The 45,738-nt window shown below is 70.7% G+C and carries 37 protein-coding genes and 2 tRNA genes; 9 read left to right on the top strand and 30 right to left on the bottom strand.

Annotated elements, in window-relative coordinates; translation table 11 throughout:
- Positions 1–2,750: ATP-binding protein (locus tag ACFY6U_RS20810; RefSeq protein ID WP_390040157.1), on the top strand; the 2,750-nt coding region annotated here is incomplete at its 5' end.
- Positions 2,747–3,310: a two-component system response regulator gene (locus tag ACFY6U_RS20805; protein WP_390040155.1), complete on the top strand. Its 564-nt coding sequence runs from the start codon at positions 2,747–2,749 to the stop codon at positions 3,308–3,310. The genes ACFY6U_RS20810 and ACFY6U_RS20805, both read left to right, overlap by 4 nt.
- Before the next feature lie 56 nt (positions 3,311–3,366).
- On the opposite strand, the gene ACFY6U_RS20800 is transcribed toward ACFY6U_RS20805, so the two are convergent.
- Positions 3,367–5,241 (bottom strand): AMP-dependent synthetase/ligase, encoded by a 1,875-nt coding sequence (locus ACFY6U_RS20800; RefSeq protein WP_390040153.1) that lies wholly within the window; start codon positions 5,239–5,241, stop codon positions 3,367–3,369.
- A 273-nt stretch (positions 5,242–5,514) separates the two neighbouring features.
- Positions 5,515–7,389 (bottom strand): translation elongation factor 4, encoded by a 1,875-nt coding sequence (gene lepA, locus ACFY6U_RS20795; RefSeq protein WP_351490615.1) that lies wholly within the window; start codon positions 7,387–7,389, stop codon positions 5,515–5,517.
- A 221-nt stretch (positions 7,390–7,610) separates the two neighbouring features.
- Between lepA and rpsT the strand changes: the two genes are divergently transcribed.
- The gene (gene rpsT, locus ACFY6U_RS20790) at positions 7,611–7,877 is read left to right on the top strand and encodes a 30S ribosomal protein S20 (RefSeq protein WP_089106790.1); all 267 of its coding nucleotides are present in this window, start codon (positions 7,611–7,613) and stop codon (positions 7,875–7,877) included.
- 204 nt (positions 7,878–8,081) lie between these two features.
- Here the strand turns inward: rpsT and holA are convergent, their stop codons facing one another.
- The 9 genes from holA to leuS form a co-directional block, all read right to left on the bottom strand.
- A complete protein-coding gene (gene holA, locus ACFY6U_RS20785) occupies positions 8,082–9,074 on the bottom strand; it encodes a DNA polymerase III subunit delta (protein WP_351490617.1) in 993 nt (330 codons plus the stop codon).
- A 73-nt stretch (positions 9,075–9,147) separates the two neighbouring features.
- Complete coding sequence (locus ACFY6U_RS20780; protein ID WP_351490619.1) at positions 9,148–9,393, bottom strand: hypothetical protein; 246 nt, start codon at positions 9,391–9,393, stop codon at positions 9,148–9,150.
- A gap of 71 nt (positions 9,394–9,464) precedes the next feature.
- Positions 9,465–10,346: a YceI family protein gene (locus tag ACFY6U_RS20775; protein WP_390040151.1), complete on the bottom strand. Its 882-nt coding sequence runs from the start codon at positions 10,344–10,346 to the stop codon at positions 9,465–9,467.
- 174 nt (positions 10,347–10,520) lie between these two features.
- The gene (locus ACFY6U_RS20770; RefSeq protein WP_390040460.1) at positions 10,521–11,366 is read right to left on the bottom strand and encodes an arylamine N-acetyltransferase; all 846 of its coding nucleotides are present in this window, start codon (positions 11,364–11,366) and stop codon (positions 10,521–10,523) included.
- 13 nt (positions 11,367–11,379) lie between these two features.
- On the bottom strand, positions 11,380–13,953 hold the full coding sequence (locus tag ACFY6U_RS20765) for a ComEC/Rec2 family competence protein (protein ID WP_390040149.1): 2,574 nt from the start codon (positions 13,951–13,953) through the stop codon (positions 11,380–11,382).
- Positions 13,950–15,098 carry a helix-hairpin-helix domain-containing protein gene (locus ACFY6U_RS20760; RefSeq protein ID WP_390040147.1) on the bottom strand — a complete coding sequence of 383 codons (1,149 nt, stop codon included), beginning with the start codon at positions 15,096–15,098 and terminating at the stop codon, positions 13,950–13,952. The genes ACFY6U_RS20765 and ACFY6U_RS20760 overlap by 4 nt, the downstream gene beginning before the upstream one ends.
- Positions 15,099–15,229: 131 nt before the next feature.
- Positions 15,230–16,075, bottom strand: a complete 846-nt coding sequence (locus tag ACFY6U_RS20755; RefSeq protein ID WP_390040146.1) for a DegV family protein — start codon at positions 16,073–16,075, stop codon at positions 15,230–15,232.
- Positions 16,076–16,147: 72 nt separating this feature from the next.
- The gene (locus ACFY6U_RS20750; RefSeq protein WP_390040144.1) at positions 16,148–16,876 is read right to left on the bottom strand and encodes a hypothetical protein; all 729 of its coding nucleotides are present in this window, start codon (positions 16,874–16,876) and stop codon (positions 16,148–16,150) included.
- 151 nt (positions 16,877–17,027) lie between these two features.
- Positions 17,028–19,907 carry a leucine--tRNA ligase gene (gene leuS, locus ACFY6U_RS20745; protein ID WP_390040142.1) on the bottom strand — a complete coding sequence of 960 codons (2,880 nt, stop codon included), beginning with the start codon at positions 19,905–19,907 and terminating at the stop codon, positions 17,028–17,030.
- A 427-nt stretch (positions 19,908–20,334) separates the two neighbouring features.
- On the opposite strand from leuS, the gene ACFY6U_RS20740 reads away from it, so the two are divergent.
- Both ACFY6U_RS20740 and ACFY6U_RS20735 read left to right on the top strand, forming a co-directional pair.
- Positions 20,335–21,636, top strand: coding sequence for a cytochrome b/b6 domain-containing protein (locus ACFY6U_RS20740; RefSeq protein ID WP_390040458.1), 1,302 nt, complete (start codon positions 20,335–20,337; stop codon positions 21,634–21,636).
- A complete protein-coding gene (locus ACFY6U_RS20735) occupies positions 21,633–23,246 on the top strand; it encodes an NADH-quinone oxidoreductase subunit NuoF family protein (protein WP_181801638.1) in 1,614 nt (537 codons plus the stop codon). The genes ACFY6U_RS20740 and ACFY6U_RS20735 overlap by 4 nt, the downstream gene beginning before the upstream one ends.
- Before the next feature lie 180 nt (positions 23,247–23,426).
- Here ACFY6U_RS20735 and ACFY6U_RS20730 read toward each other — a convergent pair.
- A tRNA-Ala gene (locus ACFY6U_RS20730) sits at positions 23,427–23,499 on the bottom strand.
- Between the two features lie 113 nt (positions 23,500–23,612).
- On the opposite strand from ACFY6U_RS20730, the gene ACFY6U_RS20725 reads away from it, so the two are divergent.
- Complete coding sequence (locus ACFY6U_RS20725; RefSeq protein ID WP_390040140.1) at positions 23,613–24,824, top strand: glycosyltransferase 87 family protein; 1,212 nt, start codon at positions 23,613–23,615, stop codon at positions 24,822–24,824.
- Here ACFY6U_RS20725 and ACFY6U_RS20720 read toward each other — a convergent pair.
- From ACFY6U_RS20720 to ACFY6U_RS20710, 3 genes are all read right to left on the bottom strand, one after another.
- Positions 24,803–25,036: a hypothetical protein gene (locus ACFY6U_RS20720; protein ID WP_006136074.1), complete on the bottom strand. Its 234-nt coding sequence runs from the start codon at positions 25,034–25,036 to the stop codon at positions 24,803–24,805. The two genes, ACFY6U_RS20725 and ACFY6U_RS20720, sit on opposite strands and share 22 nt — an antisense overlap.
- 3 nt (positions 25,037–25,039) lie before the next feature.
- On the bottom strand, positions 25,040–25,213 hold the full coding sequence (locus ACFY6U_RS20715; RefSeq protein WP_107408581.1) for a hypothetical protein: 174 nt from the start codon (positions 25,211–25,213) through the stop codon (positions 25,040–25,042).
- 68 nt (positions 25,214–25,281) lie between these two features.
- The gene (locus ACFY6U_RS20710) at positions 25,282–26,751 is read right to left on the bottom strand and encodes an MFS transporter (RefSeq protein ID WP_390040138.1); all 1,470 of its coding nucleotides are present in this window, start codon (positions 26,749–26,751) and stop codon (positions 25,282–25,284) included.
- A 123-nt stretch (positions 26,752–26,874) separates the two neighbouring features.
- Here ACFY6U_RS20710 and ACFY6U_RS20705 point away from each other — a divergent pair, with 123 nt between their 5' ends.
- Positions 26,875–27,786: a helix-turn-helix transcriptional regulator gene (locus ACFY6U_RS20705; RefSeq protein WP_390040456.1), complete on the top strand. Its 912-nt coding sequence runs from the start codon at positions 26,875–26,877 to the stop codon at positions 27,784–27,786.
- 61 nt (positions 27,787–27,847) lie between these two features.
- On the opposite strand, the gene ACFY6U_RS20700 is transcribed toward ACFY6U_RS20705, so the two are convergent.
- From ACFY6U_RS20700 to ACFY6U_RS20670, 7 genes are all read right to left on the bottom strand, one after another.
- Positions 27,848–27,920, bottom strand: a tRNA-Ala gene (locus ACFY6U_RS20700).
- Positions 27,921–28,031: 111 nt separating this feature from the next.
- Positions 28,032–28,700 carry a histidine phosphatase family protein gene (locus tag ACFY6U_RS20695; RefSeq protein ID WP_390040136.1) on the bottom strand — a complete coding sequence of 223 codons (669 nt, stop codon included), beginning with the start codon at positions 28,698–28,700 and terminating at the stop codon, positions 28,032–28,034.
- Positions 28,700–29,143, bottom strand: coding sequence for a ribosome silencing factor (gene rsfS / locus ACFY6U_RS20690; RefSeq protein WP_351492982.1), 444 nt, complete (start codon positions 29,141–29,143; stop codon positions 28,700–28,702). The genes ACFY6U_RS20695 and rsfS overlap by 1 nt, the downstream gene beginning before the upstream one ends.
- Positions 29,144–29,244: 101 nt before the next feature.
- Positions 29,245–30,957: an LCP family protein gene (locus ACFY6U_RS20685; protein ID WP_390040134.1), complete on the bottom strand. Its 1,713-nt coding sequence runs from the start codon at positions 30,955–30,957 to the stop codon at positions 29,245–29,247.
- 16 nt (positions 30,958–30,973) lie between these two features.
- A complete protein-coding gene (gene nadD, locus ACFY6U_RS20680) occupies positions 30,974–31,657 on the bottom strand; it encodes a nicotinate-nucleotide adenylyltransferase (protein ID WP_390040132.1) in 684 nt (227 codons plus the stop codon).
- A gap of 69 nt (positions 31,658–31,726) precedes the next feature.
- Positions 31,727–31,894, bottom strand: a complete 168-nt coding sequence (locus ACFY6U_RS20675) for a hypothetical protein (RefSeq protein WP_167450157.1) — start codon at positions 31,892–31,894, stop codon at positions 31,727–31,729.
- 110 nt (positions 31,895–32,004) lie between these two features.
- On the bottom strand, positions 32,005–32,166 hold the full coding sequence (locus ACFY6U_RS20670) for a hypothetical protein (RefSeq protein WP_217549548.1): 162 nt from the start codon (positions 32,164–32,166) through the stop codon (positions 32,005–32,007).
- 98 nt (positions 32,167–32,264) lie between these two features.
- Here ACFY6U_RS20670 and ACFY6U_RS20665 point away from each other — a divergent pair, with 98 nt between their 5' ends.
- Complete coding sequence (locus tag ACFY6U_RS20665) at positions 32,265–33,365, top strand: M48 family metallopeptidase (protein WP_390040454.1); 1,101 nt, start codon at positions 32,265–32,267, stop codon at positions 33,363–33,365.
- Positions 33,366–33,402: 37 nt separating this feature from the next.
- Here the strand turns inward: ACFY6U_RS20665 and ACFY6U_RS20660 are convergent, their stop codons facing one another.
- The 5 genes from ACFY6U_RS20660 to proB all read right to left on the bottom strand — a co-directional run bounded on the left by ACFY6U_RS20660 (position 33,403) and on the right by proB (position 38,407).
- Positions 33,403–34,473 (bottom strand): hypothetical protein, encoded by a 1,071-nt coding sequence (locus ACFY6U_RS20660; protein ID WP_390040130.1) that lies wholly within the window; start codon positions 34,471–34,473, stop codon positions 33,403–33,405.
- A 100-nt stretch (positions 34,474–34,573) separates the two neighbouring features.
- Entirely contained in the window at positions 34,574–35,152 is a 579-nt protein-coding gene (locus ACFY6U_RS20655) for a hypothetical protein (RefSeq protein ID WP_390040128.1), read from the bottom strand.
- A 151-nt stretch (positions 35,153–35,303) separates the two neighbouring features.
- A complete protein-coding gene (locus tag ACFY6U_RS20650) occupies positions 35,304–36,590 on the bottom strand; it encodes a glutamate-5-semialdehyde dehydrogenase (RefSeq protein ID WP_351492991.1) in 1,287 nt (428 codons plus the stop codon).
- Positions 36,591–36,726: 136 nt separating this feature from the next.
- Positions 36,727–37,155, bottom strand: a complete 429-nt coding sequence (locus ACFY6U_RS20645) for a hypothetical protein (RefSeq protein ID WP_293995677.1) — start codon at positions 37,153–37,155, stop codon at positions 36,727–36,729.
- A gap of 124 nt (positions 37,156–37,279) precedes the next feature.
- Positions 37,280–38,407, bottom strand: coding sequence for a glutamate 5-kinase (gene proB, locus ACFY6U_RS20640; RefSeq protein WP_390040126.1), 1,128 nt, complete (start codon positions 38,405–38,407; stop codon positions 37,280–37,282).
- Positions 38,408–38,642: 235 nt separating this feature from the next.
- On the opposite strand from proB, the gene ACFY6U_RS20635 reads away from it, so the two are divergent.
- Positions 38,643–40,043 carry a polysaccharide pyruvyl transferase family protein gene (locus tag ACFY6U_RS20635; protein WP_390040124.1) on the top strand — a complete coding sequence of 467 codons (1,401 nt, stop codon included), beginning with the start codon at positions 38,643–38,645 and terminating at the stop codon, positions 40,041–40,043.
- Positions 40,044–40,059: 16 nt separating this feature from the next.
- Here the strand turns inward: ACFY6U_RS20635 and ACFY6U_RS20630 are convergent, their stop codons facing one another.
- The 3 genes from ACFY6U_RS20630 to ACFY6U_RS20620 form a co-directional block, all read right to left on the bottom strand.
- Entirely contained in the window at positions 40,060–41,220 is a 1,161-nt protein-coding gene (locus ACFY6U_RS20630; RefSeq protein WP_390040452.1) for a glycosyltransferase family 2 protein, read from the bottom strand.
- A gap of 399 nt (positions 41,221–41,619) precedes the next feature.
- Positions 41,620–43,734, bottom strand: a complete 2,115-nt coding sequence (locus ACFY6U_RS20625; RefSeq protein ID WP_390040122.1) for a hypothetical protein — start codon at positions 43,732–43,734, stop codon at positions 41,620–41,622.
- Positions 43,735–43,886: 152 nt separating this feature from the next.
- Positions 43,887–45,386 carry a D-ribitol-5-phosphate cytidylyltransferase gene (locus ACFY6U_RS20620; RefSeq protein ID WP_390040120.1) on the bottom strand — a complete coding sequence of 500 codons (1,500 nt, stop codon included), beginning with the start codon at positions 45,384–45,386 and terminating at the stop codon, positions 43,887–43,889.
- Positions 45,387–45,738: the final 352 nt, after the last annotated feature.

Raw genomic sequence — 45,738 nt, 5'->3', positions numbered from 1 at the left:
GCACCGAAGGAAACCTCGGCGGTCAGGCGCAGGTCAGAGGCGTCTCAGGGGTCTGGAAAGAACTCACCGACAACGTGAACTTCATGGCCCTGAACCTGACCTCACAGGTCCGCAACATCGCCCAGGTGACGACAGCCGTCGCCAACGGCGACCTTTCCAAGAAGATCACCGTCGACGCGCGCGGCGAAATCCTGGAACTGAAGGACACCGTCAACACGATGGTGGAACAACTGCGGGCCTTCGCCGACGAGGTGACCCGCGTCGCCCGCGAGGTCGGCACCGACGGCCGGCTGGGCGGCCGCGCCCAGGTGCTCGGCGTCTCCGGGGTCTGGCGGGACCTGACGGACAACGTCAACTACATGGCCGACAACCTGACCTCCCAGGTCCGCAACATCGCCCAGGTGGCGACGGCCGTCGCCCAGGGCGACCTGTCCCGGAAGATCGACGTGGACGCGCGCGGCGAGATCCTCGAACTGAAGACCACCATCAACACGATGGTCGACACCCTGTCCTCGTTCTCCTCCGAGGTGACACGGGTGGCCCGCGAGGTGGGCTCCGACGGCCGGCTGGGCGGCCAGGCCCGGGTGGAGGGCGTGTACGGCACCTGGAAGCGCCTGACGACCAACGTGAACGAGCTCGCGCTCAACCTCACCACCCAGGTCCGCGCGATCGCCGAGGTCGCCTCGGCCGTGGCACAGGGCGACATGTCCCGCTCGATCACCGTCGAGACCCGCGGCGAGGTCGCCGAACTCAAGGACAACATCAACCTGATGGTCGCCAACCTGCGCGAGACGACCCGCGCGAAGGACTGGCTGGAATCCAACCTGGCCCGCCTCGCCGCCCTCATGCAGGGCCACCGGGACCTGATGGAGGTCGCCGACCTCATCCTGCGCGAGCTGACCCCACTGGTGAACGCCCAGTACGGCGCGTTCTTCCTGGCCGACCCGGACGAGGACGGCGCCGCCGTGCGCACGGCCGTACCGCCCAAAGGCCTCGCGTTCATCGCCGGCTACGGCTCCGCACAGGGCGCGACGGTCGAGACCGGCGGCCTCCCGGTGCACGGCCTGGTCCGCCAGGCGGCCCGCGAGAAGAAGCGGATCCTCGTCGAGGAGACCCCGCCGGACTACATCAAGATCAACAGCGGTCTCGGCGAAGCCGCGCCCACCACGATCGTCATCATCCCGATCCTCTTCGAGGACAAACTCCTCGGCATCATCGAACTGGCCTCCTTCTCCCGCTTCTCCGACGTCCACCTCGCGTTCTTCGACCAGTTCGTCAACACCATCGGCGTGGCGATCAACACGATCATCGCCAACTCCCGCACCGAGTCCCTGCTCGGCGAGTCACAACGGCTGGCGATGCAACTCCAGGAACGTTCGGACGAACTTCAGAAACAACAGGCGGAACTACAGCGCTCCAACGCGGAACTGGAGGAGAAGGCCGCCCTTCTGGCGACCTCTTCCCAGTACAAGTCGGAGTTCCTGGCGAACATGTCCCACGAACTGCGCACCCCGCTGAACTCCCTGCTGATCCTGGCCCGGCTGCTGTCCGACAACCCGGACGGCCGGCTCTCCGACCAGGAGGTCCAGTTCGCGACGACGATCCACCGCTCCGGCTCGGACCTGCTCCAGCTGATCAACGACATCCTGGACCTCTCGAAGATCGAGGCGGGCCGGATGGACGTACGCCCCAAACGCCTCCCCCTGATCAAACTCCTCGACTACGTCCACGCGACCTTCCGCCCGCTGACCCTGGACCGAGGCCTGGCCTTCGAGGTGACCGTCGGCGACGACGTACCGCGCGAGATGTACTCCGACGAACAACGCCTCCAGCAGATCCTGCGCAACCTGCTCTCCAACGCGATCAAGTTCACCGCCAAGGGCCGCGTGGAACTGCGGGTACACCGGGTGAAGGACCCCGAGCGCCACTACGTCCACGACAGCGACGAGGTGATCGCCTTCCAGGTGTCGGACACCGGCATCGGCATCGCCGCCGAGAAACTCCCGGTCATCTTCGAGGCGTTCCAGCAGGCCGACGGCACCACGAACCGCAAGTACGGCGGCACCGGCCTCGGCCTCTCCATCAGCCGGGAGATCGCCGGCCTGCTGGGCGGCCGGATCGTCGCCGCGAGCGAACCGGGCAAGGGCTCGACGTTCACGTTGTACGTCCCGGTCGTCAGCCCCGGCCACACGGCACCCGGGCCGACCCCGCACCACCACACCGCGCCGGCGCTCGGCCCGACACCGGCCGCCGCCCCCGACCCCGACGACTCCTGGCCGGCCCCGACCCGGCTGGAGGCGTGGCAGACGGGCCACGCGGGCCGCGTGCTCCCCGGCCGCCGCGTCCTGATCATCGACGACGACATCCGCAACGTCTTCGCCCTCACCCACGTCCTCGGCCGCGTCGGCATGCCGGTGCTGTACGCGGAGAACGGCCGGGAGGGCATCGAGACCCTCGAACGCAACCCTGACGTCGAACTCGTCCTGATGGACATCATGATGCCGGAGATGGACGGCCACGAGACCATCGCCGCCATCCGCCGCGCCCCCCGCTGGACCGGCCTGCCGATCGTCGCCCTGACCGCGAAGGCGATGCCGGGCGACCGGGAGAAGTCCATCGCACGCGGCGCCAACGACTACGTACCCAAACCGGTGGACGTCGACCGGCTGCTCACCGTCGTCTGCGCACTCCTGGACCCCGACAGCACGCAGGACGGCGAGACCGCCGACGACGAACGGACGGAGCAATGACCGCTGACGACCGTGCCGGAATCCTCCTGGTCGACGACATGGAGGACAACCTGATCGCGCTGGAAGCCGTTCTGGGGTCGCTGAACGAGCCGATCGTACGGGCCCGCTCCGGCGAGGAGGCGATGAAGGCCCTACTCCGCCGCCGCTTCGCCGTCGTCCTCCTCGACATCCGCATGCCGGGCATGGACGGTTTCGAAACGGCCGCGAACATCAAACGCCTCGACCAGACGAAGGACGTCCCGATCATCTTCCTGACCGGAGCGGACGAGGACGCGGGGTACACCTTCCGCGGCTACGCCACGGGCGCGGCGGACTACCTGACGAAACCGTTCGATCCGTGGGTGCTGCGGGCGAAGGTCAACGTGTTCCTGGAACTGCACCGGAAGAACCAGCAGCTTCAGGTGCTGCTGGCACGGGAACAGGCTGACTTCGGCGAGATGGGCAAGCGGTTGGCTGTGCTGGAAGACCGGCTGTCCGAGGACCCGCTCGACGTAGCGACGCTACGAAAAGAAGCCAGGGAGCTGCGGCAACTGCTGAGCAGAGCTGAGCGGTCCCGCTGAAGGGGCGCGGGGACTGCGCGACCAGCCCCCACGCTCCCGCACCCGACGACGAACCCCTAGGCCTCCCGTGTCCCGGCGTACATCTCGTCGATGAGGTGCTTGTACTCCCGCTCCACGACCGGCCTCTTCAGCTTCAGGCTCGGCGTGATCTCCCCGTGCTCCACATCGAGGTCCCGGGGCAGCAGCCGGAACTTCTTGATGGTCTGCCACCGCTGCAGCCCCTCATTGAGCTGCTTGACGTACCCGTCGACCATCTCGACGGTCACCGGCGCGGCTACGACCTCGGCGTAGGACTTGCCGTCCAGGCCGTTCTCCTTGGCCCATTCGAGGATCGCGGCCTCGTCGAGGGCGATCAGGGCGGTGCAGAAGTTCCGGTCGGCACCGTGCACGAGGATGTTGGAGACGTAGGGGCAGACCGCCTTGAACTGTCCCTCGACCTCGGCGGGCGCGATGTACTTGCCGCCGGACGTTTTGATGAGGTCCTTCTTGCGGTCGGTGATCCGCAGATAGCCGTCGGGAGACAGCTCGCCGATGTCACCGGTGTGGAACCAGCCGTCGGCCTCCAGCACCTCAGCCGTCTTCTCGGGCAGCCCGTGGTAGCCCTGCATGATGCCGGGGCCGCGGAGCAGGATCTCGCCGTCGTCGGCGATCCGCACCTCACAGCCGGGCAGCGGCTTGCCGACCGTACCGGTGCGGTAGGCCTCGCCGGGGTTCACGAAGGACGCGGCGGAGGACTCGGTGAGGCCGTAGCCCTCCAGGATGTGCACGCCGGCGCCGGCGAAGAAGTAGCCGATCTCGGGAGCCAGCGCCGCCGACCCGGAGACGCAGGCGCGCAGCCGCCCGCCGAAGGCCTCCCGCAGCTTGGAGTAGACGAGGCCGTCGGCGACCTTGTGCTTCGCGGCGAGCCCGAAGGGCGCGGTCGCGGCTCCGGTGCGCCGGAAGTTGTCCTGCGTGACCTTGGCGTACTCGCGGGCGACGTCGGCCGCCCACTGGAAGATCTTGTACTTGGCGGCGCCGCCGGCGCGGGCCTTCGCGGCGACGCCGTTGTAGACCTTCTCGAAGATGCGCGGCACGGCGGCCATGTACGTCGGCTGGACGACCGGCAGATTCTCGATGATCTTGTCGACGCGGCCGTCGACGGCGGTGACGTGCCCCACCTCGATCTGCCCGGAGGTGAGCACCTTGCCGAAGACGTGCGCGAGGGGCAGCCACAGGTACTGCACGTCCTCGGCACTGATCAGCCCGGTCGCGGCGATCGCCTTCGCCATGTACGACCAGTTGTCCTGGGGCAGCCGTACGCCCTTGGGGCGGCCGGTGGTGCCGGAGGTGTAGATGAGGGTGGCGAGCTGGTCCTTGGTGATCGCGCCGACCCGCTCCTTGATGAGCTCGGGGTGCTTCTCCAGGTACCTGGCGCCGCGCTGTTCCAGTTCGGCGAGGGTGATGACCCAGTCGCCGGTCTCGACGCCGGCCGGGTCGATGACGACGACCTGGGTGAGCTCGGGCAGTTCGGCACGCTTCTCGACGGCCTTGGCGACCTGGGCCGCGTCCTCCGCGATCAGCACCCGGCTCTCGGAGTCGGAGAGGATGAACGCCGACTCCTCGGCGTTGGTCTGCGGGTAGACGGTCGTGGTGGCCGCGCCGGCGCACAGGATGCCGAGGTCGGTGAGGATCCACTCGACACGCGTGGAGGCGGCGAGGGCGACCCGCTGCTCGGGCTCGATGCCGAGTTCGATGAGACCGGCCGCGATCGCGTGGACCCGCTCGGCCGCCTGCGCCCAGCTGAGCGACTTCCAGTCGTCCGGGCCCTGACCGGAGGCTGCGGGCACCGGGTAGCGGTAGGCCTCGGCGTCCGGTGTGGCCGCCACGCGATCCAGGAAGAGGGCCGCCACGGACGGCGGTCGGTTCTCGATCAGTGTCTGTGTGTCGGTCACGACATCCTCCGGGGCCCGCGACGGTGCGGCTGGCTCAGTGCGGCTGGGGTTTACTCACGGTGGGGTTCGCGCTGGTTGTTTAACTCGCGAGTAACTATCGAGCAGGGATCAGACTAAGCCGCGACCGGCCTGTGCGTAAGGGGCTTCGGCCTGTCTGTTTCGCCGCATGTTCCACGCAGAGCGACGCTACGCACGCGTAGGGGTCCGCCGCACTTTCGTACGGCGAACCCCCGTTGTACCCGATTTGCGACCGCGACCGACTATTACCCGCGGTTACTTCTTGCTCTTGGCCGATCCCGCGCTGTCATCGCTGGAGAGCACCGCGATGAAGGCCTCCTGCGGAACCTCCACGGAACCCACCATCTTCATCCGCTTCTTGCCTTCCTTCTGCTTCTCCAGCAGCTTGCGCTTCCGGGAGATGTCACCGCCGTAGCACTTGGCGAGGACGTCCTTGCGGATGGCGCGGATGGTCTCGCGGGCGATGACCCGGGAGCCGATGGCCGCCTGGATGGGCACCTCGAAGGCCTGCCGCGGAATGAGCTCGCGCAGCTTGGCCACCAGCCGCACGCCGTACGCGTACGCCGCGTCCTTGTGGGTGATCGCCGAGAACGCGTCGACCTTGTCGCCGTGCAGCAGGATGTCGACCTTGACCAGGCTGGAGGTCTGCTCGCCGGTGGGCTCGTAGTCCAGCGAGGCGTAACCGCGGGTCTTCGACTTCAGCTGGTCGAAGAAGTCGAAGACGATCTCCGCGAGGGGCAGCGTGTACCGGATCTCGACCCGGTCCTCGGACAGGTAGTCCATCCCGAGCAGGGTGCCGCGCCGGGTCTGGCACAGCTCCATGATCGAGCCGATGAACTCGGTCGGCGCGAGGATCGTGGCCCGTACGACGGGCTCGTACACCTCGTTGATCTTCCCCTCGGGGAATTCGCTCGGGTTGGTGACCGTGAACTCCGTCCGGTCCTCCATGACCACCCGGTAGACCACGTTCGGCGCGGTGGCGATCAGGTCGAGCCCGAACTCGCGCTCCAGCCGCTCCCGGATCACGTCCAGGTGCAGCAGGCCGAGGAAGCCGACACGGAAACCGAAGCCGAGGGCGGCGGAGGTCTCCGGCTCGTAGACGAGCGCGGCGTCGTTGAGCTGGAGCTTGTCGAGGGCCTCGCGCAGCTCGGGGTAGTCGGATCCGTCCAGCGGATACAGACCGGAGAAGACCATCGGCTTCGGGTCCTTGTAGCCGCCGAGGGCCTCGGTGGCGCCCTTGGTCTGGCTGGTGACGGTGTCACCGACCTTGGACTGCCGGACGTCCTTCACACCCGTGATCAGATAACCCACCTCGCCGACGCCGAGTCCGTCGGCGGACAGCATCTCCGGCGAGTTGGTGCCGATCTCCAGCAGTTCGTGGGTGGCGCCCGTCGACATCATCTTGATCCGCTCACGCTTGTTGAGCTGGCCGTCGATGACACGGACGTACGTCACGACACCGCGGTAGGAGTCGTAGACCGAGTCGAAGATCATGGCGCGGGCGGGCGCGTCGGCGACGCCGACGGGTGCCGGGATCTCCTTGACGACCTTGTTCAGCAGCGCGTCGACGCCGACACCGGTCTTGGCGGAGACCCGCAGCACGTCGTCCGGCTCGCAGCCGACCAGGTTCGCCAGTTCCTCGGCGAACTTCTCCGGCTGCGCGGCCGGCAGGTCGATCTTGTTGAGCACGGGGATGATCGTGAGGTCGTTCTCCATCGCCAGGTAGAGGTTGGCGAGGGTCTGTGCCTCGATGCCCTGGGCGGCGTCGACGAGGAGGATGGTCCCCTCGCAGGCCGCCAGCGACCGCGAGACCTCGTAGGTGAAGTCGACGTGCCCCGGAGTGTCGATCATGTTGAGGATGTGCGTACTGCCCTGGTCCGGGCCCTCGGTCGGGGCCCAGGGCAGACGCACCGCCTGGGACTTGATCGTGATGCCGCGCTCGCGCTCGATGTCCATCCGGTCGAGGTACTGAGCACGCATCTGCCGCTGCTCGACCACACCGGTCAGCTGGAGCATCCGGTCGGCGAGAGTGGACTTGCCGTGGTCGATGTGCGCGATGATGCAGAAATTGCGGATCAGAGCCGGGGCGGTACGGCTCGGCTCGGGCACATTGTTAGGGGTCGCGGGCACGCAGGGTCCTGTCTCTTGAGGCGCCTTATGCCTCGGGTCGGATCGATACGTAGTCTCCATGGTCCCATGACGGGGGACCGGGGACCGGTTTGGGCCATTGTCCGCCTCGCTGGTAACGTGGGCAGCTGTGTCTCATGCCCTCTCAGCGCGAGGCACATCTTCAAGAAATCATCGGTACGGGACCTTCGCGGCCCCGTACCAGAACCTGAAAAGGCTCATTCGTGGCGAACATCAAGTCCCAGATCAAGCGGATCAAGACCAACGAGAAGGCTCGGCTGCGCAACAAGGCCGTCAAGTCCTCCCTGAAGACCGCGGTCCGCAAGGCCCGTGAGGCCGCTGCCGCGGGTGACGTCGAGAAGGCCACCGAGCTGCAGCGCGCTGCCGCGCGTGCGCTCGACAAGGCCGTCTCGAAGGGCGTCATCCACAAGAACCAGGCCGCCAACAAGAAGTCGGCGCTTGCTTCCAAGGTTGCTTCCCTCAAGGGCTGACCCTTGATTTGACGCCGGAAGGACCCGGGCGGGCCCTCTCTCATCCGCCCCCGACCGGCACCCGAGGATCGACGCGCGGCCTGCGTTCGCCACGCGGGCGTCGATCGACAGCTCGAACCGAAGGCCCCGGCGCCTCGCCCTTCCCCAGGGCGGACGCCGGGGCCTTCGGCATGCCCGGGCGCCTTCCGCGCCCCCTGCGGCTTGCTACCCCCGGCCGCGTGACCGCGCCGCCCGCGCGATCGTCACCACGGCCTTCTCCAGGGCGTACTCGGGATCGTCCCCGCCGCCCTTCACGCCCGCGTCCGCCTCGGCGACGGCCCGCAGGGCCACCGCGACCCCGTCCGGCGTCCATCCCCGCATCTGCTGCCGCACCCGGTCGATCTTCCACGGCGGCATTCCGAGCTCCCGCGCGAGATCGGCGGGCCGCTGCCCGCCCCGCGCCCCCGCGAGTTTCCCGATCGCCCGGACGCCCTGCGCGAGCGCGCTCGTGATCATCACCGGGGCGACCCCGGTCGCCAGCGACCAGCGCAGCGCCTCCAGCGCCTCCGCGGTGCGCCCCTCCACGGCCCGGTCGGCCACCGTGAAGCTCGACGCCTCGGCCCGCCCGGTGTAGTACCGCCCGACGACGGCCTCGTCGACGGTGCCCTCGACGTCCGCGGCGAGCTGGGTGACGGCCGACGCCAGCTCCCGCAGATCACTGCCGATGGCGTCGACGAGCGCCTGGCAGGCCTCGGGCGTGGCGGACCGCCCGAGCGCCCGGAACTCGCTCCGTACGAACGCGAGCCGGTCCGCCGGCTTGGTCATCTTCGGGCAGGCGACCTCCCGGGCGCCCGCCTTGCGCGCCGCGTCGAGCAGTGCCTTGCCCTTGACCCCGCCCGCGTGCAGCAGCACGAGCGTGATCTCCTCGGCGGGCGACCCGAGGTACGCCTTCACGTCCTTGACCGTGTCGGCGGACAGGTCCTGCGCGTTGCGTACGACCACGACCTTGCGCTCCGCGAAGAGCGACGGGCTGGTCAGCTCGGCGAGCGTGCCGGGCTGCAACTGGTCGGGGTTCAGGTCCCGTACGTCCGTGTCGGCGTCGGCGGCCCGGGCAGCGGCCACCACCTGCTGCACGGCACGGTCGAGCAGCAGGTCCTCCTGCCCCACGGCCAGGGTCACCGGGGCGAGCGGATCGTCATCAGCAGTCTTCTTGGCCATCGCGCCAAGCATCCCACGGCCCACTGACAACGGGGCCGGCCACGCCCGCCCCGCCCCGGGCCGCCCCGCGCTCCTACGGCTCCTCCCGCCAGCCGTCCCACTCGCCCGCGAACTCGTCCAGCTCCGCCGGGTCCAGCCGCCCCTGCTCGTCCCGCAGCAGGACCAGCCACTGCGCGTCCTCGGCGTCGTCCTCCCCGGCCAGCGCGTCCCGCACCAGCCGCGGCTCCTCGTCGACCCCGAACCGCCGCCCGAGGGCCTCGGAGGCTTCCTCCGCCGCGTCCCGGTCGGGCAGCACCAGCACATGTCTCACATCGCTCACGGCCCCATTCTCGGGCACCGAAGGCCACCGCAACGAGCCGCGGGGAACGGGAGCGGACCGCGGCGGCGGGCTCAGCCCTTCGGGACGATCTGCACGTCCAGGTCGATGCGGATGCTCGGCCCGACCACCGCGATCCCGCGGGCCAGCATCGTCTGCCAGCTCACGGTGAAGTCGTCGCGGTGGAGTTCGGTGCTGGCCCGGCAGGCGGCCCGTACCTCGCCCTCCATGCCGTTGCCGAGCCCTAGGTACTCGGTGTCGAGGGTGACCGTGCGGGTCACGCCGTGCAGGGACAGCGCCCCGGTGACGCCCCACCTGGTGCCGCCCCTGTGCACGAAACGGTCGCTGTAGAACTCCAGTGTCGGAAAACGCTGCACGTCCAGGAAGTCCGCGGAGCGCAGATGGTCGTCGCGCATCCGGACGCCCGTGTCGATGGTCGCGGCGTCGATCACGACGTGCATGGCGGAGCGCTCCATCTGCTCGGCGATCCGCACCGCGCCCGCGAACGAGTTGAACCGCCCGTGGATCCGGGCCAGTCCGATGTGCCGGGCGGTGAAGCCGATCGAGGAATGCGTCGGCTCGATCTCCCAGTCCCCCGGCGTCGGCAGTTTCGGCGGCTGGGCGACCTGGAGGGTCACGTCGCCGAGCGAGGCGAGGCAGTTCTCGCCGACCTGCGCGGTGGCCCGGTACGGCGTGAACCCCTCCGCGGACACCGCCAGCCGGTACTCCCCGGCCGGCACGGCCGTCACGAACGAACCGTAGGGATCCGCGCCCCCGCTGACCACCGTGCGTCCCATGGTGTCACTGACCGCGAACTCGGCGTTCGTCACCGGTTCGTTGACCGGGTCGAGCACCCGGCAGCTCAGCACCCCGGCGTCGGGCGGGGTCTGCACCGCCGCGAGGGGGCTCGTCCGCTGCACCCGGTTCGTTCGGTTTCCCATCAAGCGGCCGAACATCCTCGCCACCCCTGTACGCCTCGCCGTCATCCCCTGCCGAAGAAACATTCGATCACTGATGCGGCTTTCGGGGCAACACGGGCCCACATCACGGGAATCCAGCACATGCGCCGGAACTACGCACGAGTAGCACGCTACGCGGCAGTAGAAACACGTTCTCCCGCGAGACCCGAATTAGCCATTCCGGTTGACTTTCCCCGGATTTCGCACAGTCGGCACACAGTCCAGCCCGATCCCGAACCGCTCCCGGTAGACCCCGAGCACCTCCTCGTCGTGCTCCAACTCCCGTACCTCACGCGTCCCGTCGGCAGCCGTCTCCGTCAGCGTGCGCCCGCTGAGCGTGATCCGCCCGCCGTCGTCGGTGGCCCGGGAACAGACCAGCGACTGCGTGAAGTGCGACGACGGCGACGTGCTGTGCCACCACGCCCCGGCCGTGAAGTCCCCGAGCACCCGCGGCCGCACCTCCAGCCGGTACTGCGGCTGCCCGTCACGCAGCACGTCAAGGTCCCCGCCCACAACGCCGCCCTCGCCCCCCGCCCCCGCCGCGTCCGGCCCGGCCTCCGCGATCCGGAACGTCCCGCCGGGATCGGCCTGGTCGCCCCGCTCCGCAAACGCCAGCGGGTAGTGGCTGTGCGTCCCGAAACCCACGTCCGCGAGCCACTCGCAACCGTCCGCCGTCCGCACCCGCAGCGCGAGATGGTCGTACGGGATCCCGAGCCGCCCCTCCGCCCCGTACACCCGCCCCGCCAGCGGGGTCACCCCGAACCCGAGCGCGGTCAGCAACACCGAGAAGGCGCCGTTGAGTTCGTAGCAGAACCCGCCCCGGCCCGCGCCCACCACCTTCTCCAGCAGCCGCTCCCCGGTCAGTGCGATCTCCTCGCCGAGGTGGATCGACAGGTTCTCGAAGGGCACGGTCCGCAGGTGCCTCAGATGCAGTTCGCGCAGGGCGTCCGCGGTGGGCCGGGCCGGGCGGGCGGCGCCGAGCCGGCTGAGGTAGGCGTCTATCTGCGCGGGGTTCACGGGGTTCATGCCCTCAGTCTCGCGCCACGCGCAGCTCCCCCGCCTCCCCGCCCGTGCCGCCGCCGGTCACGGCGAGCGCCCCGTCCCTGTCGGTCCGCAGCACCACCGCCCCCACGGCCCGGAGTTCGGCCACCGTGCCGGGTGCCGGATGACCGTACGGGTTGTCCGCCCCGCAGGAGATGAGCGCGACCCGCGGCGCGACCAGCCGCAACAGCTGCGGATCCTGGTACGCGGACCCGTGGTGGGCCACCTTCAGCACGTCCACCCGGCCCAGTGTGGCCGCGGCCGGTGATCTCAGCAGCTCCTGCTGGGCCGGGGGTTCGAGGTCCCCGAGCAGCAGCATCCGCAGCCCGGCCGAGCGGACCAGCAGGGCGACACTTGCGTCGTTCGGTCCGTCCGGCAGCGGTGCCGGGGCCGGAGGCGGCCACAGCACCCGCCAGTCCAGCGGCCCGGTCGTGCGCCGCTCCCCGGCGACCGCCCGCGTGACCGGGATCCGGTGCTCGGCGGCCTCCCTTCTGACGAACTCGGCCTGGTCCGCGGGTTCCTCGAACCCGGTCGTCTCGATCTGCGCCACCTCACGGCCACGCAGCACCCCAGGCAGCCCCGCGACGTGGTCCGCGTGAAAGTGGGTGAGGACGACGAGCGGGATCCGGGTGATGCCGAGTTCCCGCAGGCAGTGGTCGACCAGCGCCGGATCGGGTCCTGCGTCCACGACCACTCCCGTGCCCGCGCCCGCCGCGAGCACGGTCGCGTCCCCCTGCCCCACGTCGCACATCGCCAGCCGCCAGCCGGGCGGCGGCCAGCCCGTGACCACCCGGGTGAGCGGCGCCGGACGTACCACCAGCAGCACGAGCAGCACCCCCAGCACCCCGCACCACCACGGATGCCGCAGCAACCGCCGTCCCAGCAGTACGGCGACCACCGTCACCCCGGCCAGCAGCAGCGCCCCCGTCCAGCTCCCCGGCCAGTCCACGCCCGCACCGGGCAGCCCGGCCCCGGTCCGGGCGATTCGGGCGATCCATCCGGCCGGCCAACTCGCGCACCACGCCAGCACCTTGGCCACCGGCATCGCCACCGGAGCCGCCGCGAGCGCCCCGAACCCCAGGACCGTGGCCGGCGCGACCGCGATCTCCGCCAGCAGGTTGCAGGGCACCGCCACGAGACTCACCCGGGCCGACAGCACCGCGACCACCGGCCCGCACACCGCCTGCGCGGCCGCGGCCGCCGCCAGCCCATCGGCCAGCCGCTCCGGCACCCCGCGCCGCCGCAGCGCCTCGCACCACCCGGGCGCCAGCAACAGCAGCGAACCGGTGGCCAGTACCGACAGCAGGAAGCCGTAACTGCGGGCCAGCCACGGGTCGTACAGCACCAGCAGCAGAACCGCCGTGGCCAGTGCCGGGACCAGGGACCTGCGGCGGCCGGTCGCCAGGGCGAGCAGGGCGACCGCACCGCAGGCCGCAGCCCGCAGCACGCTGGGATCCGGCCGGCACACGACGACGAAGGCGAGGGTGAGCGTCGACGCGAACAGTGCGGTCCCCCTCAGCGACAGCCCCAGGCGCGGAGCGAGACCCCGGCGCTCGGTCTGCTGAGCCAGTCCCGGCGGTCCGATGAGCAGGGCGAGCAGGATGGTGAGGTTGCTGCCCGACACCGCGAGGATGTGCGCGAGGTCGGTCGCCTCGAACGCCTCGTCCAGCTCCGGGCCGATACGTGAGGTGTCCCCGACGACCAGCCCGGGCAGCAGCGCCCGGGCGTCCTCGGGCAGGCCGTCGGTCGCCTCCCGCAAACCGGCCCGCAACCGTCCGGCCAGCCGCTGCGGCCCGCTCGGCTCCCCCACCACCGCCGGTGCGGGACGCTCCCGTACCCGCAGCAGCGCCGCGACCCGGTCCCCGCCGGCCGTGGCCGGCGCCAGCCGCCCGCTCACCCTCAGCCGTGTCGAGGGCAGCAGTCCGAGCCACCGCGCCCGGCCGCCGCCACCGGGTGCCGGCACCCCCGTGTCCACGGCCACCAGTACCGGGGAGCGCGTCGCCACCGCGGTCCCGTCGCTCTTCTCCACCCGGCGCACCTCGCCGCGCACGAGTACGGCGGCCGGGGTGGCGTGGTCCCCCCGCACGCGCGGCCTGGCGACCCAGGGGTCGCCGGTGAGCTCCACCTCGGCGGTCACGGTGGCGTACGCGCGGGCCAGGCCGGGAACCGGTCCGCGGCGTACATCCGCCCCGTGCAGCCCCGCGGAGGCGGCCGCCCCGGCGACGCAGAGGAGCAGCGCGCCGGCCGAGGCCCGCCGCCAGGCCGGCCGGGCGGATCCGGCACCGACGGTCGCCGTCCCCGGCCGGGGACGCGTCCGGCCGAGCCGCAGCAGCATCACCCCGGCGACCAGGCAGACGACGGCGGTCGCGGCCGTCCACCCCACAGGTGCGTCCAGTGCCAGGGCCGCCGTGGCCCACACGGCCAGCGCGGGCGGCACCAGCCTCAGGTCGGCCCGCGTGTCCTGCCGGGCGTGCGCGGTGCCGCCCCGCCGCCCCGGGCCGTCGCGCACCGACCGGCCCACGGCCACGGGCCCAGGTGCCGCTCCGCCGGTCACGGGGCTCATGGCCGTACCAGATCCCGCAGGTCGGAGTAGCGGCGTTCGCCGATGCCCTTGACCTGGCGGAGTTCGTCGACCGAACGGAACCCGGCGTGCTGGGTGCACCAGTCGAGGATGTGCTGGGCCAGTACCGGGCCGACTCCGGGCAGGGCGTCGAGTTGCTCGACGGTCGCGGTGTTCAGCGAGACCGGGGCGGACGGGCCCGCTCCCGTCGCGGGACCGCCCACGGCCTGGCCCGGTGCGGCCGGCGGAGCGGGACCCCCGACGACGATCTGTTCCCCGTCCGTCAGGAAGCGGGCGCGGTTGAGTCCGCCGGTGTCCGTACCGGGCCGCACCCCGCCCGCCGCCCGCAGCGCGTCGGTCACCCGGGAGCCGGCGGGCAGCGTGTGGACCCCCGGATCCCGGACCTTCCCGGTGACATCCACCACAATCTCCCCGCCGGAACTGCCGGTTCCGGCGGCTCCGGCGGTCGCGCCGGAAGCGTCGAGCGCACCGGGCGCCGCGGCGGTACCGGCCCCGGCGGCGGCCGCTCCGGCGGCCGGGGCCCGCTCCTCGCTCTTCCCGTACGGTGCCTCCGCACGCACCACCTCCGGCGCGCTCACGGACTCCGTCCGACCCGTCCAGAAGTGCTGCACGGCCAGCGCCGCGGCCACGACCAGGACCGCCCCCAGGGCAACCGCGCCCCGGCGCTCCAGCCCGCACCGCGTCTGGAGCCACACCGGCATCCGCTCCCGCACCGCGAGCCCGACCCGGGACCGCAGCCCGGGCAGCGCGGGCTCGCGCCGCGCCGCGGCTTCGCCGGCCAGCACGCGGGCCGACGACATCACGGCCGCCGCCGTGGACAGCACCGCCGCGGCGGTGCGCACTCCGGCGGAGGCTGTGCGCACCGCGGTCGCGGCCGCGGTCAGTCCGGTCGCCGCACCGGTGCCGGTCACCGTTTCCGCGCTGGGCGGCCCCTGCCCCGGCCTGGCGACGGCCCGTTCACCGAAGAGCACTTCCGCCCGGCGGCGCAGTTCGTCCGCCGGGGCGGGGCGATGACGGATACGGGCGCGGACCGGGGACCGCCGGTGCCGGGTGCGGCCGTCGGAGCTGGGGCCCCGACCCGGACCGCTGGTCGCATGTGTCTCGTGTGAGCGTGATCGAAGTGCCATGCGACGAGGATCGGGCTTCCCGCCGATCCGCGATGATCTTGCTCAGTTACCGTGGACCACGCCCGAGTTGTGGACAACTCCGCCACTCGCACGAGTGATGGTGCCGAGGCTCGCGCCCTCGGGTCCCCAGCTCACCGCAGCGAGACGACCGCCCCGAGCAGCCCGGGGCCGGTGTGCGCCCCGATGACCGCGCCGACCTCGCTCACATGCAGGTCGGCCAGCCCGGGCACCCGCGCCCGCAGCCGGTCGGCGAGGGCCGAGGCCCGGTCGGGGGCGGCGAGATGGTGGACGGCGATGTCCACATCGGCGCCGCCCGCACGCTCGGCGGTGAGCTCCTCGAGGCGGGCGATGGCCCGGGACGCCGTCCGTACCTTCTCCAGGAGCTCGATCCGGCCGCCGTCCAGCTGGAGCAGGGGCTTCACGGCGAGCGCGGAGCCGAACAGGGCCTGGGCGGTGCCGATGCGGCCGCCCCGGCGCAGATAGTCGAGGGTGTCGACGTAGAAGTACGCGGAGGTACCGGCGGCCCGCTTCTCCGCCGCCGTGACGGCCTCGTCGACGGTGCCGCCGGCCTCGGCGGCCTCGGCCGCCGCAAGCGCGCAGAAACCAAGGGCCATCGCGACCATCCCGGTGTCCACCACCCGCACCGGGACGGGTGCCTCCCGGGCGGCGACGACGGCCGCGTCGTAGGTGCCCGACAGTTCGGCGGACAGGTGGAGCGAGACGATTCCGGTGGCCCCGGCCCCGGCTACCCTGCGGTAGGTTTCGGCGAACACCTCCGGGCTGGGCCGGGACGTGGTGACGGGCCGCCGCTTCTGCAAAGCCTGGGCCAGCGAACGGGTCGAGATCTCGGTGCCCTCTTCGAGCGCCCGGTCGCCGAGGACCACGGTCAGGGGTACCGCGGTGATGCCGTGGCGCTCCACCGTCCGCGGCGGCAGGTAGGCCGTTGAATCGGTGACGATCGCGACATGGCAGGACATGAGCTGGAGGTTACCTGGCGTAGCCCAGGCGCGGCAGCCCGCCCCCGGACGCCCGGACCGGGACCGGCCCTGTCAAGTGGTGCTCTCGGGCCGGGGCTTCTTCTGCCAGGGGTACGCCCGGGGCCGGACGGGCGGGGTGATCGCGGGCTGCACCGGGTCCTCGGCCGCGGCCGACCGGGGTCGTTCGGGCCAGGTCTGACGGTCGTCGGGGCCGTCGGCGGCCTCGGGCCACGGCGGGGTCTGCGCGGCCGGCTCCGGCCGGGTCCAGTGCCGCAGGGCGTCCGCCTCGACGCCGATCTGGGTGCTCAAGGTGTCCAGGTCGTCGTCGGCGAAGCGGCGGGCCCGGTCGCGGGCCGCCCAGCGCAGCGCGTCCGCGGACTCGGTGATGCGCTCGGTGCGGCGGCGCAGCTCGGGCAGGCGGGTGGCGAGCGTGGCCCGGTCCGGTTCCCCCTCCAGGCGCCTGAGTTCACCGTCCAGTTCGTGCCCGTGCGCGCTGAGGCGCTGGAAGAGGCCGAGGGACTCCTTCAGCGACTCGTCCTCCGCGACGCCCGCATGCAACGCGTCCTGGGTGGCCCGCATCGAGGTGCGCAGGGCGAGCCGGAGCTGGGCGATCTCGCCCGCCGGGCCGATCTGGACCATGGACTTGGCGCGCAGCGTGTGCTCCTCGACGGTGCGCCGGGCCTGGGTGATCGTGCGGTCCACACCACGCTTCGCAGCGCCGACCGCCTTGAAGGTGACGTACGCCCCACCGGCGACGAAGAGCAGGAAGAGCACGGCGAATGCGGCGATCACTGTTTCCACGGTGCTCCTCCTCGCTGCCCACCACCCCGGCCGTGTCCGGGCACGGCGTGGGTGGCCGTGCTCCTCAACCGTAAACGCAAAGGGCAGGCCCCGAGTTCCGCAAGAACCCCGAACCTGCCCCTAGGGGACCACCCGGAGGTGGCCGGCGGTGTCACGCCGTGACGATGTTCACCAGCTTCGGCGCGCGGACGATCACCTTGCGGATCCCGGCACCGCCCAGCGCCTTCACGACCAGCTCGTCGGCCAGCGCCACCTTCTCCAGTTCCTCGTCGGAGATGGCCGGCGGCACCTCCAGGCGGGCCTTGACCTTGCCCTTGATCTGCACGACGCAGGTCACGGTCTCGTCGACGACGTAGTTCGGGTCGGCGACGGGGAAGTCCCGGTGGACGACCGAGTCGGTGTGGCCCAGCTTGCGCCACAGCTCCTCGGCGATGTGCGGGGCCAGCGGCGCGATCATCAGCACCAGCGGCTCGGCGACCGGACGCGGCACCGCGCCGCCCGCCTTCGTCAGGTGGTTGTTCAGCTCGGTGACCTTGGCGATGGCCGTGTTGAAGCGCAGCCCCTCCAGGTCCTGACGGACGCCGTCGATCGCCTTGTGCAGGGCGCGCAGCGTCTCCTCGTCCGCCTCGGCCTCGGTCACGGTGACCTCACCGGTGGCCTCGTCGACGATATTGCGCCACAGCCGCTGCAGCAGCCGGAACTGGCCGACCACCGCGCGCGTGTCCCACGGCCGGGACACGTCCAGCGGGCCCATCGCCATCTCGTACAGGCGCAGGGTGTCGGCGCCGTACTCGGCGCAGATCTCGTCCGGAGTCACCGCGTTCTTGAGGGACTTGCCCATCTTGCCCAGCAGGCGGGTGACCTTCTCGCCCTCGTAGTAGTAGTCGCCACCCCGTTCCTCGACCTCGGCGGCGGGCACCGGGAAGCCGCGGCCGTCGCGGTAGACGTAGGCCTGGATCATGCCCTGGTTGAACAGCTTGTGGAACGGCTCGGCGGACGAGACGTGCCCCAGGTCGTACAGGACCTTCGACCAGAATCGGGCGTACAGCAGGTGCAGCACGGCGTGCTCGGCGCCGCCGACGTACAGGTCGACACCGCCGTGCGGCATGCCCTCGCGCGGGCCCATCCAGTACTGCTCGATCTGCGGGTCGACCAGCTGCTCGCTGTTGTGCGGGTCCAGGTAGCGCAGTTCGTACCAGCAGGAACCGGCCCAGTTGGGCATGGTGTTGGTCTCGCGGCGGTACTTCTTCGGTCCGTCGCCCAGGTCCAGGGTGACGTTGACCCAGTCCTCGTTGCGTGACAGCGGCGTCTCGGGCTGGGTGTCGGCGTCCTCGGGGTCGAAGGTGCGCGGCGAGTAGTCGTCGACCTCCGGCAGTTCCAGCGGCAGCATCGACTCGGGCAGCGCGTGGGCGACGCCGTCCTCGTCGTAGACGATCGGGAAGGGCTCGCCCCAGTAGCGCTGACGGCTGAACAGCCAGTCGCGCAGCCGGAAGTTGACGGTGCCCTCGCCGATGCCCTTGCGGGCCAGCCACTCGGTGATGCGGGCCTTGGCCTCGGCGACCGGCAGGCCGTCCAGCTTGATGTCGTCGTTGGAGGAGTTGACGATCTTCGCGTCGTACGAGCCGAAGGCGTTCTCCCACGTCGACGTGTCGGTGCCGCGGCCGTCGGTCGGCTCGACGATGCAGGTGATCGGCAGTTCGAAGGCGCGCGCGAACTCGAAGTCGCGCTGGTCGCCCGCCGGTACGGCCATGATCGCGCCGGTGCCGTAGCCCATCAGGACGTAGTCGGCGATGAACACCGGGATCTGTTCGCCGTTGACCGGGTTGGTCGCGTACGCGCCGGTGAACACACCTGTCTTGTCCTTGGCCTCGGCCTGCCGCTCCACGTCGGACTTGGCGCCGGCCTGCGCGCGGTACGCGGCGACGGCGTCGGCGGGGGTGGCGTGGCCGCCGGTCCACACGTCGTGGGTGGCCTCGGGCCAGGCGTCCGGGACGAACCGGTCGACCAGCGGGTGCTCGGGTGCCAGCACCATGTAGGTCGCGCCGAACAGGGTGTCCGGGCGCGTGGTGAAGACGGTGATCTTCTCGCCGTCGATCGGGAAGTCGACGCGGGCGCCCTCGCTGCGGCCGATCCAGTTGCGCTGCTGCAGCTTGATGGCCTCGGGCCAGTCCAGCTCGTTCAGGTCGTCCAGCAGCCGGTCGGCGTAGGCGGTGATGCGCATGTTCCACTGGCGCAGCTTGGCCTTGAAGACGGGGAAGTTGCCGCGCTCGGAGCGGCCGTCGGCGGTGACTTCCTCGTTGGCCAGCACGGTGCCCAGGCCGGGGCACCAGTTGACCGGCGCGTCGGAGGCGTAGGCCAGGCGGAACTCGCCCAGGACGTCGCCGCGCTCGGTCGCGGTCAGTTCGTTCCACGCGCGCGTGTGGCCCGGCACGCCACGCTCACCGGACTCGAACTGGGCGATCAGCTCGGAGATCGGGCGGGCCTTGTCCGCCTCGTCGTCGTACCAGGAGTTGAAGATCTGCAGGAAGATCCACTGGGTCCACTTGTAGTAGTCCGGGTCGATCGTGGCGAACGAACGGCGCTTGTCGTGGCCCAGGCCCAGCCGGCGCAGCTGGACCTTCATGTTCTCGATGTTGGCCTCGGTGGACACGCGCGGGTGCGTGCCGGTCTGCACGGCGTACTGCTCGGCGGGCAGGCCGAAGGCGTCGAAGCCCAGGGTGTGCAGGACGTTGTGGCCGTTCATCCGCTGGAAGCGGGCGAAGACGTCGGTGGCGATGTAGCCCAGGGGGTGACCGACGTGCAGGCCCGCACCGGACGGATACGGGAACATGTCCATGATGAACTTCTTGGGCCGGGCGACGACCTCGGGGTCGCCGGCCAGGTCACCCGTGGGGTTCGGCGCGGCGTAGGTGCCGTCGGCGTCCCAGAAGTCCTGCCAGCGTGCCTCGATCTCGGCCGCCAGGGCGGCCGTGTAGCGGTGCGGCGCGGCCTCCGCCGACGTGGCGGCGGCAGCGGGGTTCGTCTCGCTCATGATCCTCAAAGCTCCATCGGTCGTCTCTGCCAGCGGCTGCGAACTTTCTAGAAACGAAAAATCCCCTCACACAGGAGGGGACGCCGCGCCGATGCCGACCAGCCGTTTCGTCCGGCGGTCGGGACTGATCAGCGCGGCCCGCTAAGCAGAAGGCGTACGGCACGCATGGCGTCAGGGTACCGCAGCGCTTGAGCAAGCTGCGACGCGCTTGCGTATCAATGGTTGACACGTGCGTCTGAGGCGACCATCGGGACGAGAGTTGAACCAGGTTCAAAATTTACTTCGCGTAACGTCCGCTAAGGGACATCACAAGGACTGCGTCGCTCTTTGGTAACAACGCAATAACTCAAACCTCGTACTGATCGGTATGGCGCCACTTAGGCTGCGGCACCGGGACCGCTTTCCCGAACTGCTCGGAGTTGCCCCCATGAACCCTCGTCGTAGTAACAGCTCGCTTCCCAAGCCAGGCCGTTCGGCCTGGGGGGTGGCGTCCGCTGTCGTCCTGTTGCTCATACCCGTGGTTGTGCTGACCGGAGGCAGCCAGTTCCAATCGTTCCTGAACTTCGGCGCGGGCGTGCTCTCGCTCGTGTCGCTGAGCTGCTCGGTGATCTGGGGTCTGATCGCACAGGACCGCATCTTCCTCAACACCCGCCAGCGGATCGTCGGCCAGGCGGTGCACCGGACGACCGCGGTCGCCTCGATCGCGTTCCTGCTGGTGCACATCGTCACGAAGATCGCGCTGGATCACACCGTGGTGATCGCCGCGATCATTCCGTTCTCGCTCGGCATCACCGGAAGCGCCGGCCTGATCGGACTCGGTTCGCTGGCCGGACTCCTGATGATCTTCGTGGGTGTCACCGGCGCCCTGCGCAGCAATTTCGCCGCCCCGGCCGTCGTTGCGGCCCGCTGGCGGGCCATGCACATGCTGGCCTATCCGGCCTGGTGCGCAGCGCTGATCCACGGCCTGTACGCGGGCCGCGCGGCGAAGCCGTTCTTCATGATCTCGTACGACCTGTGCCTGATCGGCGTGATGGCGGCGCTGGCACTGCGCGCCGCCCCGCGTCCGTTCAAGCGGAGGGTGGCCGACCGTCTCGTCTCCGTCCTCGGCAGTTCGGAGCGGCCGGAGCTGGACGATCTGGACGCCAGCCGCGCCCGGGTGAGCGAGTCCGGGCTGCCGGGCTACGAGTCCATGCGGGAGCGCGAGCCGAGGCCGTCGCGCGCGGACACGGCGACCTCGCAGTCGAACCCGCTGTTCCCGTCCGCGGCGGCCGCCGCGCCCGGCCCCGAGCCGGCGTCCGGCTTCGCCGCCGCCTACCGGGCGACGTCCACGCCCGGCCAGCCCCAGTCGCCGTTCGCGGCCGGCCAGACCGCGCGCATGGAACGCCTGGACATGCAGGCCACGCAGTCCGCCCCGCGCGTGGACGGTCCGTCCAGCACCTCGGGCAGCTGGCCGATCCCGTCGCCGCCGCCGGTCGGCGAGGCACCCCGGTCGGCGTACGACCCGATGCAGGACACCGGATACAACATCCCGGCCTATGGCAATCCGGGCGCCGGCGGCACGGGCGGACGTGATGTGTACGACACGGGTGAGACGAATGCCCGGTACGGGACGTACAACTCGAATGACACGTACAACAGCGGTCCCGCCAGCGAACCAGCGCCCGGCGCGTCCTTCGACGCCCCGGGTTCGGGCGAACCTTGGAACACGCCTTCCGGAGGCTATAGGTGAACGAGGCCCTGCCCGACGTCCCAGAAGTCCGCGTGGTCGGCCTTCCGCAGCTCACGTCGGGCTTCGACCTTGTCGAAAGACTCGATCTGCCCATGCACCTCAAGGTGCACGGGCCGCTCGAACCCCTGGGCGGGGAGCAGCTCGCGCAGCTCTCCGAACGCATCAACCTGAAGGGCCGCGGCGGCGCGGGCTTCCCCTTCCACAAGAAGCTGCGCTCGGTCGCCGAGGCGGCGATCAAGCGCGGCGTACGGCCGGTCGTCGTCGTCAACGGCAGTGAGGACGAACCGGCCTGCCGCAAGGACACGGTGCTGATCAACCGTGCCCCGCATCTGATCCTTGACGGCGCGTTGCTCTGCGCGGAGGCGCTGGGTGCCCGCACGCTCGTGGTGGGGGTCACCCGGGAGTCCACGCAGCGTTCGATGGAGCAGGCGCTGGCCGAGCGCGGTCTGAGCAACGGCCGGCGTTCGGCGCTGAAGGCGTTCGTCCAGCGCAACCCGGTCCGCATGGTCACCGGTGCCGCCGCGTCGCTGATCCGCTCGATCGACGGCGGCCCGGCGATCCCGCCCGGCCGCAAGACCAGTGCCTCGCAGAACGGCGTCGGCGGCGCGCCCACCCTGCTGTCGAACGCGGAGACGTTCGCTCAGCTGGCGATCGCCGCCCGGATCGGCCCGGAGCGCTACGGCAACACCGGCCTGTACGACGAGCCGGGCACCGTCATGCTGACGGTCTCCGGCGCGGTCGCCCGCCCCATGGTGATCGAGGTCCCCACGGGTGTGCCGCTGCGCTACGTCCTGCAGCTGGCCGGCGCCCCGCCGGTGCCGCAGGGTGTGCTGACCGGCGGCTACCACGGCAAGTGGATCGACGCGGCCACCGTCAACGAGGCGATCGTCTCCCGCAACTCGCTCGACGCGGTGGGCGGTGCGCTGGGTGCCGGCGCCATCCTGCCGATCACGCAGGAGACCTGTCCGCTGGGCGAGTCGCTGCGGGTCGCCCAGTGGCTTGCAGAGGAGAGCGCGGGACAGTGCGGTCCCTGCTACCTGGGTCTGCCGGCGGCCGCGCGCGGTATGGAGGACATCCTGAACGGCGGCGGACCGGCCGCCCTGGAGGCGCTCAAGCAGGTCGCGAAGAACGTGAAGCGGCGCGGGGCGTGCTCGCACCCGGACGGCTCCGCGATGTTCCTCGAGTCGACGATCAAGGCGTTCACCGACGACCTCGCCGCGCACGTTCTCGGGAACGGCTGCGGACGGCCCGTTGAGGGCGTTCTGCCGCTCTTCGAGGACGGCAAGATGCCCACGGGCATCCCGGGCGGCGGAGAGCCCGAGGACAACGGCGGCGGCAGCCGGCAGAAGATCTACGTCGACTGGACGCTGTGCCGGGGCCACGGTCTGTGCGCGGACATCCTCCCGGAGGTCTTCGAGCTGGGCGCGGACGGTTTCCCGACGGTCGCGCAGGCGAAGGTGCCCAGGTTCGCGGAGGCCAAGGCGCTGCGTGCGGTGCGCCGCTGCCCGGCGCTCGCCCTGCGCCTGGAGGAGGACACACGCTCGCAGGCGCCGGCCAAGAACCTGCCGGTTCTCTCGCAGGGCCGCGGCCGCCGGGCGCTGGGGCGCTGATCGCACCTTTGCGCACACGTGGGGCGGGCCACCCTGATCGGGTGGCCCGCCCCACGTGTGCGAGAGGAGTCCGCGGGCGGAGTTCCCGCCGACAAGGTTTCCGCGGGTTTTCGGGACACTGTCGACCGGGACAACGTCGAAGGCGGACCATCCGTTCGGATGGTCCGCCTTCGACTTCTGTGGAGCTAAGGAGAATTGAACTCCTGACCTCCTGCATGCCATGCAGGCGCTCTACCAACTGAGCTATAGCCCCGTGTTTTGGTCCGCCCGGTTTCCCTGGCGGCGACGCCAACATTACACGGTCGAAGGGGTGCACCACCAAATCGTTTCCGTTCTGTATGGATACGGACGCTAGTGTCGGGCTTCGTGACCGTGATCGCGTTCTCCGAGACCCGGCGCCGGGTGCCGGTGGCCCTGGGGTCGTGTCTCCTGTCGTTCACGGCGTTCTGGGTGGCCCAGCGGGCCGCGCACGTCTCGATGATCGACCTGATGGTCTACCGGGCGGAGGGGGCGACCGTCCGCGCGGGCGGCGATCTCTACGCGCTGCGTACGACGGCGGCTCACCTGCCGTCCACCTACCCGCCGTTCGCGGCGCTGCTGTTCGTCCCGCTGACGCTGCTGGACGTCACGGGCATGCGCACACTGGCGACGGCCGGAAACCTGGTCCTGCTGCTGGTGTTCGTCGGGCTGTCGATGCGGCTCGTCGGGCACGCGCGCGTGGAGCACGTCCTGTGGGTCGCGGCGGCGGCGGTGTGGTGCGAGCCGGTATGGACGACCGTGCGCTACGGGCAGGTCAATCTGCTGCTGGCCGTACTGGTGCTGTGGGATCTGTCACGTCGTCCTGCCGAACGCCCGGACCGCTGGGCGGGGGTGGGTGTCGGGCTCGCGGCGGCGGTCAAGCTGACGCCCGCGCTGTTCGCGGTGTTCCTGCTCGCCACCGGCCTGGCCGCGCGCCTCGCCGGACGGGACGGCGGCCCGTGGCTGCGGCACGCGCGCGGGGCGGCCGCCGTCTTCGCGGGGGCGACCCTGCTGGCGGCGGCCGTCCTGCCGTACGACTCGTGGCGGTTCTGGACCGGGATGGTGTTCCGGACGGGACGGGTGGGGCAGGCCGAGGAGACCGCGAATCAGGCCCTGCGCGGCGTTCTGGCGCGTCTGCTGCACACTCCCGCCCCGGGAGCCCTGTGGGCCGCCGCGGCGGCCCTGACGGCCGTCCTGGGGCTCGCGATGGCGGTGACGGCGGAGTTGCACGGCCGGCGGCCCTGGGCAGTGGCCGTCTGCGCGGTGACCGCACTGCTGATCAGCCCGGTGTCCTGGTCGCACCACTGGGTGTGGTGCGTGCCGGTGGTGCTGCTGCTGTGGACCCGCGGGCACCGGACGGTGGCCGCGGGCGCGCTGCTGGTCTTCTGCTCGTACGCCCTGTGGTGGGTGCCGCACGGGCACGGGCGGCCCGAACTGCACCAGAACGCCGTCTCCTTGACGCTGTCGGCGCTCTACACGGTCACCGGGGTGCTGTTCCTCGCGCTCGCCCGGACATCGTTGCCGAGGCCGGGCCCCGGTCAGGCCGTGACGAACGAGTAGAAACGCTTGAGCGTGCAGTGCTCTTCGAGGAGCCGGCCGTAGATCGGCTCGCCCTCCAGCTCACGGTAGGTCTCGATCGGGTCGCCTTTTATGATCAGCGCCCGCGCACATTCCTCGCACCAGTACTGGTAGTCGGGGTTGATCGGCTCCATGTCGCGGACGATGGGCGTGCCGCTCCCGCACCAGTCGCACTTCCGCCTGTGTGCACCCATCGATCAGCTCCAGCTGTGGCCGCAGGCCGTGCACACGTAGGAGATCCCGCCGTTGTCGCCGAGCACTTGGGCGACATGCGCGGAACCGCAGGAAGGGCAGAGCAGCCGGGTGATCGTGTCCCGTATCAACGCCGCACCGAGGAGGTGGCCGCCCTCCTCAAGGATGCTCGCAGGCATCGCTACTCCTCCCGTCGGGCCGCGCCCCCTTCCGGCCGTTTGATTCTGCCACGGCCGGACCAATACGGTCAGCGACGCCTCAGTACCAGTCCGGACACGGCCCCCGCGGCCGCCGTCGCGGCGAGCGCCCATGCACAGGCTGTCAGCGCCTCCGCAGAGGTATACGCCTGCGGGCCCCCAACTGACTCAAGCCGGTTCAAGAACAGTGTGCCGAACGCGGCGACGCCGATGAGCTGACCGAGCTGGGTGACGGTCGCGAGGAGTCCGCTGGCGTCCGCGGCGTCCTCGGGGCGCACGGTTGCGAGCGCGCCGGTGAGCGTCGGGCTGAACGCGAGCGCGAGCCCCGCGCCCACGCCGGCGTACGCCACATAGAGCTGCACGCCCCCGTCGCCGCCCCCGTGGAAGGCGAGCCCGACACCGGCCACGCCCAGCGCCGTGAGCACGAACCCGGTCGGGGTCAGCGCCCGCTGCCACGCGGCCGGCCACCTGCGCCAGGTGAGAGCGACCGTGCCGAAGACGACGGCGGTCGGCGCGAAGGTGAGACCGGCGCGCAGCGCGCTGTAGCCGAGGCCGCGCTGGACGTGCAGGGTGAGGGTGAAGAGGAATCCGGCGTTGACGGCCATGACGGCGAGGATCCGCAGGACGGCCAGGCCCATGCCGGGGTGGCGCAGTACCCGGGGTGCGACGATCGGGGCGCCGCCGCGCCGGGCCAGCCTCGCCTCGTACCCGCAGAACAGCGCGAACAGGAGCACGGCGGCTGCCAGGGACAGCCAGGACCACAGCGGCCAGTCCTCCTCCTGGCCGAGGACCAGCGGGACCGTCAGCAGCGACACGGCGGCCCCCAGCAGGACGAGGCCGGGCAGGTCCAGGCCGCGGGCCCGCTCGGGGCCGGATCCGCCGCCGGGCGGCAGGACACGCCGGCCCAGGACGAGGAGTACGGCGCCGACGGGCACGTTGACGAGGAACACCGGCCGCCAGCCGGTGCCGAACAGGTCGGCGCTGACCAGGACGCCGCCGATGATCTGGCCGGCGGCGGCGCCGACCGCGAGGACCGCGGAGTAGGCGCCGAGCGCCCGTATGCGGGCCTCGCCGGTGAAGGCACGCTGGATGATGCTGAGGACCTGCGGGATCATCACCGCCGATCCGGCGCCCTGCACCAGCCGGAACACGATCAGCTCGGTGGCCCCCTGGGCCAGGCCGCAGGCGAGCGACGCCGTGGTGAACAGGGCGAGCCCTGCGAGGTGGACCCGGCCGTGGCCGAGCCGGTCGCCGAGCCGGGCACCGGTGATCAGCAGCACCGAGTACGTGATGGCGTAGCCGGCCACGACCAGCTGCAAGTCGGCGCCCGAGGCGTGGAGTTCGGAACCCATGGTGGGGGCCGCGACGTTCACGATGAAGACGTCCAGCACGGCCATGAACAGGGCCGAGAGGACGACCGCGAGGAGCAGCCGGGGCCGGTTGTCAGTGCCGGGTGCTTCACTTTTCGCAGGGGTCGGAGCGGGTGCGGGACCTGGTCCCGTCCGGGATGTCGTCGTCATGCGTCCGAGCGTGGCGGCGGGCCGGTACGGGTGCCGAGAGCCCGCCGATGCTGGTACTGGCAGCACCTGGCAGGGGACGGGGGCTGCGCCCACGATGGAGACGTGACGACGGGGGACGTGACGATGCCGACGACAGCACACCGCCGCAGGCCGGAGCTGGCCGCGTTCCTGCGCAGCAGGCGGGCCCGGGTGCAGCCCGCGGACGTCGGGATGCCGCCGGGGCTGCGGCGGCGCACGCCGGGCCTGCGCCGGGAGGAGGTCGCCCAGCTCTCGGGGGTGGGCGTGACCTGGTACACGTGGCTGGAGCAGGGCCGGCCGATCAACGCGTCGGCGCAGGTGCTGGACGCGGTGGCGCGGACCCTGATGCTGGACCTGCCGGAGCGGGAGCATCTGTACCGGCTGGCGGAGGTGCCGTTCGCCCCGGCGCCGGAGGGGCTGTCCCGGTCGGTCGGCGCGGAGGTGCAGGGGATCATCGACGCCCTCGACCCGCTGATGGCGGTGGTGTACACCTCGCGCTACGACGTGCTGGCCACCAACGCCGCCTACCGGGACCTGTTCCTGGTGCCGCAGACGGTGCGGATCGGGGTGCCGAACGTGCTGTGGACGCTGTTCACGGTCCCGGAGGAGAGCAGCCCGGTGGTGCACCTGCAGCGTGAACTGCCGGTGATGGTGGCGACCCTGCGTTCCTCCTACGGCAGACATGTCGGCGAGCCGGCCTGGGAGGACTTCATACGGGCGCTGTCCCAGGCCAGTGGGTACTTCGTCCGGTTGTGGGAGAGCGGGGCGGTGGCGCAGCCGGGGCCGCGGGTGAAGACGTTCCGTCATGAGGCGGTGGGCGAGCTGCGGATGACGTCGCAGTCGCTGTCGGTCGACGGGATGCCGGAGGCGCGGATCGTGGTCTACACGCCGGAGGACGAACGGACGCGGGAGCGGGTGGCGTTGCTGCGGGAGCGCAGGCAGCGGCTGTGGCCGGTGACGGAGGAGGAGGCCACCGAGATCATCCGGGAGTGGAACACAAGAAATCCCGCCCTCTGAAGAGGACGGGATTCTCACCACCGATCTTTGACAACTCGACAGTGCGTGGAGTGCCGATCTGTGGAGCTAAGGAGAATTGAACTCCTGACCTCCTGCATGCCATGCAGGCGCTCTACCAACTGAGCTATAGCCCCTTGCGTTCTTCCCGTCTTTCCGCTTGGCGGGGCGAACAAGAAGAACTTTAGCCTGCGACCTGCCGGAAAGTGAAATCCGGGCTCCGGACGGGCCGGGTGGCGACAGGTTCCTCAGTCGTCGTCGCCGAGGACGGCCTCCGGGAGGGTGCCGGCGTTGTGCTCCAGGAGCCGCCAGCCGCGGGCGCCTTCGCCGAGCACGGACCAGCAGCAGTTGGTGAGGCCGCCGAGGCTCTCCCAGTGCCGGGACTCCAGGCCGAGGAGGCGGCCGATGGTGGTGCGGATGGTGCCGCCGTGGCTGACGACCACGAGGGTGCCCTCCTCGGGGAGCTTCTCGGCGTGCCGGAGCACGACGGGGGCGGCCCGGTCGGCGACCTCGGTCTCCAGTTCGCCGCCGCCGCGGCGGACCGGCTCGCCGCGCTTCCAGGCGGCGTACTCGTCGCCGTGGCGGGCGATGATCTCCTCGTGGGTGAGTCCCTGCCACACGCCCGCGTAGGTCTCCCGCAGTGCCTCGTCGCGGATCACGTCGAGGCCGGTGAGGGCGGCGAGCTGGGCGGCCGTGTCGGCGGCCCGCTGCAGGTCGGAGGAGACGATCGCGTCCGGGCCGAGGGAGGCGAGCAGGCGGGCCGCGCGGCGGGCCTGGCCGATGCCGGTCTCGGTGAGCTCGACGTCGGTGGAGCCCTGGAAGCGGCGCTCCACGTTCCAGGCGGTCTGGCCGTGCCGCCACAGGATGATGCGGCGGCCGCGGCCCCTGCTGGCGGTCACCTCGCCCGTGGCGCTCATCACCAGTCCCCGCCCGGCTCGCCGGAGTCCTCGGCGGCCTGCAGCCTGGCGTGCTCCGCCGCCTTGCCGCGGGTGGCCTTGGCGTCGGCGGGCAGCTCGATCTCGGGGCAGTCCTTCCACAGCCGTTCCAGGGCGTAGAAGACGCGCTCCTCGCTGTGCTGGACGTGGACGACGATGTCCACGTAGTCGAGCAGGATCCAGCGGGACTCGCGGTCGCCCTCGCGGCGCACCGGCTTGGCGCCGAGTTCTTTCTGGAGTCGTTCCTCGATCTCGTCGACGATCGACTTGACCTGGCGGTCGTTGGGCGCGGAGGCCAGCAGGAAGGCGTCCGTGATCGACAGGACGTCGCTGACGTCGTAGGCGATGACGTCGTGGGCGAGCTTGTCGGCGGCCGCCTGCGCGGCGGCGGTGATGAGCTCGAGGGAACGGTCGGTGGCGGTCACTGCGTGGCTTTCCGTCGGCGGTCGTTTGACGTCAAGGGTCTCACGGACCGCAGGGCGCACCCCACGTGATTACCGGGTCACGTGGGGTGCGGCGGGCCCTCTCAGGAGGAGGACGGCTTGTAGTCCTGGCCGAGGACGATGGAGACGTCCGCGCCGGAGCCGACGGTGCCCTTCCGGACGGCACCCGTGCCGAGGCCGAGGGTCTTGGCGACCTCGGTGGCGTTCTCCTTGTCGGCGGCGTCGGAGTACAGCACCTTGGAGGTGGCCTGGGTGCCGGAGGCCGTACCGCCTTCCAGGAAGGTGTAGCCGCCGTTGACGAGGACCACGCGGGCCTTCTCGGTGTCGTCCTTGACGCCGGTGGCGTTCTGGACGGAGACGCGCACCGCGGATCCCGCCGACGGGCTCTTGGCGGTGCCGCCGAGGATGTCCTTGACGACGCTGGAGCTGGTCTGGGTGCTGAGGGTGCCGTCGCTCTGGACGGGCAGCAGGGCGGTCTTGTAGTCGCCGTCCTTGGCGAGGTCGGCGAGCTTGGCGAGGAAGGTGCCGAGGTCCTTGTCGGTGAGGGACGGGTCGAGGATCTGCGCGAGGGTCTGCACGGTGGTCGTCGCGGCGGAGGCGTCTGAGGACAGCTTGCGCAGCACCCCCTGCATGACCTGTCCGAAACGCTCCAGCTGGGCGTTCTGGGCCTCGCCCGAGGCGCGGTAGGTGGCGTAGGCGACGGCGGCCTTGCCCCCGAGGGTCTGGTCCTTGCCCTGGTGGACCAGGGGCTCCTCGCCCTTCTTCTTGGCGTCCGGGTCGGGGACGTCGGCGTTGGTGTCGATGTCGATGTTGCCGACGAGTTCGACGAGGTTCTGCAGGTAGGGGGTGTCGAGGCGCCAGGTGCCCTCGATGCTGGTGCCCAGGACGGTGTCGAGCTGGTCGCGGGTGCCGGAGGAGCCGTCGTCGTCGACGGACTTGGCGAGGGTCGTGGTGGTGCCGTCGTCGTCGGTGAGGGCGAGGGAGTTGGGCAACAGGACGGTGCTGCCCTGCTTGGTGGTGGTGTTGTCGACGAGCAGCACGGTCGAGGTGCCGCCGCCACCGGTGTTGTGCAGGTGGACGACGATCACGTCGCGTTTCTGGGCGGCCACCGAGGTCGTCGTGCCGCCCTTGGCGGTGGAGGACGACAGGCCGGGGATCTTTCCGGCGTACCAGAGGTAGCCGACGCCGCCGACGGCGACCAGGGCGAGGACGACGACCAGGGCGATCAACCGGCTGCGGGCGCGGCGCTTGGCCTCCTCGCGGCGCTCGGTGCGGTTCTCGGTGAAGTTCAGCCAGTCGATGACGTCCTCGGAGTCGCCGTCGGGCTGTTCGACGAACGCGAACTGGCCGGTGTGGTAGTCCCGTTCGTCGTCGTCCTGCCGGGGACCGGTCTCGCGGTCGGCCGGTCCGGCCTGCTGCGGGATGTGCGCGGTCTGCTCGGCGACCCGGGGCTGCCGGCCGCTGGTGGCCGCCTGCCCGTAGGGGTCGTAGGCGGTGTGGCCGCCGGTGCCGTACGGGTCGTACGGGGGCGTGGCCGGCTGCCGGCCGGTGTCGTGGACGGCGGCCTGCTGCCCGGTGTCGTACGACGGCGCGGCCTGCTGCCCGCCGCCCGCGTACGGGTCGTACCCGTAGCCCTGCCCCTGCCCCTGCCCCTGCCCCTGCCCCTGCCCTGCGTACGGGTCGTACGTCTGCTGCTGTTGCGCAGGGATCTGGCGGTACACCGGCTGCCCGTACTCGTCGTAGCCGACGAGTTCGTACTGGTCGCTTCCGTAGCCCGCGTCGTATCGGTCGTTCACCGGTGCCCCTCTCGGCTCACTCGCCGCGGTACAGCTCGCGCTTGTCGATGTAGCGCACGACTCCGTCCGGCACCATGTACCAGATGGGGTCGCTCTTGGCGACTCTCGCACGGCAGTCTGTGGAGGAGATGGCGAGCGCGGGAACCTCCACCAGCGAGACGCCGCCCTCGGGAAGACCGCGGTCGGTCAGGTGGTGGCCGGGCCGGGTGCAGCCGATGAAGTGGGCCAGGGAGAAGAGCTCCTCCGAGTCCCGCCAGGTGAGGATCTGGCCGAGCGCGTCGGCACCGGTGATGAAGAACAGGTCGGCGTCGGGGTTGAGGGCGCGCAGGTCGCGCAGGGTGTCGACGGTGTAGGTGGGACCGCCGCGGTCGATGTCGATACGGCTGACGGAGAACTGCGGGTTCTCCGCGGTCGCGATGACCGTCATCAGATAGCGGTCCTCGGCCGGTGAGACGGCGCGGGAGGTCTTCTGCCACGGCTGCCCGGTGGGCACGAAGACCACCTCGTCGAGGTGGAACTGGGCGGCGACCTCGCTGGCCGCCACGAGGTGCCCGTGGTGGATCGGGTCGAACGTTCCGCCCATGACACCGAGGCGGCGTTTGCCAGTGTGCGCGGGGCCCGCCGGCGTGTACCGCGGCCGTGTCGCCATGTCGTCGGCCTCGTCAGCTGCCGGACCGGTAGGCATGTCCTGCTCTCCCATGCGTGCAGACCCTACCGGCCCGGTCCGTGGGCCCCGCCCGGAGGACCGGTGCCGGGCTCGGCGTCCGGCTCAGCGGTCGCGGTTGAAGCGGGTGGTGATCCACAGCAGGAGCAGCAGGATGACGAAGGCGCTGCCGCCGGTGACGGCCGGGTTGAGGCTGTTGTGGTTGCCGCCGTGCTCCTCGCCCTCTGCGGCGAGGGTGACCAACTGGGCAGCGGCGCTGTGGAGATTCATCATCTGCGGCAGGACCTATCGCGTGTGGACGGGATAAAGATGTCGGCTCATCGTATGCGGGCGCCCCGGCGGCGATCACGCCGACTCCTCCGTTGGGGAACGATCCCGGCGGCTCAGTCGTCCTTCTGTTTGTACCCGCGCAGCAGGAACCAGGCGGTCAGTGCGCAGCCGACGAACATGACGACGATGACGACCCGGAGCAGATCGCCCGAGCCCTGATGCTGGGCGGCGCTCGCGGCCTGGGTGAGCCAGGCGGCCGGGGGGTGGTGCTCCATGAGGACTCCTTCGGCTGTACTGCCCGTCCACGGTATCGCCGCCTAGGCTGGGCTCTGCCCCGGGGGCACGGCAGACACTCACGCACATGGGGGATGACATGTCCGACGACGGCCACGAGCAGAACGGGCACGAGCGGGTGCCGAGCAGGCAGCGCAGGCGGTTCCCGGGGATCTCCTCGCGTGCGTACGAGCATCCCGCGGACCGTTCGGCGCTGGTGGCGCTGCGCAGGCTCAGCGGCTTCGACGCGGTGTTCAAGGCGCTCAGCGGGCTGCTTCCGGAGCGGAGCCTGAGGCTGCTGTTCCTGTCCGACTCGGTCCGGGTGTCCGACCAGCAGTTCGTCCACCTGAACGACATGCTGCGGGACGCCTGCTACATCCTGGACCTGGAGAAGGTCCCGCCGATGTACGTGACGCAGGATCCGCAGCCGAACGCGATGTGCATCGGCCTGGACGAGCCGATCATCGTGGTGACCACGGGCCTGGTGGAACTTCTCGACGAGGAGGAGATGCGGGCGGTCGTCGGCCACGAGGTCGGGCACGCGCTGTCCGGGCACTCGGTGTACCGGACGATCCTGCTGTTCCTGACCAGCCTCGCGCTCAAGGTCGCCTGGATCCCGCTGGGCAACCTGGCGATCCTGGCGATCGTGACGGCCCTGCGGGAGTGGTTCCGCAAGTCGGAGCTGTCCGCCGACCGGGCCGGGTTGCTGGTGGGCCAGGATCTGCGGGCCTCGATGCGTGGACTGATGAAGATCGCGGGCGGCAACCACCTGCACGAGATGAACGTGGACGCGTTCCTGCAGCAGGCCGAGGAGTACGAGGCGGGCGGCGACCTGCGTGACTCGGTCCTGAAGATCCTGAACGTACTGCCGCGCTCGCACCCCTTCACCACGGTCCGCGCGGCCGAGCTGAAGAAGTGGGCCGCGTCGCGCGACTACCAGCGGATCATGGACGGTCACTACCCGCGGCGCACCGAGGACAAGGACGCCTCGGTCGGCGACTCGTTCAAGGAGTCCGCGGCGAGCTATGCCAGTGACGTGAAGACGTCCAAGGACCCGCTGATGAAGCTGGTCACAGACATCGCGGGCGGGGCCGGGGGCCTGGGCGGCCGGGTCAAGCGCGGCTTCGACGGGTTCACGAGCGCGCCCCCGCCGAAGGACGCACCGCCCCGGGACACCTCCCCGGAGGACGGCGAGGCGTAGCGGGGCCGGGCTCTCTTCGGGTTTCCGGCTCGCCCGCTCAGACCTTCGGTTCGGCCGCGGTGGACAGCGTCCCGCACAGGGCGGTGGCGCTGTCCGTGGCGAACGGGTTCGTGCCCGCGGGGCCGCCCGCCTTGGCCGTCTGGCCGGCCAGCAGGGGGTGCAGGTGGTCGGCGGCGTCCTCGGCGCAGGACAGGGGGCCCGCCTGGACGTAGGACACGACCAGCTGGGCCTGGTGCAGGCGCAGGTCGTCGCGGTCGAAGCGGAAGGTCAGCTGGCGGCGCACGGTGAACAGGGACGCCTGGGCACCCGCCGGGGCGCCGGTGGGCCGCAGCGCGTAGACGAAGGTGTGGTCGGCGGTGACCTCCAGGGTGGCCGGGTCGGTCTCGGCGGCCGTCAGGTTGCCCTGGACGCGGATCCTCGGGTCGGCGAGCTCGGCGCGGGTGGGGTCGAAGCGGACCAGCCATCCGGTGGGGGCGTGCCGGCCGTCCGCCGCGGGGTGGTCGACGCTCTGGTCAAACTGGTCGAGCTGAGCGGGGTCGAGCAGCGCCCGCGCGGGCCGCACCGCGCTGCTGTCGAGGACCTCGGGGTAGAGCGAGGAGCGGACCAGGTAGTCCTTGGCCGTGGTCAGGGCGGTGACGACCTGGCTGTCGGAGAAGTGCGCGGTGCTCCGGGCGGCCGGCAGCGGTATCCCCTCGGCGCCGACCTCGTACTGCGCGGCCGGGCTGTGCGCGAACAGCGTCTCGGCGTCGGCGGCACCGGGCACCTTGCCCTGCGGGGAGAGCGGTATGACGGTCATCCGCAGGGGTTCGACGGGCTGCCGGGCGTCGTCGGTGCCGTAGGGGTGGCGGACACCCATGTAGATCGCGGTGCCGAAGGCGACGAGGATCAGCACGACGAGGATCAGGGCCTGCCGGGTGAGGCCCCGGCGCAGGGGCGGGCGACGGCGTACCGCGGGCGCGTGGTCGGTCATGCGTTCGCGTGCGGAGGACTCCTGGAGGCGGGCAGCGCGGACGAACGATTCGTCGAAGACGACGGATCGGTACTCGTCCTCTCCACCCACGGGGCCGCCCTCGGGTGTCCCCTCAGGTGGGTCTCCTGGCCCGCCCATACTCTCAGAGTAGGTCTCGGGAGCCTCAGGTAAACGCCCTGCTACGCGACAACTTCTGACAGGTTCTCACCAGGACTGCCACCAGGGCAGCCGCAATCGCTCAGGGGGTGCGCGGGACCACCGAGGCCGCCGGCTTGGCGGGCTGGGAGTAGTCGGCGGACACGGAGGGTGCCGCCGCGGTGCCCTGTTCCTGGCCGGTGGAGGGGGGCCTGGGCACCTGGTCGCGGCTGCTGCCCGAGGAGGCGCTGCGGTAGACCGCGGCGAAGGCGAGCGCGACCATGCCGATGCCCATGACGAGGGCGAGCACCCAGGCGACGGGACGGTGCCAGCGGACGTGTTTGCCGTACGTCCCGGAGGCGCCGTACCGGTCCTCGAGTACGTCGGTGTCGTCCAGGTCGTCGAGTTCGCCGCCGAGGTCGGTGCCGTCCGGGCTGTAGCGGTCGTCGTAGCGCTCGCCTCTGGCGTGGGCGCGGCGGGCTTCGGCCTCGGAGGCCTCGGCTCTGGCCTGGGCGGCGGCAAGGAGGCGTTCGACGGCGGTCGGCTCGTGGACCACGGCCGCCTTCACGAAGGCCTCGTCGAAGACCACGGAGTCGAACTCTTCGTCCGACATTCCGTGGCCATGGTCGTCGTCGGGCTCCCAGCCGTCAGGGAACGGCGTGCCCCCCACGTCCTCCGGCACGGATCCAGAGTAGACCTGGGGGGTCAATTTGGGCAGACGGTATGGAAATTCATAGGCCCGGTGAGACGCCTCTCACGCCGACCGGGGCTCGCGTACGCCCTGCCGCGCGCCCGCACGCCGTAACGGGGTGCGCGGCTGGGCCGTACGGGCGTCAGCGGCGGATGTGGCCGTCGCCGGTGACGATGTACTTGGTGCTGGTCAGCTCCGGCAGGCCCATGGGGCCGCGGGCGTGCAGCTTCTGGGTGGAGATGCCGATCTCGGCGCCGAAGCCGAACTGGCCGCCGTCGGTGAAACGGGTGGAGGCGTTCACGGCGACCGTGGTCGAGTCGACCAGCTGGGTGAAACGGCGGGCGGCCTGCTGTGAGGTGGTGACGATGGCCTCGGTGTGCCCGGAGGTCCACAGCCGGATGTGCTCCACGGCCCGGTCGAGGGAGTCGACGACGGCGGCGGCGATGTCGTACGACAGGTACTCGGTCTCCCAGTCCTCCGGGACCGCCTCGACGACGGTCGCCTTGGAGTCCTTGGCGTAGGCGAGGACGCGTTCGTCGCCGTGCACGGTGACGCCGGCCTCGGCGAGGGCGTCCAGGGCGCGCGGCAGGAACTCGGGGGCGATGTCCTGGTGGACGAGGAGGGTCTCGGCGGCGTTGCAGACGCTGACCCGCTGCGCCTTGGAGTTGATCAGGATGTCGACGGCCATGTCGATGTCGGCGTGGGCGTCGACGTAGACGTGGCAGTTGCCGGTGCCGGTCTCGATGACCGGGACCTTGGACTCCATGACGACCGTCTGGATGAGGGAGGCGCCGCCGCGCGGGATGAGGACGTCGACGAGGCCGCGGGCGCGCATCAGCTCGTGGACGGACTCGCGGCCCTCGCCGGGGACCAGCTGTACGGCGTCGGCGGGCAGCCCGGCGCCGCCGACGGCGTCGCGCAGGACGCGGACGAGGGCGGTGTTTGACGCGTGGGCGGAGGCGGAACCGCGCAGCAGGACCGCGTTGCCGGACTTCAGGCAGAGCGCGGCGGCGTCGACGGTGACGTTCGGGCGGGCCTCGTAGATGATGCCGACGACGCCGAGCGGCACGCGGACCTGGCGCAGGTCGATGCCGTTGGGGAGGGTGGAGCCGCGGACGACCTCGCCGACCGGGTCGGGCAGCTTTGCCACGTCGCGGACGTCGGAGGCGATGGCGCGGACCCGCTCCGGGGTGAGGGTCAGACGGTCGACGATCGCCTCGCTGGTGCCGTTCTCGCGGGCCTTGGCGATGTCCTTGGCGTTGGCCTCGACGATCTCGCTGGTACGGACCTCCAGGGCGTCCGCGACGGCGAGCAGCGCGTCGTCCTTCACGGCCCGCGGCAGCGGCGCGAGGTCGGCGGCGGCGGCCTTGGCACGGTAGGCGGCCTGGGTGACCGGGGACATGGCGTCGTACGGCGAGAGCGTGGTCATGAAGGAAGGGTAGTGCGCCCCGGCGGGCCGTCCGCGCGGCATCCCACACCGCGAGACGTGGATCAAAACGGGCGATTACCGGCGGGCGGCGGAGGCGGCCCAGGAAGGGCCGGAAGGGTCGGAAGGGCCGGGAGGATCAGAAGGGGTGGATGCCGACCGGTGTCGCGGGCGGCGGGCCGTAGCCCTCGGCGACGCGCTGGTGGTAGGTGGCGCGGTCGATGACCTCGAGACCGACGATCTCCCAGGCGGGCAGGCCGGCGGTCTGGCGGTGCTCCCCCCACAGGCGCAGGGCGACGGCGGCGGCGTCGTGGAGGTCGCGGGCCTCTTCCCAGTAGCGGATCTCGGCGTGGTCGCAGGCGTAGCGGCTGGTGAGGAGGAACGGGTGGTCGTGGGCCAGCTGTTCGAGTCCGCGGCGCAGTTCCGGCAGGGGGACCTCGGCACCGCAGACGCTGAGGGTGACGTGCCACAGGCGCGGCAGGTCCTTCGGCTCCTCGTAGGTGTCCCCGGCCGCGACGCTCGTCAGAGCACCGCGGGAGGCCGCAGCCCCAGGGCGCACTCGTCTCACGACGGCCTCCTTCAGCTGTGCTCGTACGGAACGTGGTCCTGAGACAAAGTTGAGCAGGCCGCAAGGGTTCGTGTGGCGGTTTTACCGAACGTCCCCCACCGGGGTCCGTCGTTACGCCCCGTTTTTACGGGTGCAGGATCACCAGGTCGTCCCTGTGTACGACCTCGCGTTCGTACGCCCGTCCCAGCTCGCGTGCCAGCTCCCTGGTCGAACGCCCGATCAGCTGGGGGATCTCCTTGGCGTCGAAGCTGACGAGTCCGCGGGCCACCGCGCGGCCTTCGGTGTCGCGCAGTTCGACCGGGTCGCCGGCGGCGAACTCGCCCTCCACCGCGGCGATCCCGGCCGGCAGCAGCGATTTGCGGCCCTCGACGACCGCGCGGACGGCGCCGTCGTCGAGGGTGAGGGAGCCCTGCGGGGTGGAGGCGTGCTGAAGCCACAGGAGGCGGTCTGCGGACCGTTTGCCGGTGGGATGGAAGTAGGTGCCGGTGTCGCCGCCCAGGAGCGCGTCGGCGGCGTGCACGGCGCTCGTGAGGACCACCGGGATGCCCGCGGCGGCGGCGATCCGGGCGGCCTCCACCTTGGTGACCATCCCGCCGGTGCCGACGCCCGCCTTTCCGGCGCTGCCGATCTCGACGCCCGCGAGGTCCTCCGGGCCCTTCACCTCCGCTATCCGCGAAGTGCCGGGCCTGCTGGGGTCGCCGTCGTAGACGCCGTCGACGTCGGAGAGGAGGACCAGCAGGTCGGCGTGGACGAGGTGGGCGACGAGGGCGGCGAGGCGGTCGTTGTCGCCGAAACGGATCTCGTCGGTGGCGACGGTGTCGTTCTCGTTGACGATCGGGAAGGCACCCATCGCGAGGAGCTTGTCGAGGGTGCGGGAGGCGTTGCGGTGGTGGACTCGGCGGCTCATGTCGTCGGAGGTGAGCAGGACCTGCCCGACGCGGACGGCGTAGCGGGCGAAGGAGGCGGTGTAGCGGGCGACGAGCAGGCCCTGGCCGACGCTGGCGGCGGCCTGCTGGCGGGCCAGGTCCCGGGGGCGGCGGCGCAGGCCGAGGGGGGCGAGTCCGGCGGCGATGGCACCGGAGGAGACGAGGACGATCTCCTTCTCCCCGCCGCTGCGGCTCTTGGCGAGGACGTCGACGAGCGCGTCGACGCGGTCGGCGTCCAGGCCACCGGAGGCGGTGGTCAGCGAGGAGGAGCCCACCTTGACGACGATCCTGCGGGCCTCGCCGACGGCCTGCCTAGCCCTTGCCACGTCCTGTCCCCACTTCCTTGCGCGTGGCAGCAATCTACGCGAAGGGGACCGGCGCCAGGCCCGACCGTCCAGCCTCCGGACAGGCGAGGGCAAGGGACGGACCAGGGACGGACCAGAACAGTACGTGATGACTCTTTTACGTACCGCACACGGCAAAAAGGTTGTGTTGACTGTCTATAGAAATCGAAACGAACTCAAAGTTAACTTGAAGTTTGTGTCATCCAAAGATCGCCGCGTGAAGCGCATCCTCCTCAGGTCGGGAAAGAGCCCCTACGACGTCGTCACCGTCGAGGAAGCCCTGCACCGGGACGTCATCGCCACCAATTCGGGCAACCTGATCTTCAGCGACGCCGCCCACAAGATCCTTGAGACGCCGGGCACCGAAGTCGTCTCGAACGGCATGCCCTCCGACGTCTCCGCCGCCGCCCGCATCAACGAGGAGTACGACGCCTTCGTCGTGCCGCTCGCCAACGCCTTCAGGCCGTCCTTCGAAAGCGCCCTGAAGCGCATGACCCGGCTGATCTCGAAACTGAACATCCCGGTGGTCGTGCTCGGCGTCGGTGCGCAGACCGGGGTGAGCTACAACCCGGACCGGCTGAAGCGGATGGAACCGACCGTACGGGAGTTCTGCGCGGCGGTGCTGGAGCGCAGTGCGTCGATCGGTGTGCGGGGCGAGTTCACCGAGCAGTACCTGAAGGCCATGGGCTTCAAGGACGTCGAGGTCATCGGCTGCCCTTCGCTGTTCATGTACGGCGAGCGGCTCCCGGTGCACAAGAAGGCACTGGAGTTGACGCCCGAGTCGCGGATCGCGATCAACGGCTCGCACAGCGCCGTACGCGCGCAGGGCCTGGACCGGATCATCACGCGCACCCACGAGCGCTATCCGAAGCTGCGTTTCGTCGGCCAGAACCTCTCTGACGCACGGCAGTTGCACTGGCGCGACCTGTCGGATCCCAACGCCGCGGTGACCGGGATGCCGACCCACCCGGACCATCCGATGTTCCGCGAGGACAAAGTACGGGTCTATGTCGACCCGATCACCTGGATCGACGATCTGCGCTCGTTCGACTTCTCCTTCGGATCGCGCATCCACGGCAACATCGCGGCGCTGCTGGCGGGCACGCCGGCCACCGTGCTGTGCGGCGACTCGCGGACGCTGGAACTGTGCCGATACTTCGAGATTCCGCACCGGCGGCTGGACCGGGCGGTGAAGGATCCCGAGTCGGCGGATCCGGCGAAGCTGTATGCGGAGGCCGACTTCGGCGGACTGGTCGGCGGCCACCGCGAGCGTTTCGAACGGTTCACCGGGTTCCTCGACAGGAACGGGCTGGAGAACACCTTCACGCACGGCGACGGCGGAGCGGCCTTCGAGGAGCGGATGCGGACGCTGGCCTTTGCGCCGGGGATCCGCCCCTGGAACGACACGGACGTCGACTCGCTCTCCTCGCGGTTCGGCTGGCTGCACAGCCGTATCGACGAACTGTCGCTGGACAACGCCCGGCTGGAGAGGGAGCTGGCGCGTGCCGGGGCCCGCGCCGCGAAGGCGACCGCCGCGCAGCAGCCGGCCTCGGTCTACCGCCGGGCCCGGCGGGCCGTCGGCAGGCCGATCCGGCGGGCGCTGGGGTCGGGCGGATAGGCGCGCGGCGGCCGGGTCAGGCGGCCGCGGGCTTCACGTCCCGGACGGGCAGGGACCGCCGCAGCTTGCGCAGCGCGCGCCGCACGAAGGTGTTGGCCGCCTCCTCACGGTAGCCCTCGACGGCGCGGGCCTCGCGGGGTTCGGCGAGGTAGATCCGGTCGGGGATGCCGGCCGCCTCGGAACGGAAGTGCGGGTAGCCGAGGTAGACGCGGGTGCCGCGCCCCTCCAGGACCGGAGTGGGCTGCTTCTTCGCGCGTACGAACTCCAGGACGTCCGGGAGGAGTTCGGTGCGGCGGACGGCGACCAGGTGCAGCTGGAGCCGTTCGTGGACCTTGAGGCGGCGGGCCACCTCGGAGTTCCAGTGGGCGTCCATCAGCGGCTCGGCGAGTTCCAGTTTGTGCTGCCGCACCTCGTCGGTGTCCTTGAGGAACCGGGGGCCGAACTGCGGGAGCAGTGTGACCTTGAACGGCCGGACCATCAGGCTGTCGCGCCGCGGCCCTGCCGGGACCATCTCGGCGATCAGGTTCATCAGGGCGCGCGCGGAGTCGAAGCGGAGGGTGTAGCCGCCGCTCTTGGTGACGTGTTTGCCGTCCTCACGGCCGACGAGGTAGTAGCAGGGGTAGTCGGCGACGACCGAGACGCCGTCGGCGCGCAGATAGGCCTCCATGGTGAACAGCGCGTCCTCGCCGGTCCACAGGGACTCGTCGAAGCGCATGCTGTGGCGTTCCAGCAGGTCTCGGCGGAAGAGTTTCTGGGCGCTGAGCGTGAACTTGATGTTGGAGGAGAAGACGTCGGTACGGTCGAGCGTCTTTCCCCACATCGACTGCGGGGGTTTGCGGTTGATTCCCTCAACCTTGCCGACGACGACGTCGGTGCCGTTCTTGTCCGCCATCGCGACCATGCGCTCCAGGGCCTGGTCACCGAGCCGGTCGTCGGCGTCCAGGAAGAACACGTAGCGGCCGGCGGCCTTGGCGAGGCCGACGTTGCGCGGGCCGCTGGGTCCGCCGGAGTTCTCCTGGCGGATCACGGTGACCTGCATGGCGGCGCGGGCCGCGAACTCCTCCAGGCACTCCCCCGTGCCGTCGGTCGATCCGTCGTCGACGGCGATGACCTCCATACGGGTCGGGTCGAGGGTCTGGCGCTCGACGGAGGCCAGGCACTCGACCAGGTACGGCATCGCTTCGTACGCCCCGATGATCACGGTCACATCAGGCTGCGCAACGACGGTCACGTTTCCCCCTAGTCAATGGTGCGTTCCCCCTGCGTCACCTCGATCGCAACGTCTTAGATGGCTGATCGGCACGACAGGTTGCCCTGGAGGACGCACTCAGTGGCCCAGCTCACATGACGAACAGACAGCTGGGTGGTGTACAGCGGGTTACACCGGACAGTACGGACGTGCGGTAAGAGCTGCTCAACAAGAACGGCGAAGCATGGGTAAGAAGAAAGCCGCGCATCCCTAAGCAGAGGTAAGAGAACACGGCGCGAGAACGAGACCGCGAAACGGGAACGCGAAACGGGCTCGGTCCCGGGGAGAAGTCCCTGGGACCGAGCCCGTCGGCCGTTGCGGCAGAGGTCAGCCGGCGGTCGCGCCCTCCGCCTCGCCGGGGGTCGTCCGCGGCTTTCCGCCGGGCAGCGCCTCGGCGAGTTCGGCCGCCTCGGGGTCGCCGGCCGCGATCCGGGCCTCCTGGCCCAGGTTGCGGGTCTCGGCCTTGCGGGCGAGCGCGGCCACCGCGTCGTTGAACTGCTGGATGGAGGTCGGCTCGTCCGGCCCGAGCAGGTAGTGCTTGAGCTCGGCCCGGTCCGCGGCCAGCGGATCGGCCGACGGGTCGCGTACGGCGTCCAGCAGGCCGCCGAGTTCCTTGGCGCTGTTGGAGAGGATCACGGCGGCACGCACGGCGGTGTTCGCCCGCTTGAACTCCTCCACGCCGACGCCGGCCGAGTCGGTGACGGCGTACGGCTTGCCGCTCGCGATGAAGTCGGAGACCACGCTGGAGATGTCGGAGACCATCGCGTCGGAGACGTTGAAGCAGTCGTACAGGCGGGGTTCGGCGCCTGTGATGACGGCGTGCTGGTACGGCGGCAGGGCCTGCCAGTAGGAGTCGTTCCAGGCGGCGCGCAGCCGGGCGATCTCCTCGTGCTTCTTCAGGTCGACGACGTCGTCCCGGCTGGCCTCGGCCTCGTCGCGCTTGTCGTCGCCGGTACCGGCCAGTTCGGTCAGGCGGGTCTCGATGCGGGTCAGTTCGGCCTGTGCCGCCGCCTGGGCGGCCGGGTCGGCGGTGAAGCGGGCGTCGGTGGCGCGGGCGGTGGCGGCCTTCTGGACGAGGGCGGTGACGCGCCGGTGGGCGGCGCCGGCCTCGGCGCTGACGGTGCCGGTGAAGGGGTGCGGCTTGTAGAGAACGCGGACCGGCGGGTCGGCCTTGACCAGCTTCTTCACGATGTTCTCGCCGGCGAGCACGAGGGAGGTGTTGCCGGGGTTGCCGTCCCAGCCCTCCCAGGTGGGCGCGTAGAGCACAGTGGGGATGCGGCCGTCGGGGGCGCCCTGCAGGCTCTGGATGGGGGCCAGCTGGGGGCGGCCGACCTCGACGATGTCGTCGTCGCGGACGCCGACGTCGGCGATGGCGTACCGGTCGCGGCCCGCGCGGCCCGCGGTCCACACCTCGTCGTACGCCTTGCTGAACGGGTTGACGCTGGCCAGCTTGTCGCTGTCGCCGTGGCCGATGAAGACGTGCTTCATCGTGGGGACGCGCAGCAGGTGGATGTTCTTGCCGACGTTGGCCGCGTAGAGGGCGACGCGGACCGTGGAGAGGTCCATGTTCATCAGGTGCACGCCGCCGGGCACGCAGATGACGGGGACGGTGGTCGGGGCGAGGCTCTGCAGGATGACCCGCTCGCGCAGCAGGATCAGCGGGCGGGACTCCAGCTGTTCCATGGTCTCCAGCCACATGTTGACCTGGTAGGCGGAGTCCTTGGAGCCGGAGAAGTACAGCACGGTCCCGGGCCGGTACTCGGCCAGCCAGTCGTCGACGGCGGCCAGCACGGTGTCGGCGTCCGGCGGGGTCTTGCGGCCGCGCACGTAGGGCATCAGCACCACTACGTACAGGCAGCCCAGGGCGAGGGTGATGCCGATGCCGACGAATCCGGCGACCACGTCGTCCGTCGCCGCCGAGATCAGCAGGCCGACGACGGCCGCGAGGTCGAGGTGGAGCATCTTCTCGGCGGAGCGGTCGAGCAGGCCGCGCGGCGGGGCGTCCGGGATGCGGATGCGGGACTTCAGGTCGACGTTGCGGGTGGCGACCGGCATCCGGCGGCGGTTGCGGATCAGGGTGACCAGTGCGCCGTGCGGGGCCTGCAGGCCGTAGAAGGCGATGAAGCAGGCGATCGCGCCGTAGAAGACCAGGCCGTTGGAGAGGTCCATCCTGGCCAGCAGCAGGATCAGCAGCAGCTGCCGGATCAGGAAGCGGATCGACAGACCGGCCCGGACCTTGCTGAGGCGGTTGACGAGGTAGCTGCCCTTGCGGTGCAGGTAGTGGTCCGCCAGGTACGTGACGGCGGCCGCGGCCGCGAAGGCGTAGACGCTCGGGACGAGCGCGGCGACCATGAGGGCCGGGAAGCCCAGGATCATGAGTGCCGCCGCGGCCAGCTCGGCCGCGCTGCCCACTCGGGCGACGCGAATAGCGGTGGATATCACGGAGAACCTTTTGCTGACAAAAAGGCCTGAATTCGACCTTGCGGACAATCTTGGAGGTGGTCGATCCGGGTTCTACGGGTTCAGGCCCCTGCGATTGCTCCGCGAACGCGCAACCACAGAGGCCTGAATTACAGATGACTAATGGTTGTCGATTATGCCACGCCGTCCTGTCGGTCCAGGACACTGGCCAGGGCCTGCTCGAAGCCGGAGGCCTGGCCGGCGGCCGCCGTCGGGTCCTGCTGGCGGACGTCGATGACATGGCCGGTGAGCTCGGAGAGCAGCACGTCGAGGGAGGTGCGGGCGACGGCCTCGGAGGAGAGCAGCGAGCCCGTCGGCTCCTGGCCGAACGCCTTGGTGCGCATCGGGGTGGCGGTGCGCTCGGGGTTGATGCAGTTGACGCGGATGGCGTCGCCGGCCCACTCGTCGGACAGGGCCTGGGTGAGGTTCACCATGGCCGCCTTGGTCGAGGAGTAGAGGCTGTACTCGGCGCGGCCGCGGGTGTAGCTGCTGGAGGTGTAGAGCAGCAGCTGGCCCTGGGTCTCGGCGAGGTACTTGTAGCTGGAGCGGGCGATCTGCACCGGGGCCAGGTAGTTGACCTTCAGCGCCTCCTCGATGGTGGCGTTGTCGGTCTCGGCGAGCTTGCCGATGCGGAGCACGCCCGCGGTGTTGACGACGTAGTCGATGCGCCCGGTCTCGGCGTACGCCTTGGAGAGCGCGTCGTCGACCTCCTCCGGGTTCTCCACGTGGGTGCCGGTGGTGGAGCGGCCCAGCGCGTAGACGCTCGCGCCGTAGGACTCGGCGAGTTCGGCGATGTCCTTGCCGATGCCGTACGAGCCGCCGAAGATCACCACGGTCTTGCCGGTGAGGAGTTCGCGGTAGGCGTCCTCGCCGTTCTGCTCGGGGGCGGCGGTGGAGGCGAGCTGGAAGAGCTTGTCGGCGATGAAGACGTCGACGGGCTGGGTGACCTTCATGTTGTACTCGTCGCCGGCGACGACGTGGATCGGCACGTCCGGCAGGTACTTGAGGACGACGGAGCAGTCGTCGGTGGCCTGGAAGTTGGGGTCGCCGTCGGCGACCTCGTAGGCCCGCTTGATCGTGGACAGCTTGAACGCCTGCGGGGTCTGGCCGCGGCGCAGCCGGGCGCGGTCCGGGATCTCGGTGATGAACTCGCCGTCCCCGCCGTGGGTCCGCGTGACGATGATGGTGTCGGCGGACGGGATGGCGACGTCGACGGCCTGGTAGCGCTCCAGGGCGGTGACGCAGTCGTCGATGACGCGCCGTGACAGCAGGGGGCGTACGGCGTCGTGGAAGAGGACGTTGAGGTCCTCGCCCTCGGCCAGGCCTTCGCCGAGCGCCTCGATGGCACGCTCGGTGGTCTCGTTCCGCGTGTTGCCGCCCTCGATGATCTTCTTGACCTTCGCGAACCCGGCCTTGGCGACGATCTTCTCGACGTCCTCGACGTAGCCCGGGGCCATCAGCACGATGATGTCGTCGATCGAGTCGGCCTTCTCGAAGGTGGCCAGGGTGTGCTCGATGACGGCCTTGCCGGCGATCTTCAGCAACTGCTTCGGGATCGACAGACCCACCCGCTGGCCGGTGCCACCGGCCAGGATCACTGCGGTGGTTCGGGGCTTGGCTATGTGCTGGGACACAGGTGACCTACCTTGGGGCATCAGGGAACCAGGAAATGGTCCCACTTCCGGTAACCGCTGTGCAAGGTGAGCGCCGTCCACTGCATATGTGCGCGCAACCTTTCATTCACCTTGCGTCGCTGGTGATGGGCGCCGCCCACCGGACCACTGGAAGAGTTCCGTGAATTTGCTGTGAGTAACTACACAGGGCATTTCGATTGCGGTGCGTGACGCGATGCACGTCTCAGCGGCGCTACGCCGTGGGGGGGGGGGGGGGGGGCCGCCCCCGCCCCCCCCCCCCCCCCCCCCCCCCCCCCCCCCCCCCCCCCCCCCCCCTTTTATAAAAGGGGCCCCCCCCCCCCCCCCCCCCCCA

This window comes from Streptomyces sp. NPDC013157, assembly GCF_042899865.1.
Classification (GTDB): domain Bacteria; phylum Actinomycetota; class Actinomycetes; order Streptomycetales; family Streptomycetaceae; genus Streptomyces.
Note: the sequence above shows the minus strand (reverse complement) of the source record. Positions and strands in the feature narration are given on the sequence as shown.

Coding starts and splice junctions, on each gene's coding strand:
- ACFY6U_RS20720 (WP_006136074.1), bottom strand. CDS start 25,036: ATGGGTGCACACAGGCGGAAGTGCGACTGGTGCGGGAGCGGCACGCCC.
- ACFY6U_RS20715 (WP_107408581.1), bottom strand. CDS start 25,213: ATGCCTGCGAGCATCCTTGAGGAGGGCGGCCACCTCCTCGGTGCGGCG.
- ACFY6U_RS20765 (WP_390040149.1), bottom strand. CDS start 13,953: ATGAGCCCCGTGACCGGCGGAGCGGCACCTGGGCCCGTGGCCGTGGGC.
- ACFY6U_RS20755 (WP_390040146.1), bottom strand. CDS start 16,075: ATGTCCTGCCATGTCGCGATCGTCACCGATTCAACGGCCTACCTGCCG.
- ACFY6U_RS20775 (WP_390040151.1), bottom strand. CDS start 10,346: ATGTTCGGCCGCTTGATGGGAAACCGAACGAACCGGGTGCAGCGGACG.
- ACFY6U_RS20760 (WP_390040147.1), bottom strand. CDS start 15,098: ATGGCACTTCGATCACGCTCACACGAGACACATGCGACCAGCGGTCCG.
- ACFY6U_RS20805 (WP_390040155.1), top strand. CDS start 2,747: ATGACCGCTGACGACCGTGCCGGAATCCTCCTGGTCGACGACATGGAG.
- ACFY6U_RS20705 (WP_390040456.1), top strand. CDS start 26,875: ATGCCGACGACAGCACACCGCCGCAGGCCGGAGCTGGCCGCGTTCCTG.
- ACFY6U_RS20670 (WP_217549548.1), bottom strand. CDS start 32,166: ATGGAGCACCACCCCCCGGCCGCCTGGCTCACCCAGGCCGCGAGCGCC.
- ACFY6U_RS20710 (WP_390040138.1), bottom strand. CDS start 26,751: ATGACGACGACATCCCGGACGGGACCAGGTCCCGCACCCGCTCCGACC.
- ACFY6U_RS20695 (WP_390040136.1), bottom strand. CDS start 28,700: ATGAGCGCCACGGGCGAGGTGACCGCCAGCAGGGGCCGCGGCCGCCGC.
- leuS (WP_390040142.1), bottom strand. CDS start 19,907: ATGAGCGAGACGAACCCCGCTGCCGCCGCCACGTCGGCGGAGGCCGCG.
- nadD (WP_390040132.1), bottom strand. CDS start 31,657: ATGGGAGAGCAGGACATGCCTACCGGTCCGGCAGCTGACGAGGCCGAC.
- ACFY6U_RS20675 (WP_167450157.1), bottom strand. CDS start 31,894: ATGATGAATCTCCACAGCGCCGCTGCCCAGTTGGTCACCCTCGCCGCA.
- ACFY6U_RS20660 (WP_390040130.1), bottom strand. CDS start 34,473: ATGGGCGGGCCAGGAGACCCACCTGAGGGGACACCCGAGGGCGGCCCC.
- ACFY6U_RS20650 (WP_351492991.1), bottom strand. CDS start 36,590: ATGACCACGCTCTCGCCGTACGACGCCATGTCCCCGGTCACCCAGGCC.
- ACFY6U_RS20740 (WP_390040458.1), top strand. CDS start 20,335: ATGAACCCTCGTCGTAGTAACAGCTCGCTTCCCAAGCCAGGCCGTTCG.
- ACFY6U_RS20630 (WP_390040452.1), bottom strand. CDS start 41,220: ATGCCGTACCTGGTCGAGTGCCTGGCCTCCGTCGAGCGCCAGACCCTC.
- ACFY6U_RS20665 (WP_390040454.1), top strand. CDS start 32,265: ATGTCCGACGACGGCCACGAGCAGAACGGGCACGAGCGGGTGCCGAGC.
- holA (WP_351490617.1), bottom strand. CDS start 9,074: ATGGCCAAGAAGACTGCTGATGACGATCCGCTCGCCCCGGTGACCCTG.